At 56.2% G+C, this 56123-nt stretch carries 38 protein-coding genes, 1 tRNA gene and 1 pseudogene; 19 read left to right on the top strand and 21 right to left on the bottom strand.

Annotation, left to right across the window (positions count from 1 at the left end; all coding sequences use genetic code 11):
• Positions 1 to 354 precede the first annotated feature (354 nt).
• The 5 genes from RSSM_RS13995 to RSSM_RS14015 all read right to left on the bottom strand — a co-directional run bounded on the left by RSSM_RS13995 (position 355) and on the right by RSSM_RS14015 (position 5350).
• Positions 355 to 1101, bottom strand: a complete 747-nt coding sequence (locus tag RSSM_RS13995) for a hypothetical protein (protein ID WP_044302539.1) — start codon at positions 1099 to 1101, stop codon at positions 355 to 357.
• A gap of 278 nt (positions 1102 to 1379) precedes the next feature.
• Entirely contained in the window at positions 1380 to 2957 is a 1578-nt protein-coding gene (locus RSSM_RS14000) for a metallophosphoesterase (RefSeq protein ID WP_236621147.1), read from the bottom strand.
• Positions 2950 to 3981: a hypothetical protein gene (locus tag RSSM_RS14005; protein WP_008679790.1), complete on the bottom strand. Its 1032-nt coding sequence runs from the start codon at positions 3979 to 3981 to the stop codon at positions 2950 to 2952. Before RSSM_RS14005 ends, RSSM_RS14000 begins: the two co-directional genes overlap by 8 nt.
• Positions 3978 to 4526 (bottom strand): sigma-70 family RNA polymerase sigma factor, encoded by a 549-nt coding sequence (locus tag RSSM_RS14010; RefSeq protein WP_008679792.1) that lies wholly within the window; start codon positions 4524 to 4526, stop codon positions 3978 to 3980. The genes RSSM_RS14005 and RSSM_RS14010 overlap by 4 nt, the downstream gene beginning before the upstream one ends.
• 386 nt (positions 4527 to 4912) lie before the next feature.
• Positions 4913 to 5350, bottom strand: a complete 438-nt coding sequence (locus RSSM_RS14015) for a DUF695 domain-containing protein (protein WP_008679794.1) — start codon at positions 5348 to 5350, stop codon at positions 4913 to 4915.
• A 388-nt stretch (positions 5351 to 5738) separates the two neighbouring features.
• Here RSSM_RS14015 and RSSM_RS33745 point away from each other — a divergent pair, with 388 nt between their 5' ends.
• Positions 5739 to 5900, top strand: a complete 162-nt coding sequence (locus RSSM_RS33745; protein ID WP_008679800.1) for a hypothetical protein — start codon at positions 5739 to 5741, stop codon at positions 5898 to 5900.
• A 6-nt stretch (positions 5901 to 5906) separates the two neighbouring features.
• Here RSSM_RS33745 and RSSM_RS14025 read toward each other — a convergent pair whose 3' ends face one another.
• The 4 genes from RSSM_RS14025 to RSSM_RS14045 all read right to left on the bottom strand — a co-directional run bounded on the left by RSSM_RS14025 (position 5907) and on the right by RSSM_RS14045 (position 7994).
• Positions 5907 to 6341: a hypothetical protein gene (locus tag RSSM_RS14025; RefSeq protein ID WP_008679802.1), complete on the bottom strand. Its 435-nt coding sequence runs from the start codon at positions 6339 to 6341 to the stop codon at positions 5907 to 5909.
• On the bottom strand, positions 6338 to 6787 hold the full coding sequence (locus RSSM_RS14030; RefSeq protein WP_008679804.1) for a hypothetical protein: 450 nt from the start codon (positions 6785 to 6787) through the stop codon (positions 6338 to 6340). Before RSSM_RS14030 ends, RSSM_RS14025 begins: the two co-directional genes overlap by 4 nt.
• Positions 6788 to 6796: 9 nt before the next feature.
• Positions 6797 to 7561 (bottom strand): TIGR04255 family protein, encoded by a 765-nt coding sequence (locus RSSM_RS14035; RefSeq protein WP_008679806.1) that lies wholly within the window; start codon positions 7559 to 7561, stop codon positions 6797 to 6799.
• 360 nt (positions 7562 to 7921) lie between these two features.
• Positions 7922 to 7994: transfer RNA gene (locus RSSM_RS14045), tRNA-Ala, on the bottom strand.
• A 290-nt stretch (positions 7995 to 8284) separates the two neighbouring features.
• On the opposite strand from RSSM_RS14045, the gene RSSM_RS14050 reads away from it, so the two are divergent.
• The 5 genes from RSSM_RS14050 to RSSM_RS14075 all read left to right on the top strand — a co-directional run bounded on the left by RSSM_RS14050 (position 8285) and on the right by RSSM_RS14075 (position 14734).
• A complete protein-coding gene (locus RSSM_RS14050) occupies positions 8285 to 8974 on the top strand; it encodes a hypothetical protein (RefSeq protein WP_044302540.1) in 690 nt (229 codons plus the stop codon).
• A 534-nt stretch (positions 8975 to 9508) separates the two neighbouring features.
• Positions 9509 to 10930 carry a dihydrolipoyl dehydrogenase gene (gene lpdA, locus RSSM_RS14060; RefSeq protein ID WP_008679816.1) on the top strand — a complete coding sequence of 474 codons (1422 nt, stop codon included), beginning with the start codon at positions 9509 to 9511 and terminating at the stop codon, positions 10928 to 10930.
• A gap of 78 nt (positions 10931 to 11008) precedes the next feature.
• The gene (locus RSSM_RS14065) at positions 11009 to 11503 is read left to right on the top strand and encodes an ATP-dependent zinc protease family protein (protein WP_008679817.1); all 495 of its coding nucleotides are present in this window, start codon (positions 11009 to 11011) and stop codon (positions 11501 to 11503) included.
• 276 nt (positions 11504 to 11779) lie between these two features.
• Entirely contained in the window at positions 11780 to 12994 is a 1215-nt protein-coding gene (locus RSSM_RS14070) for a RimK family alpha-L-glutamate ligase (protein ID WP_008679819.1), read from the top strand.
• Positions 12995 to 13216: 222 nt separating this feature from the next.
• A complete protein-coding gene (locus RSSM_RS14075) occupies positions 13217 to 14734 on the top strand; it encodes a cytochrome P450 (protein WP_044302548.1) in 1518 nt (505 codons plus the stop codon).
• Positions 14735 to 14829: 95 nt separating this feature from the next.
• Here RSSM_RS14075 and msrA read toward each other — a convergent pair whose 3' ends face one another.
• A complete protein-coding gene (gene msrA, locus RSSM_RS14080; protein ID WP_044302542.1) occupies positions 14830 to 15339 on the bottom strand; it encodes a peptide-methionine (S)-S-oxide reductase MsrA in 510 nt (169 codons plus the stop codon).
• Positions 15340 to 15862: 523 nt separating this feature from the next.
• Between msrA and wbaP the strand changes: the two genes are divergently transcribed.
• From wbaP to RSSM_RS14120, 7 genes are all read left to right on the top strand, one after another.
• On the top strand, positions 15863 to 17377 hold the full coding sequence (gene wbaP / locus RSSM_RS14090) for an undecaprenyl-phosphate galactose phosphotransferase WbaP (protein ID WP_008679828.1): 1515 nt from the start codon (positions 15863 to 15865) through the stop codon (positions 17375 to 17377).
• Between the two features lie 4 nt (positions 17378 to 17381).
• Positions 17382 to 18893, top strand: coding sequence for a lipopolysaccharide biosynthesis protein (locus RSSM_RS14095; RefSeq protein ID WP_008679830.1), 1512 nt, complete (start codon positions 17382 to 17384; stop codon positions 18891 to 18893).
• Between the two features lie 228 nt (positions 18894 to 19121).
• On the top strand, positions 19122 to 20402 hold the full coding sequence (locus RSSM_RS14100; RefSeq protein WP_008679832.1) for a hypothetical protein: 1281 nt from the start codon (positions 19122 to 19124) through the stop codon (positions 20400 to 20402).
• Positions 20399 to 21460: a glycosyltransferase family 4 protein gene (locus RSSM_RS14105; RefSeq protein WP_008679834.1), complete on the top strand. Its 1062-nt coding sequence runs from the start codon at positions 20399 to 20401 to the stop codon at positions 21458 to 21460. Before RSSM_RS14100 ends, RSSM_RS14105 begins: the two co-directional genes overlap by 4 nt.
• Before the next feature lie 3 nt (positions 21461 to 21463).
• On the top strand, positions 21464 to 22690 hold the full coding sequence (locus RSSM_RS14110) for a glycosyltransferase family 4 protein (protein WP_008679837.1): 1227 nt from the start codon (positions 21464 to 21466) through the stop codon (positions 22688 to 22690).
• Positions 22687 to 24240 (top strand): GumC family protein, encoded by a 1554-nt coding sequence (locus tag RSSM_RS14115; protein ID WP_008679839.1) that lies wholly within the window; start codon positions 22687 to 22689, stop codon positions 24238 to 24240. The genes RSSM_RS14110 and RSSM_RS14115 overlap by 4 nt, the downstream gene beginning before the upstream one ends.
• Before the next feature lie 110 nt (positions 24241 to 24350).
• Positions 24351 to 30311 carry an amino acid adenylation domain-containing protein gene (locus RSSM_RS14120; protein ID WP_144059807.1) on the top strand — a complete coding sequence of 1987 codons (5961 nt, stop codon included), beginning with the start codon at positions 24351 to 24353 and terminating at the stop codon, positions 30309 to 30311.
• A 110-nt stretch (positions 30312 to 30421) separates the two neighbouring features.
• Here RSSM_RS14120 and RSSM_RS14125 read toward each other — a convergent pair whose 3' ends face one another.
• A complete protein-coding gene (locus tag RSSM_RS14125) occupies positions 30422 to 31846 on the bottom strand; it encodes a DUF1570 domain-containing protein (protein ID WP_008679842.1) in 1425 nt (474 codons plus the stop codon).
• Positions 31847 to 32357: 511 nt separating this feature from the next.
• Between RSSM_RS14125 and RSSM_RS14130 the strand changes: the two genes are divergently transcribed.
• The 3 genes from RSSM_RS14130 to RSSM_RS14140 all read left to right on the top strand — a co-directional run bounded on the left by RSSM_RS14130 (position 32358) and on the right by RSSM_RS14140 (position 39944).
• Complete coding sequence (locus RSSM_RS14130; protein ID WP_236621148.1) at positions 32358 to 35753, top strand: glycoside hydrolase family 78 protein; 3396 nt, start codon at positions 32358 to 32360, stop codon at positions 35751 to 35753.
• Positions 35754 to 35879: 126 nt separating this feature from the next.
• Positions 35880 to 37946: a sulfatase gene (locus RSSM_RS14135; RefSeq protein WP_008679849.1), complete on the top strand. Its 2067-nt coding sequence runs from the start codon at positions 35880 to 35882 to the stop codon at positions 37944 to 37946.
• A gap of 21 nt (positions 37947 to 37967) precedes the next feature.
• Positions 37968 to 39944, top strand: a complete 1977-nt coding sequence (locus tag RSSM_RS14140) for a sulfatase-like hydrolase/transferase (RefSeq protein ID WP_008679852.1) — start codon at positions 37968 to 37970, stop codon at positions 39942 to 39944.
• 358 nt (positions 39945 to 40302) lie between these two features.
• On the opposite strand, the gene RSSM_RS14145 is transcribed toward RSSM_RS14140, so the two are convergent.
• The 7 genes from RSSM_RS14145 to RSSM_RS14175 form a co-directional block, all read right to left on the bottom strand.
• Positions 40303 to 41568 carry a DUF1559 family PulG-like putative transporter gene (locus RSSM_RS14145; protein WP_236621149.1) on the bottom strand — a complete coding sequence of 422 codons (1266 nt, stop codon included), beginning with the start codon at positions 41566 to 41568 and terminating at the stop codon, positions 40303 to 40305.
• A 74-nt stretch (positions 41569 to 41642) separates the two neighbouring features.
• Positions 41643 to 43736, bottom strand: a complete 2094-nt coding sequence (locus RSSM_RS14150; protein WP_008679854.1) for a beta-galactosidase — start codon at positions 43734 to 43736, stop codon at positions 41643 to 41645.
• Positions 43737 to 43852: 116 nt separating this feature from the next.
• Positions 43853 to 44827 (bottom strand): hypothetical protein, encoded by a 975-nt coding sequence (locus RSSM_RS14155; RefSeq protein ID WP_144059810.1) that lies wholly within the window; start codon positions 44825 to 44827, stop codon positions 43853 to 43855.
• A 571-nt stretch (positions 44828 to 45398) separates the two neighbouring features.
• Complete coding sequence (locus RSSM_RS14160) at positions 45399 to 46730, bottom strand: outer membrane protein assembly factor BamB family protein (protein ID WP_008679858.1); 1332 nt, start codon at positions 46728 to 46730, stop codon at positions 45399 to 45401.
• A 111-nt stretch (positions 46731 to 46841) separates the two neighbouring features.
• Entirely contained in the window at positions 46842 to 47822 is a 981-nt protein-coding gene (locus RSSM_RS14165) for an SGNH/GDSL hydrolase family protein (protein WP_044302543.1), read from the bottom strand.
• Positions 47823 to 48080: 258 nt separating this feature from the next.
• Positions 48081 to 49586, bottom strand: coding sequence for an NAD(P)/FAD-dependent oxidoreductase (locus RSSM_RS14170; protein WP_008679862.1), 1506 nt, complete (start codon positions 49584 to 49586; stop codon positions 48081 to 48083).
• A 4-nt stretch (positions 49587 to 49590) separates the two neighbouring features.
• Entirely contained in the window at positions 49591 to 50400 is an 810-nt protein-coding gene (locus tag RSSM_RS14175; RefSeq protein WP_008679864.1) for a glycosyltransferase, read from the bottom strand.
• Between the two features lie 400 nt (positions 50401 to 50800).
• Here RSSM_RS14175 and dgt point away from each other — a divergent pair, with 400 nt between their 5' ends.
• From dgt to RSSM_RS14190, 3 genes are all read left to right on the top strand, one after another.
• Complete coding sequence (gene dgt, locus RSSM_RS14180; RefSeq protein ID WP_044302557.1) at positions 50801 to 51943, top strand: dGTP triphosphohydrolase; 1143 nt, start codon at positions 50801 to 50803, stop codon at positions 51941 to 51943.
• Positions 51944 to 52441: 498 nt separating this feature from the next.
• The gene (locus RSSM_RS14185; RefSeq protein WP_008679870.1) at positions 52442 to 53443 is read left to right on the top strand and encodes a PIN/TRAM domain-containing protein; all 1002 of its coding nucleotides are present in this window, start codon (positions 52442 to 52444) and stop codon (positions 53441 to 53443) included.
• Positions 53444 to 53453: 10 nt separating this feature from the next.
• The gene (locus tag RSSM_RS14190) at positions 53454 to 53783 is read left to right on the top strand and encodes a co-chaperone GroES (RefSeq protein WP_008679872.1); all 330 of its coding nucleotides are present in this window, start codon (positions 53454 to 53456) and stop codon (positions 53781 to 53783) included.
• A 133-nt stretch (positions 53784 to 53916) separates the two neighbouring features.
• Here RSSM_RS14190 and acpS read toward each other — a convergent pair whose 3' ends face one another.
• The 3 genes and pseudogenes from acpS to RSSM_RS14205 all read right to left on the bottom strand — a co-directional run.
• On the bottom strand, positions 53917 to 54330 hold the full coding sequence (acpS, locus tag RSSM_RS14195) for a holo-ACP synthase (protein ID WP_008679874.1): 414 nt from the start codon (positions 54328 to 54330) through the stop codon (positions 53917 to 53919).
• Between the two features lie 4 nt (positions 54331 to 54334).
• Complete coding sequence (gene trpS / locus RSSM_RS14200; RefSeq protein WP_008679876.1) at positions 54335 to 55297, bottom strand: tryptophan--tRNA ligase; 963 nt, start codon at positions 55295 to 55297, stop codon at positions 54335 to 54337.
• 365 nt (positions 55298 to 55662) lie between these two features.
• Positions 55663 to 56123 (bottom strand): annotated as a pseudogene (locus RSSM_RS14205) (amidophosphoribosyltransferase); the annotation flags it as partial.

The following is a 56123-nucleotide window of genomic DNA, read 5'->3' on the forward strand; positions in this document are numbered from 1 at the left end:
GCTTTGGGAGGAGCGTTTCTCATAGGTCAATCTCTCGTTCAGGTTGATGTTCACATTGTGATTTCGACAAAAGCTCGGCAACGGTTCCTACGGGATCCCGGTTCGCGCGAACAGACACATGCGAATCTGGCCGGTGTCTGTAACAACCAAAAACGCCCGGCGACGGTTGTTAGTGGTGTGGGTTTCCAATCCGTGTTTTGTCCTGTTCCCGAGCCGCATTCCGCGCCCCGAAATTTGTTGTTGATCCGCTTCGCAGTCATTTCAGTCCGATGTGTGTTGATGTGAGCCGCAAGCGGGTTTTGTGGTTGCCACCGGCGGCTAGCGTCTTGCCGCTCACGACTCAGGGATCAGTGCCTAGCGAGACGGATTTTGTCTGCCGCCTCCGTCGCCACCCCCGCGGCGACCTCCCCCTTGGCGTCCTCCTCCGTCTTGACGTCCGCCTCCACCACGGCGTGCTCCGCCTTGAGGAACGACATCAGTGAGGCCGCGGAAATCAGGTCGTTCAACTCCATCCGGCGGTGACTTCACAACCGTGCGAAACAGGACGAGATTATCGAGCTTCACGTCGTCGGACCAAATGAATTTGGCTCCCTGGAAGTCATGTTCAAAGAACGGTTCCTTCGGTCCGACCTCTGCTTCGGTGAACTCTTTGGCATTCGGCCAATTGCTGTCATCGAAGTCGACGGCATACCAATCTTCCGGAATCGGAATGTTTTCGACTCGCGGGTTCTTCGTGTCGCCACCAATCGGCCCCCACGAAAACTTCTTTGCTTTCCACGTCGCGTTGGTCACCGTGCCGTCGCCGAGTTTCAGGATGAATCCACCGTCACCGATGCTGGTGTTGGCGTATTCCATCCCGGTTTTCGGATCAGCGTTGTCGATCCCCATCACGGCGATCGTCATTGGATATGCGGGCAACACATCAACAGACACCACGTTGTGCGGAACAAACGAAATGGAATCGACCGCCACGAGTTCGCCGTTGATGTACAGCTTGAACGAGTTGTCTGCGTAGACGTTGGCTTTGATCGTGTCGGCGATCCGTGGTTTGCGCGGTGGCTGGGCGTTTGCTCTATCACAAACTTCAGCAGCAACCAACATCGCAACAAAGAGGCTCACACAAAGGCGTGAAGACGTCACGTCAAATGCAGGTGACGTTTGCAACTTTGCGTCGTGGTGTCCTGGCGAGAGAGCCTCACTACAGTGCGCGGACTGTCGTGTCGCGACCGACCCAAACGCACGCGAGATTGAACAATGACTGAAAACGAAGTGACGAAGGTGATTGTTGATGTGCCGTATCATGTACATGTTAGTTTCGGGATGATTGACGAGGGATTGACTATTGTCGAGCTAGCGCATTTTGAACGATGATGTGGAAACTACTGACTCTCTTCTTTCCGTTGCGGCGTCGCGACTTGGTGTGAATCTCTTCCGTCAACCACGTACGAATAACCAACGTCGCCGTTTCGCCGACGCCCGCGTTCGGCTCCTGGCAGGTACGCTCGGACATAGTCCACGCGAGCTGAATCTCCATTCACGCGAACTCGGACATGTCCGCTACTGCCTTGGATTTCGCCGCCCAGGTATCCGTATTCGGCAGCGCTCTTGGTTCCGGATCGCGGATGACCGGGCTGCGGGACAAGTTGATAGACGATGCCGTCGAAATCCTGCTTGATGAACATGTGATCGTGGCCGTGGAAGACAACGTTCACACCGTGATCGACCAGCATCTGATGAATGGGTTTTCCCCAGCCGGGACGATGTTTCGCGAATTCGTCCTGTCCTGAAACACCTTTGCCGCCCCACTCCCAGAACGGAGCCGCTTCCTTACCACCACGCTGATTTCGGTCATTGCCGCCGACCAGGTGATGAAGAAACACAAACCGTAACTTCGCATCGCTCTGTTCGAGAGACCGCTGCAACCACTTGTATTGATGCTCGCCGAGCGTCCAGTTCCAATTGCTGTTGCTCCCGCCGCGCGACCGCGTTGTGGTGTGCCGAAACGGATCGAGCACAATGAACTGAGCGTCACCCCACTCGAACTGGTAATAGTTCTCCGGCAAACCCACGTTCCGTTCAGTTTGGTTGTTGCCCGTAAAGAAATCGTTCGGAAAAGGATTCGGCAGGTAACGTTTGCGAGTCGTTGTCGCCCAAACGTTGGAACCTCGACTTCCGGATTCGCCGTCGTGGTTCCCCAACGCAAAATACAACGCCGCGGAGTGGCAAAGGTGACCGAGATAATATCGCTGTGCGAGATACTGCGGTTCCGACAGTTCGGGTTTGACGTACTTGCCCGTCATGAAGGTGTCACCGAGTGCAAAATGAAAGTCGGGCTGATCTGACAGAGCGTTCTCCAACGTTCGGAGGTAGACATCGCCGCTGGTGTTTTCATCAAGATGTGAATCGGCCTGCACGGTAAAGACAAACGGGCTATCTTTGTCTCGCTGGGTGTGAAACGAGAACTCATCGCTCTGTTGGTTGCGGCCGTCGGCCTGATACATCACGCGATAAAAGTAACGCGTGTTCTTCGCGAGCGAACCGATCACAAAGTCATGCGGTTTACCCGCACGCAAGCTTTGAACGGATGTTTTGCCGGACAGCCTGCCGCTCTGTTCGCCATAGCTCACATACGCTGTGACGTTATCGTGGAACAGAACACGAACGGTCCCGCTATTATCGGTCAGCCGCCCCACGATGATGTTGAAGGGATGGTCGGGAACGCTGTTCGCGGGTGGTGGCAGTGTGTAGCCGCCGAGTCTGCTACCGCCGTTACGCTGCCTCTGCGCGACCGCGGTTTCCGAAGCGATCATCATGCCGCAAAACGCAAAAATGAAAAACGTACGTATCAAACCTGGGTTTCCTTGCGTCTTTGCGTGATGCATCGTGATTCTTTCAAACGTGGATTCATGCCAAGGCGAGATGCAGCGAAGGAAAGAATAAGTGCGGCGGTTATTCATGTTTGACTCTTCGTCCGGGTTCGTGATGCGCGTCATGGGAAAAGAAGTCGGAAGGCAAATCGGACAGATCCACCAACTCCAACATCACGGCTTTCGGACCACCCCGGCGTCGCGGAAGACCATCAAGCAACATTTTGTGAACGGTCCCATTGCCGGCGTCGAACCAGACTTCCACTTGCTTGGGACCACGAACGTCGCTGGATTTGCGAACACAGGTGAGTTGTGAAAGCAACGTGCCGTCGTCGGCGGTTTCCTGTTCATTGGCCAGCTCAACGTCGTACCCGAGCTTCAATTGCGACAGGTTGGCGTGAATGTTCAGGAAAGGCATGTCCTGTTGGCTGCCCGGCATTCTGCCTCGGAAACGATTCAGGTCCGTGGAAATATTGACGGGGCCGTTTTCACGGAACGCCCAACTGACCTGACCGTCGCACCCCGAGGTTCTTGTCTCGCCCGTCTTCAGCGACACGGTCATCACGTACTCGTCCGCACCGCGAACATGGATCGTTGCCCCGTCGATTTGCTCCGGCGATTTCCGATCCCCTGCCGACTTGGTCCGATTTCGCGATCGCTTGTCACGCGGATATTCTTCGACCACGTGAACTTTGTAGGTGCGGTCAAACGGCTTGGCCGCTACTTCCACTACCCTTTCGAGCGAAGCCATCGCCGCCGAAACACTTTGGTGCGGTCCGAACGCAACGAACATCACCATCACCGCAGTCGCAATCGCCACTAACGCGGCGGAGGCGTAGTGGACGAGGCTACGAGTTCCTTTCGTTGCGGGTTGAACGGGCTCGTTGTATCGGCCACTACCATTGACTGCATCAATGCGTTGCATCACGGAATGGATTCGCTCGGCTTCAGCCTCGTCATCGCGGCTCCCGAGATCCACCAGCAGTCCATGAATCAGGATTGAGTCGGCAACCCCCTCGCTTGCTTCGCGGGAAGACATGTCGCTTTCGCATGCCGAATTCTCATCCGCATCATCGAGCCATCGTGAAATTCGATCGCTGATCGGTTCGTTCATGACGTCGCCTCCGAGGCTGACAAAACGCCCTTCGTTCTCAAGCAATGGGCGAGCATCGCGCGGCCACGCTGGAGTCGCTTCTTGCACGCTTCGAGTGACAGCTCGAGTCGCTCGGCGACCTCCACGGCCGACAGACCATCAAAGTACCTGCCACCGATCACTGACTTCTGCCGCTCGGGCAGCCCATCGATGCATTCACGAAGCGCGGCCACTTTGTCGTCCCACGTGTCGCCCGCCAACAGGTTGATGTTTTCAAAGTGGCGATCAACGACCTGCAGCACCTCTTCATGCAGCATCACGGGAGCCGTTTTTTGCTTGCGGTAGTGAGCGAGTACCAACCGCGACGCGATTCCCCGAAGCCACGGCCCGAACGGCCGATCTAGATCGCATTCATCCAGACGCCGCCATGCAACCACCAGCGTTTCCTGGAACAGGTCGTCGACAGTCGCTTCGTCTCGGACCAGACCACGCAGATACACCGTCAACATCCGTGAGTTTTCACGGGCCAGAATCTCAAATGCTTTGCGGGCCTTCGTGTCCAACACAACGTCCAAACATGGGTAAGCCAAATTTGCCGACACTTACAACTGTCGCAAACGGCACATTCGGGGACAAAGAATCCGAAAGATTCGTCAAAACATCCGCTCCCCGGTTCGGACCGCCCCGCCCCAAACAAGCCCCGCCCCAAACAAGGCCAGCCACCAACGACTGCCCCTCGGAGCAGACACAACTTTAAACCGAGGAAGGCGTTACAGAGGGCTATCCAAGCGTCGGATGCCAAACCAAATGATGCATCGGAAGCTGCGACTGGCCATCACAAGAAGCGACTTGGCTAGACGAGCAGCTCCCGCAGGGGGCATGGAGCATTCGAGCGACAAAGGCATGATCGTACCGGACACCTTTGCTGAAGCGTTGGACTGATTGCGTGTCGCTAGGCGTCATTCTCTGGCAGGAATTCTGTGAATGCCGCCCAATCGTGATCCCAAACGGCTTGGCACTGGACATCGTGAGTTGCATCCGAGTCTTTCAATGAATCATGCATCGCCCCGATATCCGCTCCCTCTTTGATGTAGAACACCAACTCTTTCATCGCCGCGTTGGTCAACGTCAGCACGTGAATCCCTTCAGCCCCCTCCGAGACCGTTTCAATGATCCGGTCTTCCAACTCCGCCAAGGATTCATTCTCGGCAGCATCGGGAACATTGGCGTCTTTCGAATTCACCATCTGAACTGCAAACCCAAGTTTGATGCCGTAGTCCGGATGACCAATCATCTCACGGGCGGATTCGTTGACACGCATGAAAAGTGGCATTCCGCCATAATCGAGTTCGCAAACGGACCAACGCTGCTGTTTTGGATCAATGGTCATGGCTGCTCAAACTCGGGTGGATATGGTTTCGGACGACAGTCAAGAAGAACGATATGCTACTGGACAAACGCGACCAACTCGATCACCCGCAATTCTAGAATCCATCTCAGATGGTGACACCCACTATCCCTTGCCCCTTGGAATTTGAAGACCGCAAACTGGCTAAGTAGATCGATCGCGCCGGGGCGGAACTCAAACAACTGGTTGGCGAACGCAAAGCCGCGATAACGCCGTTTCCCCCGCGTCGGCACGAGATCAACGAGATCCGCAAGCGAGTGGCGAGGCTCAGCGGGAACGCTACGACAAAGCCCAGATCAAATGCGAGCACCTCGAGAAGGAAATCTGGCATCACCGACGCTGGGCAGACATCGATCACGAGAAAGCCGAGATGTCTGGCGTGAAAGCACAGGTCACACGCTACAACCGCCAAGCGGACGACTACGAAGCCAAGATCGTTCGCTCGCAAGAACAACTCGAACCGTTCTCCGAACACGGTGCCGACCTGTACGCCATGCTGGCCGACATCGAATCACGGTTCTTGGTGGCATAGGAAGACTCAACTATCATCATCGGGGCCGTCTTGGCCAGGAGCGGCGATCCACTTTCCTTCAATGGAAGCCGCGAGAACTTGAGCGATCGCCATTTGATCCTCTTTGGCGTGGGGATAGCCAGTGATGTTTGCATGATTCGGATTCTTGGGAAGAATCGGATCGGGAACAACACTCAATTTGTCAATCCGGCAACTGCTTGCTCGGATATTGGCGAGACCATAAAGCGTTCGTTGACGCTCTTCCGCGACGTCCAAACCAGCATGCCATGTTTCTTCATCGGTAGCTTCCCGATGTCGATTAACCGAGAGTTCCACATGCTTGTAAGGCAAGAAGAGTTTGTGCTTCACAGTGCCGTCTTTTCGCTTCTCATTGCTGTAAACAATGAAGCGAGCCAATAGCTCGTTGTCCGCTACTGGCAAAACATTACTGGGATCAATCATCCCTCAAAAACTCGAGCGATTTGATCAAGCAAAATCACCGGAATGCTATCGATGAAACGCACAGTGCCCCGAGGAGACTCAGTGCCAATCAATGCAGCCCAAAACAATCGATTGCTCGACGCAATACTTACCGACACAACTCGGCGAGGCTCCCGATACCATTCCAAGTTGATGTGACCATCTGGTTCAGCGGTAACTTCGGGTAAAGGAAATCCGAGGGGCAAACTCTCGACGAATTGAATCGCCGTGTCTCTCACCTCTTCTGAGATGGCGTTTTCGTCATCGCCTAGTTTCCAACTCTCGTTCGTCGCCTGCCAGGCTTCAAAAATTGCCTCCGTCGCGGTACTACGAGACAATGTCACCGCGTTATTGCATCGCTGCAAAATCTCGCTCCGAGTTCGGTCGAGCAACTGAGCGGCATTACTGGCTCCAGAAATCGTCGTCATGTTTGCCTTCTATTTGAATCGCTGGTCAGCGTCTTTCATGTAAGTGAAGAACACTTTGTTCTTAATGTACCTCATTTCCGACAAGGCGTGATCGAGTTGGCCGAAAGCGACGGCACGCGTGGTCGAAACATCAATGTCAACGATCAATACCCGCTTACTGCCAGTCCTTTCGGCAGCGGGCTGCATCGCTCTGATCAATCGGACTTCGTACGGGTACCCTTTGAGTGGGATTGTATCTTGATGGAAGAAAGAATCGGCAAGCAAGCCCATTCCCTTCAGTGGGGGCGGCAGTTGTTTTACGTATTTCGATGGTTTCTCGTTCTCTTTAAGTGGAATTTGTGAAATAAATCGTACTCCAATGCCCTCAATAATCTCCGGCTTTCCCTTCTCTCGATAGGCCCCCCAGAACGGCTCGGCCGCTTCAAACAGCTTCGGCCACGTTTCGTACGGTTGTAGGCGGCTGAAAACCAGAGAATTGCGTTTCCACTGACAGATGTACTTTCCGTCTGTCGAATTAAGTCGGAATCCATCCCAGTCGGATTTGTGATGCATCTCGACATTCCCATCTGGCGACCCACGAAATCTCGACTCATGTTGCATCTGGGGTTGTAGCTTGAAATCGGCGAATTCCCCCTCGAGCATTTCTTTCAATTCCAACTGCTCAAATGGAACTGATGGTGGGGCGTTGAACTGAAGAACGGCTTCGACAATCGGAGCATTTTGAAGCGTTGGAAACTCCTCGTGAAGATCGATTTCGAAGCGGGAAGTAGGCATTTCAGGTTTAGTATGTTGAAGTTATTGTTCCTGCGATTCGTCTAGGCGATGCACGACAGCCCGCTCACGCCGCCACTGCCGTTGACCGGATATCTTCCAGCAGTTTCATGATGCGGTCGACCTGCTCGCTGGTAAAGATGGCATCGGGGCCCTGGTGGCTGACAAGCACTACAACCTCGTGACCGACGATGACTTTCTGTGGGCGGCAGATGGCGGTGAGGGCGCGGCACGAAATGCGGCACGATTCGCCTCAAAAGCGGCACGAAATCCGGCACCGCAACCAGCACGCAGAAAACGAAAAAAGCCCGTTAAAACCGGAGTCAAACTGCGTTGAACACGGTGATAACGGGCTTGAATTGATGGAGGATAACGGACTTGAACCGATGACCTCCTGCATGCCATGCAGGCGCTCTCCCAACTGAGCTAATCCCCCTGAGGTTTTCGGAATTGGGGTTCCGTCACATTGATTTGTGAGGGCGGGAGTTTATCGAGGCTGGGGCGGGGGCGTCAAGGCCGTGGGGGAGGATTCTGGGGTGAGTTGGGTCGTTTTTTGGATCGAGTTCCGGTCTCTCCTGGGAACTGGGGTGGAAATCGGGGATGAAAAATGCGTAACACAGCAAATCGACGCTTTTTTCACGTGCCGTCCTCCGCTTTTTTGATGCCGTTGGTGCCATGAATTCGACACCTCTTCCCTCGCGATCCGTTTCACCGGAACCCGCTCCGATGTCCCCCCCTTCGCGTGTCGCCGAGAATCGAAAACGGAATCGACTCGTGACGGCGGTGCTGTTGGGAATCGTGTTCGGGTTTGGGTTGGTGACGCAGACGGGTTGCTTGGGGATCGTCAGCAATCTGATGCACGCGGTCGGTGCGGATCGCATCCCTGCCGAATGTGATGCGTTGAAGGATTCCAAGGTGGCCGTCGTCACCATGACGGACCAAAGCCATTACAGCGACGACATCGCCTCCCGGCTGCTCAACCGCCGCGTTCGCGACATCCTGTCGATGGAAGTCAAAGGGTTGACTCTGGTGCACGAGGACGCGGTCCAGCAATGGCGCGACACGCACGGGTGGGACAATATTGACTACCTCGAGATTGGTAAGAGCATCAAGGCGGAGAAGTTACTCGCGATCGAGCTGACCGACATGCGGCTTCGCGACGGCGCGACGCTGTATCGCGGCCGAGCGGGTGTGCAGTTAATCGTGTACGACATCGAGCAAGAAAAAGTCGTTTTCCGCAAGGAGATCGACGAATTCACGTACCCGGTCAACGCAGGCCAGTACACCAGCGAAACGACCGAGCCGAAGTTCCGCAAGCTGTTTCTCGGCATGTTGGCCCAGCGAATCGCTCGGGTCTTCCACCCGTATGACTTCGCCGACACGGTCGCCCTCGACGGGGCACTCGCCAGCGAGTAGCCACCGAACTCGCGAGAGCGAAGTGGTCGGAAGTGGTCGGATCGGTGTGAATTGCCGCGGGCAGTTCCATTCGCCGCCAGCATCTCACTGGCCGCCAGCTAGCTCGTTCGCCGTGAGCAATCATACGAGCCGCGAGCAATCATAAGAGCCGCGAGCGGGGTGAATCGCCGCGGGAAAGTCGTCCGGCCGTCGACGGCTGACTCTCCCGCAAATCTTCTTGATGCGGGACACGTTGCACGGCGCCGCACATTTTCCCTGGCTTGCGTCCTGAACTATGCGCGGGGGAGCGTTTCAGATCGTGCTGTCGGCACGTTTCTGTTGGCGAAATATTTTGCCGCAGCGGACGCCTGCCGGGGAGCGAAAATCGGCGGCCGCGGTTGACGCAGTGGAGTCGACAAGGGGTTGGTGATCCTGGACAATGTTCCCGAAAAGACACCGTCCGGTTCCCGAAAAGACAACGTCTGCGGAAACCAGGGACATTGTTTTTCGCCGCTGAATTTACCCTCGTGCTCTCCAAATCCAGAAAACACTCGCATGTCAAAAACGGCTCGCCACGAACTCGTCGTCTTGGGAGGCGGTCCCGCAGGTTATGTTGCCGCGATTCGGGCTGCCCAGCTCGGCATTGATGTCGCTTGCATCGACGAAAACCCGCGTTTTGGAGGCACCTGCGTTCGTGTCGGGTGCATCCCCAGCAAAGCGTTGTTGGAATCCAGCCACCTGTACGAGGAAGCCAAACATCGCTTCAGCGAACACGGGGTGATGGTCGGCGACGTCGAAGTCAAACTCGATGTGATGATGGCACGCAAGAAGAAAATCGTTGACACGCTGACCGGCGGCATCGACATGCTTTTCAAGAAGCGAGGCGTGACGGCGTATCACGGCCGAGGCAAATTACGTGACTCCGAGTCGGTCGAAATCTCGCCGACCGAAGGTGCCGCCGACGACCAACCGACCGTTGTCGAGGCCGACCAAATCCTGCTCTGTCCCGGCAGCGTCCCGGCACGTCTGCCGTCGGTCGAAGAGGACGGAGACCGGATCGGCAACAGCACGACGGCGTTGGCGTTCCCCGAAGTGCCAGAAGTACTCGTTGTGATCGGTGGTGGTTACATCGGGTTGGAACTCGGCAGTGTTTGGAACCGTCTTGGCGGCAAGGTGATTGTCCTTGAGGCGTTCGATCGTGTTCTGCCCGGTCTCGACAAAGAACTCGGCAACCTCGCCGCTCGTGCACTGAAGAAACAGGGCATCGAGATGCGTACGGGGACGATGGTTGAATCGGCGCGGGTCGACACATCGCAGTCCAAACCGTGCACCGTTGAAGTCAAAGGCGGTGATCCGATCTATTGCGACCGCGTGTTGCTCGCGACCGGGCGGGCGCCCGCGACGGATGACTTGGGACTCGCCGCGGCGGGTGTCCAAACGGACAAACGTGGGTTCATCGAAGTCAACGAGAATTTCGAAACGAGCGTTCCGGGAATCTATTCGGTGGGTGACTGCATCGGCGGCGCGATGCTCGCTCACAAGGCGATGGAAGAGGGTGTGGTCTGCGTCGAGCGGATGGCGGGAATCGCCAGCGAGATGAATTACGACGTCATCCCGGCGATCGTTTACACGCACCCCGAGATCGCGATGGTTGGCAAAACCGAAGAACAACTCAAGGAAGCCGGCGTCGAGTACAAAAAAGGCGTGTGTCCCTTTGGAGCCAACGGCCGTGCACGCACGTTGGGCGATACCGATGGACGGGTCAAAATCCTCGCCGATGCGGAGACCGACCGGGTTCTCGGTGTTCACATCATTGCACCGCGGGCAGGCGATTTGATCGCCGAAGCGGCATCAGCGATGGAATACGGTGCCAGCAGCGAGGACATCGCTCGTACCTGTCACGCTCACCCGACACTCGCCGAGGCGGTGCACGAAGCGGCGATGGACGTCGACGACCGTGCGATCCACACCGCGTAAGTGACGCTCCAATAGAGTCCGCACGGATGGGATGACCGCCATCGGTCGAACCGTACTTTGTCATGTGAGTTAAACGTTATGGACGATCCCGCCAAGGATGATCCTCTCAGCCTCAACGCCGAACCGATGTTTATCATCGGTTGGCGTGAATGGGTTGGGATGCCCGACCTGACCGTGCGGCAGGTCAAAGCCAAGATCGACACGGGGGCACGTTCCAGTTCCATTCATGCGTTCGATGTCGAAACGTACATGCAGGACGATGTCGAGCGGGTGCGGTTTTCGATCCATCCGGTTCAAAACCGGGACGACGTTGCTGTCAACGCGGATGTCCCCATCCTCGAACGGCGACACGTGCGTAGCAGTAACGGCGATGTTTCCGAGCGGATTGTGATTCGAACTCGTCTGGAAATCCTGCAGCGGAGCGCTCTTGTCGATTTGACGCTGGCAAACCGCGATACGATGGGTTTTCGGATGTTGGTCGGGCGCGAGGCGATTCGCAATCATTTCTTGGTTGACCCCGGCGCCTCGTTCCTGGCCGGACGTCACCGACGAAAAAAACGCCGACCGAATTAGGGCGGTAGACACCTATCATCGAATCCCCCCGCCTACGATAAAGCTTTCCGAACACGTTGGTGAATCGATTCGACGTCGGGAGTTGAACAGCGGTGTCGCGTGTTAATCGCGACGAACGCCGACCGAACGTTGAGTTTCCAGCTGGGTATCCAACCAGAATGATCGCGGTCATTTCGGTCGCCCGCGTTTTGCTCTGTCCTGCTGCCATCGCCCCGCGGCCACTGTCCCGCTGCTACCGTCCCCTACAAAGACATCGCTCAATACAAAGAAAGACCAATGAAGCTAGCAATTCTCTCCTGCAGTCCGAAGTGCTACTCGACGCGTCGTTTGCTCGAAGCGGCACAGCAACGTGGCGCGGACGCGAAGGTACTCAACACGCTGAAGTTCGCGATCGACCTCGAGCAAGGCGAACCGGACCTTTATTACCGCAGCAAACATCTCGGCGATTACGACGCGATCCTGCCGCGGATCGGTGCGTCGATTACTTACTTCGGCACCGCCGTTGTTCGGCAATTCGAACAGATGGATACGTTCAGCGCCTGTTCCTCGGCCGGCATCACCAACTCGCGTGACAAACTCCGCAGCCTGCAAATTCTCAGCCGGCATCAAATTGGTATTCCGCAGACCACGTTCGTGCGCGACCGCAAGGACATCTTGCCGGCAATCGAACGAGTCGGCGGTGCGCCGGTCGTCATCAAACTACTCGAAGGCACGCAGGGCGTCGGCGTGATCTTGGCAGAGTCGGTGAAGGTCGCCGAAGCGATCATCGAAACACTGCACAGCACGCGGCAGAACGTCCTCGTCCAACGGTTTGTTTCCGAAAGCAAGGGACGCGACATCCGCGCGTTCGTGGTCGGGGATCGTGTTGTCGCGGCGATGCGGCGGGTCGCCGTTGGAACCGAATTTCGCAGCAACGTGCACCGGGGCGGCGTGACCGAATCGATCGACCTGCCTCCTGTTTACGCCGAAACGGCGGTGCGTGCGGCGCAGATCATGGGACTGCGTGTTGCCGGCGTCGATATGCTCGAAGCGAAGGACGGCCCGCAGGTGATGGAGATCAACTCATCGCCGGGGCTCGAAGGGATCGAGACCTGCACGAAACTGGACATCGCCGGTGCCATCATCGACTACATGATCGCTCAGGTCGATTTCCCCGAGGTTGACGTACGCCAACGCTTGACGGTCAGCAGTGGATACGGCGTTACCGAGATCCATATTCGCGACGGGTCAGAAGTGGTTGGCAAAACGATCGATGAATCAGGGTTGCCTGAACAGGACATCAATGTTCTGACATTGTACCGCGGCACCACGGTGATCCCGAACCCACGGTTGAAACGAACGCTCGAACCGAACGACCGCTTGCTGTGTTTCGGCAAACTCGAATCGATGCGGAGCATGGTGCCGGAAAAAGTTCGCAAACGGCGTCGCCCCAAAATCAAGCAACTGCCCGAATCCGCCAAGCAGATTCAAGACGAGATCTCGCATCAATAGCAGGCCTGCTCGCATATTGACGGTTGCTGCAAAAGACAGTTTCTCTTGATGGAGTGATTGCCCCCGACATTGCGAATGATATTGCACGCCAGTTCCGAAGGTGTCGCCCCGATCCGACAATCGTCACCTGTTAGAATCATCGGTGATGGCCGTGCCGAAACGACTCCGCAGGCCGTCGCTTTGCCCGTCTTTCGTTCTGACTTTTGCAGTGTGACTAAAACGATGCGAGATCGCATTCCCGGCTATCGCAGAATCTCGCGGCTTCCCAAACAGCTCTTTCACATCAATCCATTTGATGGCGATATCGTACCGAGCCGTGTGCCTTTGATCGCTCCTCGATCGGGTCGGCCGACCCAACCGTTTCCTCATCGTTGGAATTTTCACGACCCGATTCAGATTCTGGAAACTTATTTCTGGAACGCCGACGCTGAGGACGGCACCGGACGCCACAACCGCTATCTCGACGTGCCCGGGTTTGCCCCGGTTTTTGTGACACGCGATCCGGGGTTGATCCGGTCCATCGCAACGGCGACGGGCGACCGGGAAGGACAATTCGATCGCGACACGCTGCCTTCGGTTGGTATCGCACGCGCGACCGGGACCGACACGTTGCTATATTCCAATGGTGCCGAGTGGAAGAAGCAACGTCGAATCGCCGCCTGTCCGTTTGGGAAAACGACACTCTTTCAACCCGAACGGTTTGGTGAGTTTTCGCAGACGTTTCGTGTGACCGTGGGAGATCGTGTGGATGTCCTGCGGCAACATCTTCGTCAGAGCGGAAAACAAGCCGTGGAAATGCGGCTCGAGCCTGAGGTGAAGGTGGTCATGCTCGAGATGCTCGCGAATAATTTCTTCGGCGCAGAGATTGGTTATCGCGAGCTTCGTGAGCGATTCGTCCCGGCGCTCGAGCGGGTCATTGACCATATCGTTTCCGATACGGTGAAAAACCGATTAGGGATTCCTTGGAGGCGTTTCCCCAGTTGGAATCAGCGCATCACCAACGCCAAACAGGACGACGCCGCGTTCGAGGAGTTGACACAGTTGGTGTTGGCCCCGCGATGCGAAGGCAGGGCGTTGTGGAACCAATTCAAATCAGCCGCCCCGGATGAAAAGCTCGTCAGCAATCTCAAGGTTTTCTTGGCGGGGGCGTTGGAGGCGACGACTTCCTATGCGACGTGGGCGATCTCGCACTTGGCGAGAAACCCAGACGCTCAGGAGCGGGTTTACGAGGAAGTGAAAGACATCGACGTCTACACCCCCGAGGTTCTCGCCGAAGCGTCCTACTTGCGTGCGGTCCTCGACGAGACACTGCGTCTGACACCGTCGCTGTATTTCTTGCCGCGACGGGCAACCACGGACACCTGGGTGAAAGCCAATGACGGAAGGCGACTGATGATTCCCGACGGCACGCATCTGTTGCTCGATGTCTGGCACGCGAACCGGCACGAGGACCATTGGGGTGTGCAGCAAAGTGGTTACCCGGCAATCGCTTTCGAACCAGACCGTTGGCGTGTTTTGGCTGAATCGGGACGTTCGTCCAAAGAGATCTTGCACTTCGGTTTCGGCCACGGCCCGCGCGTTTGTCCCGGGAAACACCTTGGCGAGTTAGAGGTGGGACTCACCGTAGGAGCTTTGGTGAAAACGTTTCGCTTCGAATCCGCTCAAACGGAGAATCCCGCGCGAGCCGGCGTGTCGACCAAACCAGCCGACGGCACGCAGGTTCGCATGTCGCTCCGATAGATCTGCGTGTCGCTCGGGTTGAGATGCCTCTTCCGATCCGGTAGGCCGCGTGTTTGGATCGGCCCGCGGATCGTCGCGATTCAGTTGGCTCGCGTTTACTTGTTCACGGCACCGCGATGGGGCAGCACCCAATCGGGCCGCGCGAAGTGGCAGGTGTAGCCGTTGGGAAAACGCTCGAGATAGTCCTGGTGCTCCGGTTCGGCTTCCCAAAAATCACTCACCGGTTCGACTTCGGTGACCACTTTGCCCGGCCACAATCCAGACGCCTCGACATCCGCGATGGTGTCCATCGCGACTTGCCTTTGGTTTTCATCGACGTAATAGATAGCCGATCGGTACGACGCTCCCCGGTCATTCCCCTGGCGATTCGGAGTGGTCGGGTCGTGGATCTGGAAGAAGAACTCGAGCAGTTTCCGGTAGGAGACTTTGTCCGGATCGAACATGATTTCGATCGCTTCGGCGTGCGTGCCGTGATTGCGATAGGTCGCATTGGGCACATCTCCACCGGTGTATCCGACTCGTGTCGATTCGACTCCGTCCATTTTGCGGATCAGGTCCTGCATTCCCCAGAAACACCCGCCCGCCAGTACCGCACGCTCTGTCATTATTTGCTCTCCATCAGGTTTGATTGCGACGCGTTTTCGCTCTCGATTACACCTTGTTTATAGGGTGCGGGCAATCGACGATCCGATTTTGGGTTCGGAGGCTGCTGGTTGTACGGATTGTAGGGACGAGCCGTCTCGCGAGATCAGGATTTCAGATCACGGGACACTTGGTCCAACCGCCTCGGTAGGCAAATGTCGTCCTCAGAAATGAAAAAACGGCATTTTTCCGCGTTTTTTGACGCATCCGCCCAATTCTTGCGCAGGCGATTGCGTTTCCATAAACGCAGCGCATTGTCTGTGCAGGCACCATAGCGTGGAAGCGGCATCATCAAAACCGCGACAACACACTGATCCCAAAAGTACTGATGCAAAAACGTCCACTAAATTTTGAATAGATTTTGCGGAATCACTGAGTAATGTGGGCTGACGCTGCGGGAGAGGAGGGCTTTTCTACCTGATTCCTGCGGCGTCTCATTTCTCCCAGGACGTTCCCAGCATTATCTCAGAGCCGGAAAAGTCTTCCATGCGTCTTCCACAACCTTTGTCCGTAACTCGTTTACTCGATCGTCGAGACATTGTTCTACCGAACTCGAATTCACCCGATGGCGTTTTGCAGGTGCGAGCACCGAGCGAACGCGATGCGGTCGAATCGGCTCGGCATAGCCTGCGACAACTCGCAACATACGCCGTCATGATCCTCGCCGACGGAGCCACATTGGCATTGGCGATGGGTTTGGCATTCACCGTTTGTGGTTTGGGGACCGGTTTCGATCCGGTCATGATGTACTGGCTGTCTGCCGGCGTGATGTTCGCATCGTTTGTGATGTTGGGTTTGTATCCCGGAATCGGAATCACACCCGCGGTTGAGATTCGCCAAACAACCATGGTCGTGAGCGTCGTGATGTCGGCGTTTGCGGCGGCGACGTTGTTGCACGCCCGTGACCCGTGGGCACTACTGCATGTGGCCGTGGTGTGGATGACCCTGTTGGTTAGCATGCCAGTGTCGCGAGGAATGGCGCGGTGGTTGCTCGCAAAGACGAGTTGGTGGGGAGCCCCGACGGTGATCTTCGGCGCCGGTGAAACGGGCGTATCCATTTACGAGTCGCTACGGGACAACCCGACGTGGGGATTGCGGCCGATCGGAATTGTTGACGATTCGATTCGCAGTGAGGCTGCCTCGCAGGGATACCTCGGACGCACATCGGAAGTGCCGGATCTCGTTCGGGAGTTCGGCGTGACGTGGTGCGTTGTGGCGATGCCCGATCGTCCGCGAGAAGAAATATTGAAACTGGTCGACGACTACGCGGGGATGATCCCGCACACGTTGGTCGTGCCGGACTTGGCCGGACTGCCGAGTTTATGGACCGGGGCGACCGATTGTGGCGGTTTCCCTGGACTGCGTTTGAAAGAACGTTTGTTGATGCCGCTTCCTCGAATCTCTAAACGAGTCGTGGACATCGCCTTGACACTAGCCGTCATTGTGATGTGTGCCCCTTTAATGGTTTTGCTGGCTGTGGTTGTCAAGCTGACTTCGCGTGGCCCGGTCTTCTACGCTCAACAGCGTTTGGGTCTTCACGGCAAACCATTCAAAGCGTGGAAATTTCGCACGATGGTTCCCAACGCGGACGCGATCCTGGAAGAGTACCTTCAAAAGCATGAAGAGCTTCGCGAAGAATGGGAACGCGATCACAAACTGAAGAAAGACCCTCGAGTGACGTTGGTGGGACGATTCCTACGTAAAACGAGTTTGGATGAACTACCGCAAGTTTGGAACGTTCTGACCGGCGAGATGAGTTTGGTCGGGCCGCGTCCGATCGTGCAGGCGGAAGTTGACCGATACGGCGATTGTTTCGGTTTGTACCTGCGTGTGCGTCCGGGCATCACCGGGTTGTGGCAGGTATCGGGACGCAATAACACGACCTACGAAGAACGCGTGCAGTTGGACGGGTACTACGTGCGAAACTGGTCGCCGTGGCTGGATTTCTGCATTCTATTATCGACCATCCGCGTGGTCCTGCTCAGAGAAGGGGCATTTTAGGCGGATGAGTGTGAAGCAACTCAACGCATCGACCGCAGATGTCGCTGTCTCGGTTCCCGTTTCCTCTCAGCCGTCGATGACATCGGCGGACAGCCCGGTCGAGGCTGAGGTTTCGGAATCGTCCGAGAAACAAGGGTCCCAAGGGACGCAGAAGCGACTGTTCCGCGAGAGTGTTTGGGTTGTCGGTGGACGAGTTCTAGGGATCGCCACCGCAATCGGTTTGAATATCGTTTTGGTGCGAGTGTTACCGCCGGCGGACGTGGGTGTTTTCTTCGTTCTCGGCAGCATCATCACGTTTGCTGCCATCGTGGCGATGTTCGGAACGCACACGGGATTGGTCCGTTTCGTATCCGAGCGAATCGGTGTCGGTGACGCCGAGGGCGCGAAGACCGCGTTGCGACAGGGGGCCAAGTTCGCTGCGGTTGCCATCACGTTGGGCAGTATCCTGACGATGGGCTTTTTGTATTTTGCCGGCGAACCATTGTTCGGGCTCAAACATCTCGAAGTCATTGCACCGTTGGTCGCGGTGAGCGTGTTCGGCGCCGCGGCGATTCAACTGTGTGCGAGCCTGCTGCGTAGTTTTCACGATTCGCGTTTCTCGATCTTGCTGACCGGACAATTCGGCGGCCCGCTTTGCAACCTGCTGTTCATCGGGTTGGCGGTCGGGTTGAGTTTGTTCGCTCCCCTGAGCTTGAAGCAGGTGATGTTGTTTTGCGCAATTTCACTCTGTTTGCTGACTCCGATCGCGATCATGATTTTATATCGGGTTGGAAAAGCGCGTTTGCGAGAGATCGCGATCGATGATCAACCGTCGGAAGCACTCCCGATGTCGGTGCTGCTGCTGGCGTGTTTGCCGCTGATGCTGGCACAGAGTTTGTCGTACATCACCGGCCAGGCAGACATTTGGATCGGCGGTGCGATTGTCGACCACGATGAACTCGCCCTTTACGGCGCGGCGCGGCGATTGATGCTGTTGATCGGAATGCCGATGCAGTTGGTAAACCTAACAGTGATTGCATCGATCGCGGAGCTACGTGCTCAAGGTCGGGTCGACGAGCTCCAGCGGATCCTGCGTTTCGCGGCGACGTTGGCTGCGATCGCGGCGTTCGCGGTTTGCATCCCACTGATTGTCTTCCCCGCACAAATCACGGCGTTCATTTTTGGTTCGTACTATGCCGAGGGTGCCACGGTGTTGCGGATTCTGTGTTTGGGTCAGATCGTTTTCGTTTCCGCCGGCGCTGCGGAGTTGACGCTGATGATGTCGGGCGAACACATGAAAGCGTTGTGGATCAACGTCGTCACCTCGATCGTGTTGTTGGTTGCCGGCGTGATGCTGACATCCACCTTCGGGATTGTGGGGCTGGCGATCGCCTGTGCATCGATCATCTCGTTGCAATGCATTGGCTTTTGTTTGTATGCCCGATGGTCGGTCGGTGTGTGGACCATTCTCGATCTGCGGGTTTTGCGATCTTTGCCGGACATAGCCCGCATGACTGCACAGAAGTGGACTAAATAGGAAGGAATGGACGTCACGGATTTTTTCCTTCCTAATTAACATGAATGGAAACAAGACCGCGGCTCGGATGACGCGGGTTCGTCGCTGATGATGCAGTGACACGCTACCCATCGCCGGTAGACAGGAACTGCCTGATCGTCAGGACGACGGTGACATTTTTCGTCAGAATCCTCCGATCACAGAAGTACCATTTCCACGTCAGTTCCCACATCCGCGGCATTCGCAAAAATGCCCGACGAACCTGAACGACCCAACTGGGTGGCTCGAATCGCGACTGTGATTTGGCAACCGAGTTTGGTGTTCATGCCGTTCCTGATCATGGGGATCGTGCTGTGGTTGTGCCCTTCCATGGAAGGCGCGTCGGGATACATCGTTCGCGAAGAGATCACGTTTTCCAACCTGGGAATCCTGACGAGTTGGTACGCGTGCATCTGCATCTGTGCCTGGATCGGGCAACGGTTGGCTCTCGAGATTCCTCGGATGACGATCATGTCCCAAGACGCGATCGAGCCACGTACGTTTTATCTCGCCCTGTCTACGCTCGCTTTTGTCGGCGTGGTGAGTGCGTGGTTGGCGGCGTTGCGGGCGGGTCCGTCGCTGATCGAACTGGTCCGGACGCAGCAGTTCAATTTGCTCAAAGACGCGTTGTATGAGAACTACAACCTGCTGTACTCGCTCCGCTATACGTCGTCGCTCGTCGGCGGTTACGCGATGTACCGGATCGTGTTCCAAAGGAAGCTGACTCGATTGGATGCGATGAATTTGGTGCTGTTGCTCGCCGCGGCCGCGATTTCCGCCCGAATCTTGATTTTGCAAGCGGTGATCTTTTCCGGTGGTCTGGCCATTCGATTCAAAGACATCGGTCGGATCAGCACTCGGACGCTCGGCATCACCGGGCTCGTGTTGGCAATGTTGATCGTTACGTTGACATGGGTCCGTAGTGCGGGCAGTTACCGCGACTACTTCGGCGTTCGCAATCCGGTCGCGATGACGTTTTTGGAGATCCAGCGATACGTCGGTGCTCCCGTGCAAGCCAGCATGGGCGTTGCCAGGATCGCGGCACACCAACCTCCGCGAGGCTCGCTATCCAACGTGGTTGCATACGTGACGCCCACGTTCCTGCACCCGGCACACCTGAAGGCGGAAGACAATTCCGGCGGCGTCGCGGCACAGTGGTATTTGCATGACGTCGACATCAGCGAAACGTTGACAACGAACTCCGCGTTCGTCGACATGTACGGTCACCTGGGGTTCTGGGCGTTTCCCGTGATTGCCTGGTCGACGTTCGTCATGGCAACGGTCGGCAGTTACTTCTGGCGTTCGGACAATCTGCTGTGCTTGATCGGGTGCATCGTGCTGTATGGCTTCTTTGAACTTTGGCGGACGTATTACTTCTCGGCAGGTTCATTCACGTTCATGATATTGGCGGTTCTCGCTGCCGCCGGGGCTGCGTCGTGGGCAACACCCAAAACCCGTTTGGCGACACCGAATGCGGAGGCCGCGGCATGACAAAACAACCTAACATTCTTTTTGATTCGCGTTGGATGGGGGCCCATGGGATTGGCCGCTTCGCCACCGAACTGAACAACCGCTTGCCTTGCCTGAACCGGTCCGAGATCGGTGGCAAGCCGACGAGCCCGTTGGATTGCCTGCGATTGGCTCGGGCCATTTGGAAACACGACACCGCGTTTTTCTCGCCGAGTTACAACGCGCCGCTCTCGTGGCTGGTTTCCTCCAAACGCCCATTTGTCTTTACCATTCACGATCTGATTCACATCAATTACCCGGCCGAATCCTCCGTCGCAAAACGGTTGTACTATCAACACGTGATCCGTCCCGCGGTCCGCAAAGCCTACAAGGTTTTGACGGTTTCGGAGTACTCGAAACAGGAAATCGTGCAGTGGGCGGGAGTCAGTCCCTCGCACGTCGGCGTCGTCTACAACGGCGTCGGCTCCGCTTTCCAAGTTGACGGCGAGCGACGAGAGACGGGGTACGACTATTTGCTATACGTCGGCAATCAAAAGGCACACAAGAACGTCACCGGTTTGCTATACGCACTCGCACAAGTGCGAAGACGCATCGACGTGCATTTAGAAATCATCGGCAAGGCGGAAGAGCACACACTCGCAACGATCAATGAACTCGGGCTCACCGAGCACGTGCACTTTCTCGGTTCGGTCTCCGACGAAGAACTCGCCTGCGTGTATCGCGGAGCGATGGCCACCGTGTTGGCATCGGAGTACGAAGGTTTCGGTCTGCCGGTAATCGAATCGATGGCCTGTGGTACGCCGGTGGTTTGCAGCAACGTGACGTCGCTGCCGGAAATTGCTGGCGGTGCGGCTGTCTTAGTGGAAACCAACCCGGACAGCATCGCCGAGGGAATCGAACGGTTGCTCGGCGATCAAACACTCCAGGAAAGCCTGATCGCGGCGGGTCAGAAACGCGCCGCAGATTTCAGTTGGGAGGCGACCTCCGCCAAAGTGCTCGAAGTAATTGGGCAAATGGCGGGAAACGAATCACAATGTCTCAATCGAATTGTTACACCTTTAGAAGCGACTCCGCAGTAGGTCATGAAAAACGTTGCAATCATTCATGAATGGCTGACCACCTACGCGGGTTCTGAACGCGTGGTGGAACAAATGCTGCATGAGTATCCGAAGGCGGACCTGTTCGCCGTCGCGGATATCCTGCCTGATGACGAGCGGGAATTCCTGCAGGGAAGAACACCACACACCACCTTCATTCAAAAACTACCGTTCCTCAAAAAGCTGCTACGGCACTACCTCCCATTGATGCCGATGGCGGTCGAGCAATGGGACCTGAGCGGTTACGACGTGGTGTTGTCGTCCAATCATGCCGTCGCCAAAGGAGTGATCTGCGGTCCTGATCAATTGCACGTCAGTTACGTGCACACGCCGATCCGTTACGCGTGGGACTTCCAGGCACAGTACCTTCGCGAATCGAACCTGACCTGGGGCATTCGCAGCATGGTGACTCGAGCGATGCTGCACTACATCCGATTGTGGGACAAGGTTTCATCGAGCCGCGTGGATGCCTACGTCGCTAACAGCCACTTCATCGCCCGACGCATTCAAAAGTGTTACGGTCGCGAAGCAACGGTGATCCATCCTCCCGTTGATGTCGATGCGTTTGAGCCGACCTATGAGAAGGAAGACTACTACATCGCGGCATCGCGATTGGTCCCCTACAAACGAGTTGACCTCGTCGTCGAAGCGTTTCGATTGATGCCACATCGAAAACTCGTCGTCGTGGGCGACGGACCGATGTTCAAATCATTGAAAGCGAACTGCCCTCCCAATGTTGAGTTGCTCGGATACCTGCAGCACGACCGGATGAGCAAACTGATGCAGAACGCGAAAGCGTTCGTCTTTGCCGCCGAAGAAGACTTCGGGATCACACCGGTCGAAGCCCAAGCGTGTGCAACACCGGTGATCGCGTACGGCCGCGGAGGCAGTTTAGAGACCGTGATCGATGGAGTTACCGGATGCTTCTTCGCCGAGCAAACTCCCCAGAGCATTGCTGCGGCAGTAGACACGTTCGAAAGCCAAGCAGGGCAATTCGACTTACCTCAAATCAGGCGGCACGCCGAAGGGTTCCGGCCCGAGCGTTTTCGCAAGGAATTGTCGGACTTTATTGAGGCCGAGTGGGCCAAGTTCGACGGGCACCGACGCCATCAACCTCATTGTGATAACTCGGCCAACGGTTCGCAGTCCGCGGACTCCCCAAGTCAAAGCCCCGTTATCATCGGTGACCCTTTAGGAATGACAGTATCATGACTACCAACAATCCGATCACTGAAAAACCGACCCCCGAGAAAACTCTCGACCTCACGCAAGCCGTTTGGCAGAACCGTGGAAAGATGTTGATCGTCTTTTCGTTGGTGATGCTCGGCACGGTGGGACTGCTGAAAGTTGCGAAGCTGAAGTTCACTTCCGAGGCGAAGATGTTCGTTCGCCTCGGGAAGGAAACCGTGGGTCTCGATCCGACCGCCACGGTGGGTCAAACCATTGCGGTGCAAGAAGGACGCGAAAAGGAGATCTACTCCGTTCAATCGCTGATGCAAAGCCGCGGCGTTCTCGAAGAGGTCGTCGACGCGGTCGGTGTTGAAAAGATCCTCGAAGAAACAGACAACGATGAACCGGGATGGATGCCGATCCAACTCGGCGAACTGAAGAAACTCAGCCCGGTCTACGTCGACAGCCCACGCGATGAAGCGATCGAGAAACTCGAAAAGGGTCTCGAGATCTACAACCCGCGTTCGACCGCGATCATCGGACTGCGATACGAAACGATCAGCCCGGAACTCGCCGCCGAGGTGCTCGACCAAGTGATCGATTCGTCGGTGGACGCTCACGTGCGGATTCACCAGTCCGAAGGGTCCAACAAATTCTTCACCGCGCAAACCGAGAAGATCGCGGGCGAGGTTGCACGCCTCGAACAAGAACTCGTCGACTTCAAAAACGAAAGCGGTGTCTCGGAACTGAGCCAACATCGCCAGGTCAAGATCGCCCAAATCGCGTCGCTCGAGGACGCTTGGCTCGATACGATCGCCCAAATCGAAGCCGTCGAAGGCGAAATCGAATCTCGCGAACGCATGGTCGCGCAGCAACCTCGACAAGTCCGATTGGCCGAGACGACAGGCCTGCCCAGTAGCGCCGCCGAAGGGATGCGAGAACAACTCTACTCGTTGCAGTTGAACGAGAGCGAGTACCTGTCACGCTACCAACCGACGCACCCGAAGGTTCGCCAAATGCGAGCCCAAATCGCGGCCGCTCAAGAAACACTCGATTCGGAAAACCGTTTGACGCAGGTCACGATGGGCGTCAACGAGTCACGTCGGGAAATGGAAGCGGAATTGCTCAACCAGCGTGCGATCGCCGCGTCGCTCAACGCCAAACAAGAAATCCTTGCCCAGCAAATCGCCGACGCCAAGAGCGAACTGAAGGCGATCAACCAAAACGAAATCGAGTTGGCTCAGATCTCGCGACGATTGGATTTGGCGCGAGCGAGTTACCAGGACTATGCACGACGATCCGAGTTGGCACGCATGGATCAAGCGTTGAGCCAAGAAAGCCTGTCGAACCTCACCGTGCTGCAGATGCCGAGCCAGTCGAAGATCCCGTCGAGTCCGAAGGTCGCAATGACGCTGGTCATGGGCTTTACCGCCGCGGTCTTCCTGAGCGTGCTCACGGCGATCCTTGCGCAGTTGCGAACGATCTATCGGGCAGAGCCGGCCAAACTGGTACGCACCAAGAAGGAACCGCTATGGAAGGGATTTCGATTCGTTAACGCAGCGACGCGTTTACTCTCCTTCCGGTGGCTATAATGGATCTCGGTGGCGAGGAAATCCGCAGCAGCCAGAGAGGGAATCATCTGTTCTCAGTACAGCATCGACATCCGAGTGTCGATGTGCCGCGGCGCAAGCGCGAAAAGGCGATGATGCCGCATTCGAAAGATGTCCTCGCGCGATGTCAGCGTTTGACACCGGATGAACAAGACAAACTGGTGGAACGCTGGAATCAAACGAGCGAACCGTGGGCGGATGATCCATGCCTGCATGAGTTGTTCGTGCGGCAGGCCGAGAAAACGCCTGACGCGCCGGCGGTGATCTTTGACGACAAGTCGCTTTCCTATGGAGAACTCCACACTCAGTCGACACGAGTTGCCGAGCGGCTGATCGAATCAGGAGTGGCCCCCGAAGAAGTCGTCGGTGTGGTTCTCGACGGGACGCCGAACGCCTACATCGGAATTCTCGGTATTTTGAAGGCGGGAGCGGCTTACCTGCCGATCAACCCGGATTTCCCACGCGATCGAATTCTGTTTTTTCTGCGGCAGGCCGAAGCACGCTTTCTCGTTGGCGAACTCGACGCGGCGATCATTGAAGAGATCCCCCGGTTATGCACGATTGCGATCGACGGAGAGTCCTCCGCAACCGGGACGGTGAAGTTGCCAAACGTGGCCGCCGAATCGTTGGCGTATGTGCTGTTCACGTCCGGATCGACGGGCAAGCCCAAAGGGGTGATGTTGAATCACCGAGGGCCGGTCAACACCGTTCGTGATATCAATGTCCGTCTTCAAGTCGGTCAATCGGATCGAGCCCTCGCGCTCTCGTCGCTCGGGTTCGACTTGTCGGTTTTTGATCTGTTCGGGATGTGGGGAGCCGGCGGTGCGATCGTCCTGCCAACGCCATCGGAGTCTCGTGATCCTGCGAAATGGGCGAATTTGATCGACCGCCATGACATCACGATTTGGAATTCCGTTCCGGCGTTGATGGAAATGCTGGTCACTTTTTTCGAGGGAAATCGCGTTCTTTCGTCGCTGCGTTTGGTCATGCTCAGTGGTGATTGGATTCCGGTGACACTGCCCGATCGAATCCGCCTCGTCGCGCCGCAAGCGGAGCTAGTGTCGCTCGGAGGCAGCACAGAAGTGTCCATTTGGTCGGTCATCTTTCCGATCGACGGGGTCGATCCGAAATGGACGAGCATCCCGTACGGCAAACCGCTTCGCAACCAACAATGTTACGTCGTTGATGAACAATCGAATCTTTGCAAGATCGGCGAAACCGGCGAGCTGTGCCTAGGTGGCGTTGGCGTGGCACTCGGTTATCTCAACCGCCCCGATTTGACTGAACAACAATTTGTCAGTGACCCTTTCGGAAAGGGAACAACGCTCTATCGAACCGGAGACCTCTGTCGATACGGCGAGGATGGCAACATCGAGTTCCTCGGCCGAGCAGATCAGCAAGTCAAAATCCACGGCTACCGGATCGGGCTAGGCGAAATCGAATCCGAAATCACGAAATTGACTGGAGTCCGTGAAGCCGCCGTCATCGCGAATGAAGGCAATACCGGGGCTCGACTGATCGCCTACGCGGTCTTCGAAGACGGCCATGAGATTTGCCTCGCGGAGTTAAACCAGCGGTTAGCAGAAAGTCTCCCGCACTACATGTTGCCCTCCGCCCTCGTCGCGATTGAGCGTCTCCCTTTGACCGCCAACGGCAAGGTCGACCGCAAGTCGCTGCCGATCCCGCAAGTGAATTGCGATGCCGGGGCCGATCTATCAGAGGTAAACGAAACCGGAGCGTTTCTAGTCGCGACGTTGCGTGACCTGCTGCATTTGCCGAACGTCGACCCGAAAGTAGGGTTCATGGAACTCGGCGGCAATTCGCTGGCCGCGGTCGCACTGGCCGCTCGCGTGAAGGCAAAGTACGGAGTACGGCTCGAGTTCTGGGGGATTCTTGCACAGTCGCCTAGCACGATTGAACTATCCCAGCAAATCGATGATCTCGTCCAAAACAAGACCGCCGAATCTTACACGGTGTCGGCAATCGGACACGAAAGCCTTTCCGTTGCACCGGTGTCATCGCACCAGCAGCAGATGTGGATCGAGCATTTCCTGGTTGCTAACCGTGGCAGGTACAACATCCCGCTCGTTTACGACGTCAAAGGTGAATTCAATCTTGACGCGTTCGAACATGCGTATCAACAGGTCGTTGACCGGCATCACGTACTACGCACTGTTTATGAGGCAACCGCCGAGGGTTTGGTCCAACGCGTTTTGTCGTCCTCGTCGTTTTCGATCGATCGCATCGACCTGAGGGACCGGCAGTGTGACGAACGCGCTCAATTGTTCGAAACGCAGGCTCGTGAATATGTGACCAAGCCGTTCGATCTGTCGATGGAGTCGCCGATCCGCCTGCGCCTTTATCACATTGGTGAAGAACAGTATCGAATCGTCCTGGCGGTTCATCACATCGCGTTTGACGGACATTCGATCGGCGTGCTGCAGCGTGATCTCGCGGAGTGTTACAACGCGGCACGCGACAATCGCGCACCGCAATTGCCCAAGTTGTCACATCAATACGCGAACTATTCGGTTTGGCAACGACAACGGTTGGAAGATGGATCGTTAGAGCAAGACAGAGATTATTGGCGAGAGAAACTCGGCGGCGAACTGCCCGTGCTCGATCTGCCACGAGATCGATCAAACGTTGATGACACGGCGAGTGACACGTGTTCGTTGACGGTTGATGGTGACCTGCTGGAGTCGGTTCGGACGTTTTCCGCGGAGCGACAATCAACGTTGTTTGTCACTTTATTGTCGGCAATCAAAGCGGTCTTTCATCGTTACACCCAACAAGAAGATATCGTCATTGGGTCAGCGGTCACGTCGCGAGATGATCTCGCAATGGAGGACCTCGTCGGCTATTTCATCAACGTGTTGCCATTGCGGACACGGTTTGATGGCAGCGACAGCTTCGAATGTTTGCAGGCGAAGGTGCGGGATACGGCGTTCGATGCATTTGCCCATCAACGCTATCCGCTCGATCTTCTGAAGAAGGAAATCTTCAGCGAGGGAGAGATGGGGGACGCGCCCTTCCGCGTGCTGTTCATTTTAGAAAACCAACCCGACGCGTTGAGCTTGGATGGTGCCTCAACCACGACCATTCCCTTTGACACACGGTTGGCCAAATTTGATCTCTTGATAGCCGTCAACGAGTCGCCAGATCGTTTGCGCATCGAACTGCAGTACCGGTGCAAACAGTTCCACCGTCGCCGCGTGGAGCGTTTCGGCGAGCATTTGCGAGGTCTTTTGGCGAGTGCGGTTGTCGAACCGAGTTGCCCGGTAGACCAACTCAAGATTTTGTCGTCCAACGAACTCGCAACCGTACTGCCTTCGTCATCCATACTCGATTTGGCAGACGATGTCGCCATCGAGACTTCGGTCGCGAATCAAGCATTCATCTCTGTGTTGTCGCTATTTGACGACCAGGTACGACGCACACCTGATTCCCCTGCACTGAGTTTCGAGGGGGAGTATTTGACATACGCCCATCTCGATCGCCGCGCATCCGAACTCGCCGAACGGTTGAGTCGCTTGGGAGTCCAACAAAATGTTCCTGTAGCGATAATGCTCGAACGTTCGTTCGACATGATCGTGGGCGTGCTCGCGGTCATGAAAGCGGGAGGATGCTACGTTCCCGTTGACCCATCGCTCCCCATGCAGCGACGGCGACGGATCCTAGAAAACTGTCACGCTGGTGTTTTGATTTCCGAAACCACTCTCGTCGACCGGATGTCGGCCGATGAGGCGGGAACGGTCCTTCACGACCTGCACGTTGTTTCCATCGATCGAAACAATGAGCCTGAGGACGAGTCATACGCGACGGCGGAGAAAACGCCAGGCGTGCAACTAGATGATCTCGCGTATATCCTTTACACGTCCGGATCGACGGGCGAGCCCAAGGGTGTTGCGATGCGTCACGGTGCCGTGGCAAATTTGATTGATTGGCAACTCCGCAACAGCGAAGCCTCTGTCGGAACCAAAACACTGCAATTCGCGTCACTCGGGTTTGACGTGTCATTTCAAGAGATCTTTGCAACGCTTTGTGGCGGCGGAGAACTGCAGCTCGTTTCGAGCCGTTTACAGCAGGACCTGCTTCAGCTGTGGCGGTTCATTGTTGACGCGGGAACAGAACGCGTGTTTGTCCCCTTTGTCGTTCTGCGAACTCTCGCGGAGGTGGCGAACGATCGATCACAGCAGTCGTCACTGCGAGAGGTGATGACCGCGGGCGAGCGTTTGGAAATCACCCCCGTCGTTCGAAACTTCTTTGCAAAGCGGCCAGAGTGTCGGTTATGGAATCATTACGGACCGACGGAAACGCACGTCGCGACCGCGCATCCACTCGACCGCGACGCACTTAAGTGGGATACGGTTCCTCCGATCGGAACGCCCATCAACAAATGCGTGGCCGTGGTGCTCGATGAAAACCTGCAACCGGTTCCGCAAGGCGTCGACGGCGAGTTGTACCTCGGCGGTGAGTGTTTGGCGCAGGGCTACTTCGGCAACGAAACGCTTACAAGTGAGCGATTCATTGAGAACCCGCATCCGAACCTGCCTACCGAGCGTCTTTACCGAACCGGCGACATCGCTCGGCTCAACTGGGATCATCAACTCGAGTTCATCCGACGAAACGATCTTCAGGTTAAGGTGCGGGGACACCGTGTCGAACTGAGTGAAATCGAGTCTGTATTGGCGCAGTGCCCTGGCGTCCGGCAAGCGGTCGTTACGTTCCAACGGAGCGGACTAGGTGGGCAACTCAATGCACACGTCATTCGCGACAACGAATCATTGTCGCCACGCGTGCTAGAGGATTTCCTGCGAACGCATGTGCCCGCATACATGATGGTCAGCCATTTCGATTTGGTTGATGAGTTCCCGATGACGCCGAGCGGCAAAGTCGATCGCAAACGCTTAGCATCGATCAAAACCACAACCATCGCCCGACAAGCGTCCGAGCAAGTGATGCCGACCACGGGGGATCCGTTGATCGATCGGATCACTGAAATTTGGCAGTCCGTTCTGGGCGTGGATGGATTGGATTCAGAGAGCCATTTCTTTGATTGCGGCGGTGATTCCCTCAGCGCGGCGATCTTGTTCACGCGATTGGAGAAGGAGTTTGGCAAAGCGGTCTCGATGACGAAGCTCGTCAGCAGTCCAACGATTGGTGAACTCGCTGAGGTCTACCGGCAAAACGAATCCCATGTCGAAGAGTATTGGAACGATCTCGTTCGACTCGATCCGCGTGGGAAAATCGACCGTGATCAACGTCGAGATACGCAGCGACTACAGGCCCCGTTGTTTTGTTTTCCAGGCATTGATGGGCATCTGTTGAACTTTCGAGAGATCGCCGCGATGCTCGGAGAGGATCGAGACGTTTATGGCGTGCAGCCCATCGGGCTCGACGGGGAACGTTCCCAGCCAGAAGCGATTGAAGACCTTGCCCGACAGCACGTCGAGATGATTCGGCGTGTCACTCCCCATGGGCCGTATCACTTGGCTGGATTCTCGTTTGGCGGCGTGGTCGCCTACGAGGTCGCACAGCAACTGCGGCGATGTGGCGAAACAGTGACCCTGGCGATTATCGACGCATTCACCGGCCTACCGATCCCCGCTCCTTTGCATCAGAACCTCCTGTTCCATTTGCGATACGCCAAAGAATGCCAGGGCCGCCAGCGATGGACGTACCTGTACGAGCGGCTCGTTGGGATGGTGCTCGCGATTCGTTACCGGTTCGGATGGATCACAATGGAGCAACGTTTGGAACGCATCATCGGAACCAAGGGGATCTACGCGAAGGTAGCCGCGAAGAACATGGATGTAATTACTAGATACCGCCCCGGTGCTGCCGAAGGGCCGGCGACGTTGTACAAGGCCAAACTACGAGCAAATTGGCCTGGACGAGATCGCACTGATCCGCAATTGGGATGGGGAGCCGTCTTTCAAGAACAAACGCTCGAGGTCGTCGAGGTCGACGGGGCACACGCGAACATGCTTTCCAAAGCCAGGGTACGCGGCCTCGTCGAACACATGCGTCAACGGATTCAAAACGGCTAGAGCGTTTTGAGATTTACCGTGTCTAATCCGCGTTGCTGAATCTGCCAAAACTCAGGCCACCGAAGTCTCGCAACATCGGCTACGTCAATCTTTCAAACGAGCTCAACGCCTCAGTCCAATTCTTCGGCGAGGCGTTCGGTGTCCGTTCGAAGTTTCCGCATGTACTGTCGCCACTCCAATTCAAGGGTGGTGCGATCTCCGAAACAGTCATCGAAGATCTTGAGCAGTTCGTCTGCACGGGCATTCCAATCCTCTTTGGTAAACTCGCCTTCAGGATCCTTCAGTTGACCGACCCGCTTGTAGAATTTCATCAACGAATCAAAGCGTTGGTTGAACAGAAAATGCGTCAACGCCCAAGCTTGCCCGTAGGCGGGTAACTGGTTTCCAAGTGCGGACTCGAGCACAAAGCCGAAATCGGACACGATAAACTCGAGACTCCCCCGCAATTTGTCACGTTCGAGAATTCGGTAGTAGTTGATACGTGTTTGATCGACCACACCGACACCGCTCCACTTGGCCAATTTTGCGGATTCAAAATACGACGCCATTCCTTCGTGGACCCATCGGACGAACGCGGCGTCGCGTGGGAAGACTCCCGTGTTCGCCGTCAATTGATGGATGGCTTCATGAGAAACCGTGGAAACATCTTCACTTTCGCGAGTGATATCGATCAGCAGTTCGATCGTTTTCGCGAACCGGATCAGGTCACCTGCACCGGGAAGGCGATTCCTCTTCGCGTTCGTTCTCGCCGTGGTGAGTTGTTGATCGAGCTCCATGAGAACTCTGAAATGCTCGGAGGTTCCCGAATCGTAGAACATCGAAATGTTCTCCTTCGGCAGATAGAACCCGGCGGTCTGTTTGAGACTCCCGCCGAGGCGTCGTTCCATCTGAAGGAAATCTCCGTGGCGACTGAACAGCACTACTTCGAGTCGCTCGCGTGGCGGACGTAGAAAGACCCCACGAAACGCGAACGTTAAGAAATACGACTCGTAAACCGTCTCAAGCAATTCGAGACGCATTTCGGCGCGAGTCTTCCCCGTCACTTCGTCTTCGGCTTGCTCGGCATCATGCAACAGGAGAAAGTGCTTGCTGCGTGTCACCTGCATCTCGCGTCCGCCGACGAAGTCCCGCGCGTGCGCTTCAATTTTGGGATCGGTTGGCACCGACGCGTTGAGGTAGCGCATCAGTCCGGCGAGTTTGCGAAGCTTCAAATGCTTCGGGTCGATCTTCCATGCGACGCTAAGGAGCGACTTGGATTCCTCGAGCATCCCGTTTTCGAGGCACCACTGTGAAAGCTCGAGTGCCTTCTCGACATCGTTTTCCTTGCGAACCGTCCGCAGGCGTTTGGCATAAATCGCCTGAGGCGACGGACTCTTCACCACATGAATGTCACGGGAACTGAAGTGCAACGATCCGCGCGGATGCCGAAGCGTCGCATTCCCACCGGCGTGATGCGTCACCGATCCTTCGAGCAACAGTTGCAACTGCGTCCCCGGCAGTCGGTAAAGGGTGTAGTCCGCCCGTGCGGTGGTCATGAATGGCTGCCCACAGAAGGACAGTAACAATAGCAAGAAAATTGCGAAAGAATGAACTCGAATCATGCGAGCGCGTGCCTCCAAAATGCCCAATAACCACGAAACCTAAACCGCCTCCAAACAGAAGCCGGAATTCTTGTTTCGCGTCCACAAACGGGACACCTCAGAAAACCATCTCACCTCGCGTGCCCCATTCGACGAGATGCCCCCCAGTTTAAACCAAACACTCCCCCGACGTTTTCGCGATGCAAATTTTTCCACCAGCCACCTGCTCGACGCCTGTCCTGCTCCAACACCGCCCTTCTTTCTGACGAATCACTTGCCCGAGTGCTGCGGCACTTTTGTGCTAGAAGAAATGTCGATCGTGAAGGTTTTCGTCTCGCCGTTCGTTTAGCCTTTTCGCCTTGGCGGAGAACTGCCCCGCGCCGCAACGCAATGGTCACGTCCCCGCCGCTCTCCCTCCCGCCCCCCACGTCCTGCTGCGTGGTTCCCCACCAAGAGAAGACTGCACGTGATTCGCTTTTGCTTCCGCTCTGTATTCCTGCTCGCCACGGTACTCTGCGTCTCATCCCCGGTTTCAGCGATGACGCCAACGGTCCTCCGCTGTGAGTATCTCGAGAACCCACTCGGGATCGACGCAACAACGCCACGTCTGAGTTGGCGGTTGGAATCCGAACAGCGAGGGCAACGGCAAGTCGCCTATCAAGTTTTGGTGGCGTCGACAGAGGAAAATCTCGCGACCGACGTCGGTGACCTCTGGGACTCGGGACGCGTCGACTCTGATCAAACGTTGTTTGTCCCTTATCAAGGAAAAACGTTGCGTTCGCGTCAGCAGTGTTTTTGGAAGGTGCGGTCGTGGAGCAGTGACGCGGATCAACCACGGTGGAGCGAACCGGCATCATGGTCGATGGGCTTGCTCGAGAATGATGACTGGCAAGCGGATTATATTTCTTACCGTGACACAGATCCCGTTCACAACGATCCGGCTGAATTGCATTTGCCTGCCGCTCGCCAATACCGCCGAGAGTTCGCGGCGTCCAAGACTGTTGAACGCGCAACCATTTACTGCACCGCATTGGGCGTATACGAACTCAGTCTCAACGGTGCGCGCGTCGGCGACGCTTTCTTTGCCCCCGGTTGGACCGATTATCGGCAACGTGCGTACTACAACACCTACGACGTGACCGAGATGATCCTGAGCGGCGGCAACGCGCTCGGGTTATGGGTCGCCGACGGTTGGTACAGTGGCTACGTCGGGTTCGGTTTGCTAACCGGCATCGGCACGGAGAAAACAGGGCGTTCAACCTATGGCAAGACTCCCTCGGTGATGGCGCAGTTGGAAATCCATTACACCGACGGAACGCACGAAACGATCGGCACGGATGAAACATGGAAAGTTTCCGGAAACGGTCCGATCGAAGAAGCGGATTTCCTGATGGGAGAATCGTACGACGCGACAAAAGAAACGCCCGGCTGGAACGAAACCGGGTTCGATGATCACGATTGGGAAAACGCCGTTCTGGCAAAAGACAACGGGAGCAAGACGGCAACGTTCTATCAGTTTCGCAACCCTAATCGTCCGAACCAACCGGTCAGAAAGGCAGGCGAAAAGGCGGAGTTCGGTTTCGTCCGACCAAAACTCGAAGCGTTTCCTGGCGTCCCCGTCCGCATTACCGAGGAGGTTCCCGCAAAGAAGGTCACACCACGACAACCGGGAACGTTCATCTTTGACCTCGGGCAGAACTTTGCCGGAATCATTCGTCTCAAAGTAAAAGGCCCCGCCGGCCAACGCATTCGAATTCGATACGCAGAAATGCTGCATCCCGACGGTCGAATCATGACGGAAAATCTCCGCAAGGCACGAGCGACGGACTACTACACGTGTCGCGGGGACGAAAACGGTGAGGTCTATCAACCTCGATTCACGTTTCACGGTTTCCAGTATGTCGAGGTATCCAATTACCCCGGCACACCGACCCTCGACAGCGTCACAGGTTTGGTACTGCATAGCGACACGCCCATGGTGAGTTCATTCACCTGCAACGATCCCATGGTCAACCGGTTGTTCCAAAACGTGTTGTGGACCCAACGGGCGAACTTCATCGACCTTCCCACCGACTGCCCCCAACGGGATGAACGAATGGGTTGGACCGGTGACGCACAGGCATACATCGCAACGGCGGCGTACAACGCAGATATCGGTGCGTTCTACACCAAGTGGATGCGTGAGTTGATGGAATCACAACGGCCTAGCGGAGCGTTTCCGGGCTACGCGCCGTTCCCCTTCCAGCACGGCCAAGACTTTGGAACCGCGTGGGCGGACGCGGGCGTGATCTGCCCGTGGACAATTTGGCAATGCTATGGGGACACACGCATTATCGAGACGTGTTGGCCCGAGATGACCAGGTTCATGCAGTGGCGGCAGCGCACGAGTGTCAACGATCTAGGAGTCGCACATGGGAATGCCTGGGGCGACTGGTTGGCTCAGGGCGTCAAGACACCGCTGGAGTACATCGACAGTGTGTACCTTGCGATCTCGGCAAAAATGATGTCGGAGATGGCCGAAGCGATCGGCCGTGACGACGCGGCTCAACAATATCGTGAACAATTTCAACGAACCAAAGCCGCATTCGCAGACAAGTATCTCCGCGAGGATGGCAGCGTCAACGTAAACACACAAACCGCGCAGGCGTTGGCCTTGTTCGCAGATTTGATTCCGGAGGAGAAACGAACCGCGACCGCTCGTCACCTCGCGAACATGCTCAAAGCAAACGGCAATCGCATGGCGACAGGCTTTCTCGGCACGCGGCCCCTGTTGCCGGTACTGTCGGCATCGGGGCAACACGACCTCGCGACGTTCCTTTTGCAGTCACGTGAATTTCCTTCCTGGGGTTACGAGATCCGCAACGGCGCGACGACGATTTGGGAACGATGGGACAGCTACACGAGAGAAGACGCGTTCGGTCGGCACAATGCGGCGATGAATTCGTTCTCGCACTACGCCTTCGGTGCGGTATGCGAATGGATGTTTCGCACGCTCGCGGGAATCCAGTCCGACGGACCGGGATACAAAAAAATCATCATCCGCCCCACTGTGCCCTCACCAGGCAGCAACGCATTGCACGAACCGATAAACCGAGTAGACGCCACCTACGAAAGCATCCGCGGGATGATCGAAAGTCATTGGAAGCTAGAAGATGATCGGTTCGAGTTAGGCGTTCGCATTCCCACCAATACGACCGCAACCGTGTTCCTACCAACAGACGACGCGGCCAGCATCACTGAATCCGGAAAATCGATCATCAGTCACCCGCACGTTCGCCTGATCGCTCAAACCGATCAAACGTGCCAACTAGCTGTGCAGTCCGGCGAGTACCAATTCGAATGTGCCAGCGGAATCGCTCCGGCCGAAGAAGCGTTAACAACGAGCGAACCGATTGACAACTCGGTGAATCCCGAGGGTATCGACCTAACGGGTTTGAAAGTCGTCGCCTCCTGGGATTTCTCCAATCTGGATGAAATCCAAAAATGGAGTGAACGCGAACATGTCAAAGTAGTGTTCAAAAACGGTAAAACGAAATTGATCGCCGCGGGGCCTGACTCGAAACTTTCCACGAAGTTGCCCCAGGGCCTAACGGGGAGTCTCGTGATCAAACTTCGCGCGACCAATCAAGACGACGTAACCAGTCAGTTCTATTGGCGGGGCGAGCGTCAGAGTTTCAGCGAGCAACGGCAATCGAAGCGAACACTCAAAGGTTCCGAAAAAACGCGAGACTACCTTTTCACGCTCAACGCCAAGGAAGCCATCCGCCACCTCCGATTTGATCCTTTCGATAGTTTCGATCCCTATGCGGACAAGGGAGAAATGATGGTGAGTTCGATCACCATCTATCAACTCTCCCCGTAATCGCCAGAGCGAAATCGTCTCACGGGAGTGACCCCACGACGAACCTCTCCCGAATCAACACGAACAAACGTGTTCGCGAATCTTCGACCTCGCGAGTAAACCTTTTGCCGAACGGATAGAACTCAAGTGAATGCCCTTCCTATCAAACCTCGATTTCGTCCGACATCGACGCCCGCTACCGCGCAATCACAGACAGACGCGCGTTACCTAGCACTGAGTTGTTTGCCGCTGCGTTATTTGGCGCTGCGTTGTCTGTCCCTGCATTGTTTCGCATGGCTCTGCGTTTTGACCGGAATGACCGCGGTTGCTAACGACCAGCCCAACGTGGTTTTCATCTTGGCAGACGATCTCGGTTACAGCGACACGACGTTGTACGGCACGACTCAATTTTACCGCACCCCGAACCTGGAGCGTTTGGCGGCGCGGGGGATGACGTTCTCTCGGGCGTACTCGTCGAGCCCGCTGTGTTCACCGACCCGTTCGAGCATCCTGACCGGGCTCAGCCCCGCACGCACTCAGGTGACGGCTCCTAATTGCCATCTGCCCCACGCAACGACGAAAGCTGCCCCCGGTGCGAAAGCGGCCGCGAACCAGAAAGCGATCATGCCATCGTCGGCAACCCGTTTGGATCCAGCCTTTGACACGATCGCGGAACTCCTGCGGCATCAAGGGTATGCGACCGGTCACTTCGGCAAGTGGCATCTCGGCCCCGAACCCTACTCGCCGCTGCAACATGGTTTTGACGTTGACATTCCGCACTGGCCAGGCCCCGGACCAGCCCGGGCTTACGTGGCACCGTGGAAGTATCCTGACTTCGATCCACAAACGCCTCAGGAACACATCGAAGATCGGATGGCTGCCGAAGCGGTGGCCTACATGGAGGAACACCGCGATGAACCGTTTTTCCTCAACTACTGGATGTTCAGCGTCCACGCCCCGTTCGATGCCAAACCTGAGTTGATCGCCAAATATCAAAAAAACGCCAATCCAAACGATCCTCAACACAGCCCCACGTACGCGGCAATGATCGAGAGCATGGACGACGCGGTCGGGACGTTGCTCGACACACTCGATCGATTGGAGATCGCCGATAATACGATCATCATTTTTGCCTCGGACAACGGGGGCAACATGTACAACGAAGTAGACGGCACGTCCGCGACCAGCAACGCTCCGCTGCGAGGCGGCAAAGCAACGATGTATGAAGGTGGTGTGCGTGGCCCTGCCGTTATCGTTTACCCGGGCGTGGTGAAACCCGGAACCCGTAGCGATGATGTCATTCAGAGCATCGATTACTTCCCGACGATCTTGGAACTGCTACAGATTCGCGACCGTCCCCGGCAGGGTTTTGATGGGGTCAGCATCGTTCCGGCATTGATCGGTGGCAAAATTCGTCGCGAGGCCATCTACACTTACTTCCCACACAGCCCCAAGATTCCCGACTGGTTGCCGCCCGCTGTCAGCGTGCACCGTGGCGACTGGAAGTTGATTCGACTGTTTCATCATGGGGAACGAGGCGAACACCGCTACAAACTCTTCAACCTTCAACAGGACATCGGCGAAACAACCAACCTCGCTTCGCAGTACCCCGACTTGGTAATCGAACTCGATGCGATGATCGAAGAATTCTTACAAGACGCCGAAGCCGTGTTGCCAAGCCCCAATCCGAACTTCGATCCGGAACGCTACGATCCTAGCCTCGAAGGGAAAGCGGTGCGAAAGAAGATTTCGCGGCCTGCTGCTCGGAAACCGAATTCGCCACCGGCACGCCCTGTTGCGGGATGGCACCCGCGTGGCGATTGTCAGATCACCATCGAAGACGGAGCATTGATTGTGCAGAGCATCGGTGGCGACCCTCATTTTTCCCACCCGCTGCCCCGACCGGTTTCGTTGCCGGAGCAATCCGCCGGACCGTTGGTGCTGCGTTTCACACTGACATCAAACGCAGACTCATCGGGGGAATTGTTTTGGCAAACGGCCGGACCTGGCCCACCCTACCGTCAGGAACGCAGCGTTGATTTTGAAATAAACCCCGACGGGAACGCTCACCAATACGCGATTCCATTTCACGCTGACGCCCCCGTCAACGGCATCCGCATCGACCCGGCAACCTCCTCAGGACAAATCCGAATATCAAATCTGAGGTTAACGGATTCAAACGAAAGCGAACTCTACGTGTGGGAAATTAAGTGATCCATGGTCAGGAATAGCTGCATGAAACGACAACCAAAAGTTGCCGGTTTTCGGTATCGAATGTGCCGGCCGGTGGACCGCGTTTGCCTGGTTCTCGCGTTCGTCATCTCGATTGTTTTCGCATCGCCAATCCGAGCCGACGTGACTGAACCGACGAAACAAGAAGACCGCACGTCGCCGGTCGCACCCAACGTACTCGTGATGATGGCCGATGACCTCGGTTACTCTGACCTTGGTTGCTATGGCGGTGAGATCGACACGCCCGCGATCGATCAGCTAGCAGGTGAGGGGGTGCGTTTTTCTCACTTCCGGGCAACGCCCATGTGTGTGACATCGCGCATCGCTTTGTTATCGGGGATGCCATTTGACGACGCCGGCAGGAATGCCTACTCGCACGCCATGCCTCTGCCCATCCTGCTGCAGAACGCTGGGTACCGGACCATGATGACCGGCAAATGGCATGCGGGGACACCAGACCCTCGCGAACAACGTTTGTTTCATCGAGCGTTTGGTTTTCTCGGTGGAATGACGGACTGCTTTGTTGGCGGCGATGATTGGTTCTTGGATTCGCAGCCCTTCCGTGACTTTGATGCTGATTTCTATTCGACCGATGCGATTGCCGAAAAGAGCATCGAGTTCATGGACGAAGCGGCCCAATCCGATCAACCGTTTTTCATGTACGTTGCCTTCAACGCGCCGCATCACCCATGCCAGGCTCCCCGATCTTTGGTAGAGAAGTACCTGCAGCGATATGAGAAAGGGTATGAGGCGATCCGATCGACGCGGCACCAACGTCAGATTCAGTTGGGCTTGATCGGTGGGGACATGCCACTCGCTGAGGTCAGTGAAGAAACTCGCCGCTGGGACGAATTGACCGAACATCGCAAACAAGTAGAGGCGGGGCGCATGGCAGCGTACGCGGCAGCGGTGGAGGGAGTTGACACCGCGGTCGGTCGAATCATGCGATTCTTAGACGATCATGAGAGGACTCGCGACACGCTCGTTATTTTTCTGTCCGACAACGGAGGCGACTACAACAACGGCGGGATCGACCACGACGAGAAGCAGGTCGCGTGGGCCCCGGGTGGCAATCCATCGTCGAGCAACGGTTGGGCATCGGTGAAGGCGACACCGTTTCGGTACTACAAACACGCCTGTCACGAAGGCGGAATCGCGGCGCCGTTGATCATCCGTTGGCCGCGAGATCGTGGCAAAACGGGTCGCATCGTTCATGAATCAGCGAACATTACCGATTTCTATCCAACGTTGGTCGAGCTCGCCGGTGCGGAATACCCGCGTAAATTCGAAGGTCGACGGTTGCGGCCCCTGAGCGGTTCCTCGCTGATGCCGCTACTCGCTCCTGCGGGGAAACGAAAATCTCTCCCCGTTTACCAACGCTATGACGTGTCGAAAGCTTGGATCGAAAACGACTGGAAAGCCGTCAGCCTCTACAACGGCCCTTGGCAATTATTCGATCTGAAAAACGACCGATCCGAACGCAATGACTTGGCGGCGGAGCACCCCGAGCGACTCGGCCGACTAGTAAAGCAGTGGAATGAACACGCCAAAGAAGTCGGAGTCCCGAAGACATCCTTGGGTTCATCAACGCAGCAAAAAGGATGGGGCTGGCACCGGCTAAAAATGGTGTGTCCCCATTTAATACAACTCTCGCCCGCCAACGGCTCAACCACTTCGTCGCAGCAAATCACAGTATCGATGCAGTTTGACGAGCCGATTGATTTCACCGGCACCGAAGGGAGATCCATCCGGCTGTATTCAGTGTCCAACGAAAGCGAACCGGTTTGGGAAGCGAGTCCGGACGCGAGCCATGCATCGCAAGGGAAAAATGAAATCGTCTTTCAAAATATCCCAAAACTTCAACCCGACCAGGGCTACTATTTCCGGTGGGATCCGGGATGGATCCACGTTGGCAACCGCCCGGTCGGTGTGCTCAACGACGGAGCCTTTTGGTGGCGATTCCGGACACCGGTCGAGTGAACCACACGAACCGCGAGCACGAAATTCCATCAACCAAACATTTCCGTAAATGACTCATGGATGTCGTCCAATCTGTTGATTGCGACCAAGCTTCTTTACGCAGAAAGCGTTTCAGCAATTAGCCGTCGGCAAGCGATTGTGCACCGACGGGCATGTCCTTCCTCGTCGCCTCTTTCCATCTGGCGTCGATTTATTAAGTGCAGCATCTGGTAGTGGATGAGGCAAGGAGTCCCTTGCGTGGGAAGGATTCGTTGCCTCATCCACTACGGTTCACGTCCTACGGTATACGTTCTCGGCGAAGGACGCGTCGAAAAACGTCGGTAATAAAATCGACTTCTCCCGGAATAAACTCTGACAATCAGAGATGCAAATCAACTTCTCGCGACGCTCTCGTCCCAAGTGCCCCCCACAGACCGAAAGGGCTCTCGGCACCGGGTTGGTTACCACGAGCAGCGGTTCCATCGACATGGACCACGGGATGCCGACTGTCACCGGCTTCGATGGAATCGGTGACGAAACGGACTGCTCCGTCTGCCAACAAGACGTGCGTGCCGCCGGGATGCCGACTCGACGTCGGATAAACGCCTGAGTTGCCTGCCGAGAAGATACAGAGCTCGCTGTTGGGTGGGAGGATTGTGTTGAATTGCGAAAACATCGGCAGCATGTCTGCCCAACGAAACCCTCGTCCGTTGGAAGGAGTGTGTCCCAAGTCTGGGATCGGCTGCCTCCATCTTCGCGGCTGTTTCGGATCAATCATGAAGCTATTCTCGCACCACTTGGGATTATCCCGATGGGGCACGTTGGGATCATAAGCATTGCCTCCGACCGCCCGCCGCGTCTCATATTCAGCGGTTCGAACGTCATAGTCACCCAAGTCCGTCGCGATTTCGCCGACCAAAATCGTCGTCGATGTTCCGTCAGAGATATCACTGAATCGCGTGCGTTGATGTACCACGAACGCGCCCCTCAGCGCGGCGGCGGCCTGTTTAGAATCACCTCCTAAATCAGGATTATTTGCTAGGACCTTGGTGACAAACAGATCGCGATTGCCGAATTCCAACTCAACACTGGAATCACCGACGCACGCCGCATAGTTGGTACGGCCCACTGCGGGTAGACCATTGCCCGGATCGCTCGGACAACGAAACAATGGAACGTTCATCGTCCAAGGATCGAAGACCGGAGTATCGGGCGTGGGTCCCATCGCGGGATAATCGGGACCATTGCCATCGATCGACTTTCCTGGCGAGGTCTCGACTGTCCCATTCGCGTCGCCATCGTAGGGGTTGGAAACCACTTGCCACAGTGCAGCTTGCTCCACAAAGGGCAGGCATCCCACCAGAAAACTCAAACGCCATCGATTTGCATTGGAGCAACTCTTCCAATATTCGTCCGCGAACGGCTCCGCTGGATTGGTCCCGACTCCATGGATCGGAAAACTCTGAAACGCCGAATGGTAGTTGTGCAGCCCAATGCCCAATTGCTTGAGGTTCGACTGACACGCCGCACGACGGGATGCTTCACGTGCGTTCTGCACCGCCGACAGCAAGATCGCCACCAGCACCCCGATGATTCCGATCACGACCAACAACTCAACCAACGTGAATGCCTGTTGGCGATTCAAGTTTCTCCCGCTTCGCACGGAATAGTCGTTCCGTTGAACAAAACTTCTAACGGAATCAAGATCGTTCATTATCATCATTTGCTACTCGCCGAGTTGTGATTCGGATTTGTCTTGCCGCTGCGAAGCTCGTACATCGATTCTCCCATGTGCGCGATGGCATCGGTCAGTTCGCGGTAGGGCGTGTTGGTGATCGTCACCAAACCCACATTTGCGTTTTCACCGTCGCCGCGTCCGGTGACAGGCATATCGACGTATTGAAACCAGTGCGTGCCAACGATCGCCGGATGCTTCAGCGCACTGGTGACGTACGCCTCGTACTTGCTCGCTCGATCAGCTTGGTCATCGGCGGGCAAGTGAGTCGGATGCAACATGCCACGATCAGTCGCCCCGAAATGGAACTCACCGATGACAACCGGTTTGTCGATTCCATCAGGCAACGCCAAATTGTCGGTCAGATAGTGGTAGTGATTGATTGAGATGACATCGCAATGCTTAGCGGCGATCCGCAGCGCGGAATCATTCATCCAAAAGAAACGGCAACCAAGGTACAACCGACCCGGCGCGAGATGATGCAGTCTGTTTGCGATCGTCGAGAAATACCGATCCACCAAACGCTCTGAAAAAACTCGCCGATCCGCGAGCGATGGCGAATCGTCTGCGTTGGCTTTACCCGCAGGCCACTGCATCGAATGAAGGAAGCTATCCCAGTCGGCGTATTGAGTTTTCCACGCCTGATTCAACGCATCGATATCAAGATATTTTTCTTTCAACCAATCGCAAAACTTGATCTTTGCTGGCTGCGTCGCAGGACTTCTTAGGACGCCATCGGCCAAACTGTAATCTTCTCCAAAACTCAGTTCGTTATCGACAAAGATGCCTATACACCATGGATCGTCAAAGCAGTGCGAAACGGTTTGCAGAGCACTATCGACAACCTCCGGAAAATCCGACGAGTAAACATCAACAAACCGTTGCCAGTTACTCGTCGAGCCGGCAATCATCGTCGCACCTTCCAGGCGGCAAAATGCCGTGTAAGGTGTCCGTTTCAAGGACGTGATCGCCGGATCGCTCCACGCAGCCATCGTATTGAGCCCCCAGTCGCGAAGTCGATCATGGGCTTGGTCCGCAAACCGAGCAGGCCACTGGGCACCAAAACGCCGATGCAAGTTTGCGATGAAGAAGTTGTAGCTCAGAAAGGGCACCCTCGAGTTGTAAAACTCATGATGCGCCCACTCAGCACGATGATAGTAATTCCCTAGCGGGTCGAGTAATTCCTTCGTCTCATCTGACGCATCGCTTGATATATCCGTCTTCCGATTGGTGTTATTATCCGGCAGCCAAGCAAAATAATGTTCTCGGTCTTGAACCCCGGTGAAACTGTACTGAGCCGACACACAGTCGACACCGTGCGACCAGAACAAATATCCATCGGGATCGATTAGCCACCACTTTCCATCGAGTTTGACAGTCCGAAAAGCGTCCGTCGCCTCCCGTCGATCAGCCTTTGTCCATCCCCCGTAGCGAGACCACCTCCGCGACACCGATGCGTTCTCGTTTGCCTGCCCGGTCGAGGAAGCTGTCGTTTTCAGTTGTCGGTCGTTTTCGATCTTACCGGGCCAATCGTGTCCGATCAGTTGTCCATATCGGTCGACAATTGGAAATGCGTTTCTGGCTTCTCGAACCTCCGCCGGATCGCTCAGACGCAGATCACCCAGCAGCAACGTATGTGCATGACTTGGACGGCGAACGTAAAGTGTTACCGCCTTGATAAACCCAATCGACCCAATGCACATTTGCCCCGGACTCACATTCATCGCGTCTGTCTCAACCTCCGCATCGAACCTCCATGGTGTTGCGTAAAGCGGGAACGACAACTCACGCGTTTGACCGGGTCCCACAACATCCACGCGGTTGAGTAGGTTTTCGTTGACGAGTTCCAAGCCTTGTACTTTCATTCCGATCTCAGCGGAGTGATCGCTCAAGTTAGTGACGTCGATGGACAACGTTTGATAGGGCTTGGCATTCCAAGGTTCATCGCCGGGTGTCATCTTCACGCCAGGCCATCGAGATTTAACGCCGGTTTGCAAACGCAATCGCGACTGAAGATCCGAACGATCGATTTCGACTTTCGCATCAGTGGTTTGAATCTTGGAGAGATCCGATTGCATGGCCCATCGAACTAGAACTTGCTGTCTCGGTGTTCGCTCGAGAAAGTAGATCACGCATAGGCAACCCGCGATGACCACCAAAACAGCCGAGAAACGCCGTGTCCTGATGGTCGGTTTCATGTACCTGACGCTTTGCGGAACCGAAAGTAAGCCGCAAGTATCGCCAGTCCAACCAACAAGACTGCGATTCGCCGAATCCATGGTGTCCCACTGGGCATCGGAAACCCGTCGGGATAAAAAAGTTCTAAAGGCGCAGGACCGAGTTGCACTTCTTCCAATGTGTATGTCGTTTCAGCTTGACTCGTACCCCGACCGTTGCCTGACGCAATCGCAGTCGATGTGGACCTCGAGGGCAGAAGCAATTCGCCTTCGTATTCAAGATGAGATATTCCAGTGTATCGTGTCTCACCGGAGCCTCGCCCCGTGGCCTTTCCCGGGACAACGGTTTCGCTTTCATACGATTTGATTAGGAAGAATTCGTCGTCTAATGATACCTTGCCCGTTGAGACCTGGTCTTCGGTCTTTGCCGAGAAGGTGACACCAATACTGCCGTCGGGAAGCTTTGCAAATTGATAGCCAACCTCATGGGGCGAGTCGCTCGTGCTATTCAAAACGGCGGAGGCTATCTCATACAGTTTTTCTCCCTCGATTCCGTTTCCATCATTAAACCACGAGGCACTTTTGATCACCGCAAGACCTTCTTCGGTCGATTCCACTTCTGTGATCTCGCCGATTTCATCCGGCGATTTAGAACGCATCGTTATCGACCCTTCCGGTCTGACGATGTTCCGATTGACACGCACGACATTTCCGTCGAGACCGTCATAGCTAGTTCCATCAACCCGGAAATACTTGCCTTCACGCGACCAAAATTCGATTCGTTCCCAGCTTTCCCGGCCATTGAATCCCTTATGCGTGCTTTTCCAAACCGCATGCATGTTGTCGTACTGCTCTTCGCAAGCACGACTGTTCTCAATAATCGCTTCGAGATCCTGTCGAGAGACAGTGTTCTCTTCTGCGAAGGTGGTCGATGTGTGAAGAATGGCGACAAGCACGAGCAGTACTTTTGAGACGGCGATCTGATGAAGCAATTTCTTTTCCTCAAGTGCAAACGGTAAGGACAGACCGGTTGATGAAACCCTCGGCAACCCGTCAAAGATGACGCCTGGATTTTGCAATCGTGTGGCTTGCCCGATCGAACGCCACAAAGGCAGGCGGCTCCCAACCTTTGACCTCGACGGCTTGTGTCACGTGTGCGGTGGATCGCCGAAAGTCTTGGCGACTTTCGCTACGGACTGAGGTCTCGTTTGGGATTAGGGCGGGGTGATTCCTCGGTAGCGAAGCTCGCCAAGAGCTTCGGCGGGAACTGCACAAATCGCCGAAAGTCTTGGCGACTTTCGCTACGGACTTCGACCTGAGTATTGGCTGTAGCGGCCCATCAAGTACTGAGTAGCAGTACCTGCCGAACGCCCCGTGTCTTGTAGCAGTTGCCCCCTGCGATACACTGACATTTGCTTGGGTCATGCCCCCCGTTGCTAGTGAAATATGTATGTTGTTAACAATAGGCAGGTCATTAGGGGGCGTCAATAGTCACTAAGCGATTTTAGGGGAGTTGTGGCGAGGAGTGTCATGCGGAGCATGACCTACTTGGCTTTGCTCCGTTCACTCGGGAGCGGCAACACAGATCAAGGACTCCTGTCGGTTAGCGCCGCTACCGACTCCTACGCGGAAAATGATTTGGCTGTCGCCGATGGCGGGTGACGCGTAGCAATCATCTCCGAGTGAGTTCTTGGCGACCAATTCGTAAGAGTCGGCGGCTTTGAAGACAAAGCAATCTCCCGAGAGATTGGCAACATACACGTGATCGTTACACACCACCGGTGAACCGCTGAAGTTTCCGCCGAGTCGTTTCCGCCACATCTGCTCGCCATCCTCGAGCGACCAGCAATAGGCGATTCCGCCGTCGGTGACCGCCAACACGAGTCCGTTATCCGCGACGAGAGACGGTTCGTAAAGTTTGACTTGGTTGGCCCAGAGACGCTCACCGCTTCCGGACAGGCACACGGTTTCTTTGTCGGGGTAACCTCCCGATGCGAGCAAACGGTCACCGGCGATCACCACCGTGCCGCACGTTGCCTCGGCGATGCAAGGCGTTTCCCAAAGGAGTTCTCCTGTCGACGGATCGTAGCTCGACACGGTATCGCAGCCTGAAATCAGCAATTGTTCACGTCCATCGATAGTACCAATCGCTGGACTGGAGTAACTGCTCACGTTCCCCCGAGCGATTCGCCATGCGGGTGTGCCGCTGGTCCGATCGAACGCGGCGAGGTAACCGCCACCTTGATTGTCCGCGGCGATGACGACTAACGATTTGTAAATGAGCGGCGAAGGTGCGTAGCCAAATTTCGGATTGAACGCTCCCGCTTCCTGTTGCCACAATTGTTGCCCATCGAGATCCAACGCCGTGACAAAGATTTTGTCGGAATTCAACATCGCCGCAAACAATCGCTCGCCGTCGCTCGCCACCGTCGAATTGGCGTTGGTGCCCTTTTTGTGAATGCTGCGTGGCGACGGGAATCCGCCATCGTGAATGACGGTTTGCCATCGCTCGCTGCCATCGTGTTTGTCATAGCTGACGACGGATTGCTTTTGCTGATCATCCAACGCTGTGGCAACGATGACTTGGTCGCCCACGATGATCGGACTGCTATGCCCGCGTCCAGGAACGTTGGCCTGCCACGCGACGCCGTCACTTTGCGACCACGTGGTTCGCAACGGCTGATCGGGCGCGACTCCGTCTCCGGCCGGCCCACGCCAAGCCGGCCAATCCGATTGCTTCGTCGTGATCGCTTGGTCGATGATTTCGACGCCACTTTGGCCGGTCGACAATTCCTCGACAGGAATTTTCTTGGCACATCCGGCTACCGAATTCAGCAAGCATACCGACACGACGAGTGGCAGCGGCAATCCCGCTAGAAGAGTCAATCGAAACATAAGCCAACTCGGCGGTATGAATGAGGAATGAGGAGCAACCGTCCAACGCGGAAAACAACATCCGCTACGCAGTTGGCCGGTTTCTATACCGCCCGTTATCGTACCGCCTGTTCACCGGACAGAAGTGAGTGTAGCAGGCGAAGGCGCCGTTTGCTGTGTGTTGAGTTGCGAACGGGTGCGAACGATTTCGTTCAGAAACACCCGCCGAATCGCGTCGTACCCACGGTCGTTCGGGTCTTCGATGTTGTCGTAGAACCAATAGTGCGGGTCGGCGTGATCGTAGTGTGCCCTCCAGAACTGGCGGCAGTGCGAACCATGACCGAGGAATGTTTCATAAAGATTCACGACATGCACGTTCTCGCGCGCGGACGCGACGTCGCGGATCGTTTGATTGTATCGGGCATGAATGGCGAGCCCGTCGTCCCAGTCCGGCAGAAAGATACTCGGTGCGTCGCCGACACCATCGGTCGGGTCATAGATGTCACCGACATAGACAAGGCATCCGCCCGGAAATCGTTCATTGAGCCCGTCGAGAATCTGGTTGAGCCGCTCGTGAAAATTCACGATCCATGGTTCGGCCTGCTCCAACGTCGCGCCGTACATCGCACCTTCCTCCGGTGGACGTCGTCCGTAGGAATGGATCAGGTCGTTTCCGCCGGTTGTCATCACGACCAATCCAAACATATCGTCCGGGAAGGGGGTGACCCGAGTTTGCAGCGTTTGTAAATGCTCGATGGATGTAGAGCCGGATACGGCGACGTTCTCGGATGTGAGGTTGGGCAAAACAACCGAAAGACATTTGCCTTTCATGTCGTCGTATTCATCGCTTGGGTTTTGTCGCAAACGTTCAAAGTACGTGTGGCTGCGTGATTTGGCGCCGAGCCCGCGTGTGACGCTGTCGCCGATCCCAAAGAGCAGAATCTTACGATCGGTCCAGACGGAATCAAACGGGGCTTTCGCGACCTTAGGCCCGGCCGATCCGCTGCCTACCGGACGGCGCAAAAACAGTTCGATGTACGCGGGGACAGCTACCAGGATGACGACGCCAAGCAACAAGAGCCATCGACGGCTGCGCGGTCTCGATTCGTTCATGTTTCGGCCCACCTGCGGAAGAGACGTTCGCGATCGATCCGCGGGCCTCTAGCGTTGCCCCCCGGAGCGACGGAAGCATTCAAGATAGCATCTCTGTCGTCACCGTTGTCAGGAAAACGGCTCAGGGTAAACAGCGCGTTCCCGTAGCGAAGCTCGCCAAGAGCTTCGGTGGGGCCTTGAGAATCGTCGAAAGTCTACGCGACTTTCGCTACCGGTTAAGGAGTCGCCGATCCGGTGATGAGCGTTTCGGATCGATGCTTAGCTCGAGGCGACGAGAGCTTGTTCGGGATGGGTTGCGTCCACCGAAACTTGCCCCGATGCGACGCGGCGTTGGTAGTCAGGCCAGACTTCTTCGGCGAGCTTTTCTTCGCCCAACGTGATCGTCTCATTCACGTTCAAGTTGCCTTTGACAATGTGTGCCGAGTTCAACGCGTAGAACCCAGGAACGCTCGTGACGACCGGTGGTAATCGCGTGCTGTAGTCGACCGTGGACAATGCCGCCACATACTTCGCACGAGCGATTTTGAACTCAATAACCTGATCGCGTGAAAAGTGGTCATACATCTTTTCCAGAGTCGAGAGGCATTTCTCGCGGTAGTCTTCGTCGGACTCGTTGAGACCCTCGTGATCGTCGGGCAAGTACTTCGGCAGATAAACGAGGTGTTTGCCACCGAGTTGCGTTTGCGGATCGACGATGGTCGACATCTCGATCACGGCGGTGAGTGGCACCCACGTGTCGGTGATGTTGGTCACGTAGTATTCGCTGATCGGTTTTTCCATCAGCATCGACGCGCAGACGACGCCGAGGTAACGGATGTTGCGGTGTTGTTCCTTTTCCTTTTCAGTCAACGCGTCGCAAGAATCGGCAATGAACGGCGACGCGATCGTGGAAACGACGTTGTCATAGATTTCGCTGTGACCGTCCGCGAATTCCACGCGGAGTTCGCCCGTATCCATCGGAACCACGCCCTTCACCGGAGACGCGGTCTTCATTGTCACGTCACGACCGGAGAGCCAACCGACCCAACTTTCGAGGACCTGCGCGTATCCGCCGGGAACATAACCGAACATCTCGGTCTTCATTCCGCTGCGGCGTGCCTTGTACATCCGCGCCGTGTGTGCCCAGATAAACGCGGCGGAGGTTTGTTTGTAGGCTTCGCCGAGTTTTGCTTTGAGCAGCGGTTGCCAGATTTTTTCAAACACGCCACGTCCAGACCAACGACGCAGCCATTTTTCGACCGTCAATTTTTCCAGTCGTCGCCAGTTGCGAATTTTGGACGCGTAGAAAATTGTCCCGCCGAGCCGCAACTTTTCAATCAGCGTCAGCGGCGGGAACTTCAGAAATTCTGCCGTGTTGCTCATCGAGAGCAATCGTCCGCCGGCATAAAACCCGGTCTTGGTCTCGACCCACTTCATTTTAGATTCGAGCCCGAGTCGTTCGAGCACGGCGCGGATCTTCGTGTCGCTCATCAGCGTGACGTGATAGAACCGATCCCAAATCACGTCACCGTCTTGCCCGTTGTTGAGATTCCAGGCACTCGTCAGACCGCCCATCGTGGGTGCGGCTTCGGCGAGCGTCACGTTCTGCCCGCGGTCGCGAAGATCCGTCGCGACCTGCAGTCCCATCACTCCACCACCGATCACGAGCCAACGACTCGACGGCGCCGAGTCGCCGCCACGTCGATCCGCCGAGCTAGGTTGCCCCACCGAGCCGGATGGATAATCAGAACGGGACGCCGATTGATTCGTTGATCTCTCTGGCATCCAACTACGATCCCTTCACGCGGTGTCGCCCGAGCATCTTCAGTGTCAACCAGATCGTGCGGAAGACCTGCATCTTACTCGCACCGCCCTTTTGGTCGTAACGCAAACGCAGCGGGACTTCGCCGAAGACGCATCCCATCTTTCGCAGTTTCAACAACACGTCGGCCATGCACGAGAATCCGGTCTCGCCGACAAAGTCATCGCCGTACTTCGCAAAACCGTCGCGGATCGCCGATGCCCGGTAGGCCCGGTAGCCGGAGGTGTAATCACGCACACCGCGGGTTGGGAACAACAGGGTGAACAGCGCCCGGGCGCCGATGCTGAGGAAGTGACGCTCGATCGGCACACCGACCACGCGGGCACCGTTTTGAAAACGCGAGGCGATCACGCAATCGCATCCTTCGTGAACCGACTGCACCATTCGGTTGATCAGCCCCGGCGGGTGAGTGTTGTCCGCGTCCATCGTGATGATGATGTCACGTTCACCGGCGCGGTCGACGGCTTCCTTGAGTCCATCGCGGATCGTCACGCCGAGGCCCTGATTGACGTCGTGTTTGACCAAATGCACTGGCATTTGAAACGACATCTGCGACGCGATCTTGGCGGTGTCGTCTTTGCTGCCGTCATCAACGATCACCACCTCGTAGGGCAGACCGCTGTCGGCGAATGCTTCACCGACCCGTTCGAGCAGTTCGGGCAGGGCTTCCTGTTCGTTGTAGGCGGGCAGAGCGAGAATCACCTTCGCGGGCCGGAACCGCAGCGGATTGGGGGTGGTCGCGGCGGGTGTCGACGTCGCGGGAACGGCGTCGCTCACAGCAGAATGTTGAGGTCTGGGTTCTGGATTGGGGGAATTCATAGGGCCCGGCCGGAATAGAGTTCGTTTGTTCACTGTCGAAGATGTGTGATGATAACTGAAAGAGCCATTCTATTCAGCCGTCCACCCATCACAACTGACACATATGGAATTACTTGCTCTGGGCTTAATTACCGAAAATAGCTAACCTGAGGAGGCGTGAGTGACGCGAATTTTGAGGATTCTGCCGTGCTCGCGCCGCCCCGTGGGGTCTGGTTTGGAGTTGTTCATCGATCGTCTCGGGGCGGAATCGATCCGCCTCTCGTTCACTCGCCCACACGTCCCCTCCAACAAAATCGCTGGTCCGTTGCCTACCACCGTTGCCGAGTACACCGCACCCACCATGTCCACCGGCGGCCCTCTGATCGACCTGCGGAGATACGCCGATCGCGAACACCTGCTGCTGGCCTCTTACGCAATGCACAGCAGCGACTCGGCAGGCCGCGTCGAACACGAATCCCCCCACGCCTACCGGGGGCCCTACGGTCGTGACCGCGACCGGATTTTGCACAGCAGCGCATTCCGCCGACTTTCGGGAAAAATGCAGGTGTTCACGGGAGAAATGGGCACCTACCACCGCACTCGGCTGACCCACACGTTCGAAGTCGCCTCGGTCGCCCGGACGCTCGCCCGCGTCCTGCGGCTCAACGAAGACCTGACCGAGGCCCTCGCGTTGATGCACGACATCGGCCACCCACCCTATGGCCATTGCGGCGAAGACGTGTTGTCAGAATGCATGCAGTCGGTCGGCGGTTTTTCACACAACCAATTTGCACTGACGATTGTCGAAGAGCTGGAACAGCGTTATCACGCATTCGCCGGCTTGAATTTATCGGCGGAAACGTTGGCCGGCCAAGACACGCGGGCTCACAAGAGCGAAGCGGCCGTGGGTCGGGCACCGTTGCTCGAAGTACAAATTGTCGATGCCGCCGATTCCATCGCCTACGACGCTCACGACATTGACGATGCCCTGCAGATGGGATTGCTCTCGATCGACAGCCTCTCGGAACTCCGGATCATTCGCCGTGCGATGCGACGGGTTCGCGAAAAAGCCGGCGAGCTGCCAACCGGGGCGATGCGTCAACTGCTCGTGCACGAACTGATCGATTTGCAGGTCAGCGATCTGTTGCAGGTCTCGATCGAACTGTTGCAGACCGCACAAGGCATGACGGCCGATGACGTCCGTGACGCGGGAATCCGTGTCCATCACAGCGAAACACTCGCGGCCGAACGAGCCGAGTTGGAACGTTTTCTGTTCAACGCGGTGTACCGGCACCCCAGGTTAATTCCGGTCCGGGAGTCGGCGGCCAATCGGGTGCGGGTGTTGTTTGACGTACTGAGCCAAACGCCCAGCCGATTACCGCTCCGATTCCGACGTCGGGCAGAATCCCTGCCGCTGGATCGCGTTATCGGCGAGTACATTGCCGGAATGACCGACCAGTTCTGTGACCAACAATTCGCGAGTCTGGAACACTCCACCGCCGGGCCATTGGCGGACTGGTAGAGTGCCAACTGATTGCCGGGCTGTTGATTTATTCGTTTAACGGCAATACCGTTCAATTTGCGTTTAACCCGTGCCCGAAGGGTAGGTTGTGTTCCGTCAAGCGTCGCCTACGGCTACCGGTTAAACGAAAACGCCACAACCCGGTGCTTCATTGAACGGTATTGTGGTTAAACGAAAACAGGTTGACTCTTGATTAAACGACAAACCGTTGAGCCTCGGGCTGAATCCCCGCTGGTTGGAACGGTTGCCGGTTTGAAATGCCGCCGAGATCGATTGCCACCAAGAAATTACAGCTTAATCGCAAAAGCACAAAACACTGGTGGTGTTTGCCTCGTCCCACTACAAACCGAACCGCCGGCCTCAGAATCGGCTCGTTCAAGCGGCCCAACCCCTGGGCGATTCGAGCAGACCATTTACACTGTTCGATTCCTCCGCTTTCCCCCACCTCCTTGAAGCATTTAGGTCGGTCCGCGTTACGAGCGTGGGCTGCAGACACATATGGCACTGATTGTTCTGCGTCTTTTCTTTTTGCTCTGCGCCGGTGGCGTATCGGCAATCATCAACACCTCGCTCGATAGTGGCAGCTCGGCATATCTCCCGTGGATGAATTTTATCATCATCATGGGGCTCGCGGTGGGGATGGTGATCTTTGACATTTACCTGCCGCGCAAACGCATCGACACGATCACGTCGGTCTATTTCGGCGTGTTGGTTGGGGTGTTATTGACATACATTTTGACCATCGCGGCGGCTCCGTTTTTGGATCAATTCAGCAACGCGAACCACATCCGTTTGGTGCTCGGGATCTGTTTGTGTTACCTGTGCACGTCGGTGTTGTTGCAGACCAAAGACGATTTCCGGTTCCTCATCCCTTATGTCGAATTTGTTCGTGAGGTGAAAGGTTTCAAACCTTTGATTCTCGACACGAGCGTTGTGATTGACGGACGGATCGCCGACCTGGTCGCAACCGGCGTATTCGACAACCAATTGATCATGCCCCGTTTCGCTCTGAGCGAACTGCAGGCGATCGCCGACAGCAGCGACAAACTGCGTCGAACCCGCGGCCGTCGTGGACTCGACGTGCTCAACCGATTGCGTGCCGACGAGAACGTCGACTTGCAAATCTTTGACCGCGAACTGCCCGAACTCGCCGGTCAAACAGTGGACCTGAAATTGGTCCTTCTCGCCAAACACCTCGAAGGCAAAGTCGTCACGGGTGACTTCAACCTGAACAAGGTCGCCAAGGTTCAAGGCGTTCCGGTGATCAACCTGAACGAGATCAGCAACGCGTTGCGACCGGTGTTCTTGCCTGACGAAACATTCCGTTTGCGAGTGATCAAACCGGGCGAAGGGCCCGAACAAGGAATCGGCTATCTCGACGATGGGACGATGGTCGTGGTAGAGGGTGGTCGAAATCGGATCGGCCAGGAGCTCGACGTTCGCGTCACGAGCACCCTCCAAACCAACGCCGGCAAAATGATCTTCACCAAAGTCGACTGATACTGGTTCTATGGCAAAGAAAAAAACAGCACCTTCCACGTTCGAATACGTGGAACCGATCGGAGACCGTGTACTCGTCCGCAAGGATGAACCCAAACGCGAAACACGCGGCGGGATCGCGTTGCCTGACGCCGCTGAAATCCCGACCATCACCGGTCGCATCGTCACGATCAGTGCTGCGGTGGAGAACGACGATGAACTACCGCTCCGCCAATACGACAAGATCCTCTTCCACCCTAAGAACGCAATCCCCGTCGACCTTGAGCACGACAATCAATTGTTTGTTGTCCCCGTGGAAGACATCGTCGCCGTCTTTCGTCGCAACGCGCCGGAGGAATAGCCGTCACGGGCTCCCGCGGTATCGTTCTGGCCTCATGATGCGTTAACCTGCAACGTTGGAACGTGCCAACCTGCAACGTGCCATTGGCGGACGCGTGCCATTGACGGACGAAAGCCAGCCTCCCCGACACGACCTAATCGTCGTCGCCGACGCTCGTGTCGAAGTTATCGTCTTGCCACAAGATCACGTACGCGATCGCTTGCGTACGGCAACCACCGAGGCTGAGGTGGATCGTGTCGACTCCCGCGTCGATTGCTCTTTCCTGAGCACTCCCGGTCAGCGAAACGAACGGGCCACTTTGAGGTCGCGTCAGAATTTCGATCTCGGTCCAGCGGACTCCTTTTCGGTGGCAATGCAGGGCTTTGTAGACCGCCTGCTTTGCCGCCCAACGACGCGAGAAGTGACTCGTTGCGTCAGGCAATTGGGCACAGTGATCAATTTCGGCCGGCGTGAAAACTCGCTCGAGAAACTGCTCACCGTGCTGTTGAATCATTTGCGAGATCCGGGCGCACTGCACGATTTCGGTTCCGACCGCAACTATCGCCATCGCTTTACCTGATCCCGCACGCGGATCGTGCCCGTTCGAGAACCCCGCCGGCAACTTCGCGAGCCCGAACGGCACCGGCGGCCAACACGTCACGAACCGAATCGAGATCCTTTTCGAGTTCCTGCCGACGCTCGCGTGCGGGCGCAAAGTGTGCCTCACTGACTTCCGCGACGGCCTTCTTGATCTCGCCGTATCCGAACCCACCGGCGCGGTATTTCTCCGCCATCGCGGCGACCTCATCCTGCCCGGCAAACAATCGATAGAGTTCGAACAAATGATCGCCTTCGGGATCCTTGGGGTCTTCCATCGGGCGACTGTCGGTGACGATCCGCATGATCTGTTTGCGAATCTTCTTTACCTCACCAAAGAGCGGCAGAGTGTTGTCGTAACTCTTGCTCATCTTTTGTCCGTCGGTACCGGGAACCTTCGCACCGACATCGAGCGTTTGAGCCTTGGGCATGACAAACGTTTCGCCGTACGTGTGATGGAACGAACCGGCGAGGTCGCGGCAAACTTCGATGTGTTGAACTTGGTCGACCCCGACGGGAACGATTTGCGAATCGTACGCGAGGATATCCGCAGCCATCAAAACCGGGTACGTGAACAAACCGGCGTCGGCGGGTAGGCCACGTTCCTTTTTGTCTTTGTAGGCGTGGCATCGTTCGAGCAATCCCATCGGTGTCACCGAAAGGAGCAACCAAGTCAGCTCGGTAACCTCAGGAATGTGCGACTGCACGAACAAAGTCGCCTTGTCGGGATCCAGACCGAGGGCGAGCAGATCGAGCGCGGCGTTGATAACGTTGTCACGCAGTTGCTCGGGATCACGAACCGTGGTCAGAGCGTGTAGGTCGGCGATGAAATAGAACCCGTCGTTCTTTTCCTGCAGATCAATGTATTGGCGAATGGCACCGAAGTAGTTTCCCCAGTGAGGCCGACCGGTCGGTTGGATGCCAGAAAGTACACGCATGAAACGATGAAAAAGTGGGGTGAGAGGGGAAAAAGAAGTGCGACGCAACCAGCCGCCAAGCGGTCAAATCCGATAACGAAAACCGTGACACATCCGCGTGCGGAAAAACGATTCTAGTTGACCGACGTGATTCTAGTGCATCTCGAGGCGTCCGTCGCGACGCCCCCGCGATCGATCAACGTATTTCCCACGGCTGAACAGATTTCCGGTCGCTCAAAGCATTCCCCCGGCGGATCAAAGCCCGACGCGGCCACCGCAACGAATTCTTCTCGCCGAGGTGGGCCGCCGATTCGTACTCGGCGAGATCGCGTCCGCGACTCCGCGTCGGCGGACACACGTTTGTCAAACCGTTCGCTAGACAGATATCAGCCCGCGCCGACCGCGGCGGCGAGCTGCTCGTAGGTGCGTTGACTATCGACCCGGGCACCGCGGTTGTCGCATGCGATCTGATAGAGGTGCTGCCCGACCGGCGTCGGATATTGCCCCGTCACGCATGCCTGGCAAAGTTTGCTCTGCGGCAGATCAATCGCCCTGGCGAGCGCTTCGACAGGCAGGTACCGCAACGAGTCCGCACCGAGGTCATCGGCGAGACGTTGCTGTGCGTCCTCGGTGAGCTCTCCGTCGAGCGAGAAATACTTCGGTGCGATCAACTGATCGATCGTGCTCATGTCGATACCGTAAAAACACGGTGCCACGATCGGCGGGCATGCAACACGGACGTGAATTTCTTTAGCACCGCCGACGTCACGAATCCGGTCGAGCAACGCGTTCATCGTGGTGCTGCGGACGATCGAGTCCTCCACCAAGATGACCCGTTTGCCTCGCA

The organism is Aporhodopirellula sallentina SM41, from assembly GCF_000346505.1.
Lineage (GTDB): Bacteria > Planctomycetota > Planctomycetia > Pirellulales > Pirellulaceae > Rhodopirellula > Rhodopirellula sallentina.

What these genes read in the sequence shown, in the direction of transcription:
- RSSM_RS14110 (WP_008679837.1), top strand. Translation starts at nt 21,464, where the DNA reads ATGAAAAACGTTGCAATCATTCATGAATGGCTGACCACCTACGCGGGT.
- RSSM_RS14065 (WP_008679817.1), top strand. Translation starts at nt 11,009, where the DNA reads ATGGACGATCCCGCCAAGGATGATCCTCTCAGCCTCAACGCCGAACCG.
- RSSM_RS14115 (WP_008679839.1), top strand. Translation starts at nt 22,687, where the DNA reads ATGACTACCAACAATCCGATCACTGAAAAACCGACCCCCGAGAAAACT.
- RSSM_RS14125 (WP_008679842.1), bottom strand. Translation starts at nt 31,846, where the DNA reads ATGACCACCGCACGGGCGGACTACACCCTTTACCGACTGCCGGGGACG.
- RSSM_RS14165 (WP_044302543.1), bottom strand. Translation starts at nt 47,822, where the DNA reads ATGAACGAATCGAGACCGCGCAGCCGTCGATGGCTCTTGTTGCTTGGC.
- RSSM_RS13995 (WP_044302539.1), bottom strand. Translation starts at nt 1,101, where the DNA reads ATGTTGGTTGCTGCTGAAGTTTGTGATAGAGCAAACGCCCAGCCACCG.
- RSSM_RS14050 (WP_044302540.1), top strand. Translation starts at nt 8,285, where the DNA reads ATGTCCCCCCCTTCGCGTGTCGCCGAGAATCGAAAACGGAATCGACTC.
- RSSM_RS14030 (WP_008679804.1), bottom strand. Translation starts at nt 6,787, where the DNA reads ATGACGACGATTTCTGGAGCCAGTAATGCCGCTCAGTTGCTCGACCGA.
- RSSM_RS33745 (WP_008679800.1), top strand. Translation starts at nt 5,739, where the DNA reads ATGTCTGGCGTGAAAGCACAGGTCACACGCTACAACCGCCAAGCGGAC.
- RSSM_RS14100 (WP_008679832.1), top strand. Translation starts at nt 19,122, where the DNA reads ATGCCCGACGAACCTGAACGACCCAACTGGGTGGCTCGAATCGCGACT.
- RSSM_RS14140 (WP_008679852.1), top strand. Translation starts at nt 37,968, where the DNA reads ATGAAACGACAACCAAAAGTTGCCGGTTTTCGGTATCGAATGTGCCGG.
- trpS (WP_008679876.1), bottom strand. Translation starts at nt 55,297, where the DNA reads ATGCGTGTACTTTCTGGCATCCAACCGACCGGTCGGCCTCACTGGGGA.
- RSSM_RS14150 (WP_008679854.1), bottom strand. Translation starts at nt 43,736, where the DNA reads ATGCAATCGGATCTCTCCAAGATTCAAACCACTGATGCGAAAGTCGAA.
- RSSM_RS14025 (WP_008679802.1), bottom strand. Translation starts at nt 6,341, where the DNA reads ATGATTGATCCCAGTAATGTTTTGCCAGTAGCGGACAACGAGCTATTG.
- RSSM_RS14120 (WP_144059807.1), top strand. Translation starts at nt 24,351, where the DNA reads ATGATGCCGCATTCGAAAGATGTCCTCGCGCGATGTCAGCGTTTGACA.
- RSSM_RS14185 (WP_008679870.1), top strand. Translation starts at nt 52,442, where the DNA reads ATGGCACTGATTGTTCTGCGTCTTTTCTTTTTGCTCTGCGCCGGTGGC.
- lpdA (WP_008679816.1), top strand. Translation starts at nt 9,509, where the DNA reads ATGTCAAAAACGGCTCGCCACGAACTCGTCGTCTTGGGAGGCGGTCCC.
- RSSM_RS14160 (WP_008679858.1), bottom strand. Translation starts at nt 46,730, where the DNA reads ATGTTTCGATTGACTCTTCTAGCGGGATTGCCGCTGCCACTCGTCGTG.
- RSSM_RS14005 (WP_008679790.1), bottom strand. Translation starts at nt 3,981, where the DNA reads ATGAACGAACCGATCAGCGATCGAATTTCACGATGGCTCGATGATGCG.
- RSSM_RS14070 (WP_008679819.1), top strand. Translation starts at nt 11,780, where the DNA reads ATGAAGCTAGCAATTCTCTCCTGCAGTCCGAAGTGCTACTCGACGCGT.
- RSSM_RS14035 (WP_008679806.1), bottom strand. Translation starts at nt 7,561, where the DNA reads ATGCCTACTTCCCGCTTCGAAATCGATCTTCACGAGGAGTTTCCAACG.
- RSSM_RS14095 (WP_008679830.1), top strand. Translation starts at nt 17,382, where the DNA reads ATGAGTGTGAAGCAACTCAACGCATCGACCGCAGATGTCGCTGTCTCG.
- RSSM_RS14190 (WP_008679872.1), top strand. Translation starts at nt 53,454, where the DNA reads ATGGCAAAGAAAAAAACAGCACCTTCCACGTTCGAATACGTGGAACCG.
- wbaP (WP_008679828.1), top strand. Translation starts at nt 15,863, where the DNA reads ATGCGTCTTCCACAACCTTTGTCCGTAACTCGTTTACTCGATCGTCGA.
- RSSM_RS14000 (WP_236621147.1), bottom strand. Translation starts at nt 2,957, where the DNA reads ATGAATAACCGCCGCACTTATTCTTTCCTTCGCTGCATCTCGCCTTGG.
- acpS (WP_008679874.1), bottom strand. Translation starts at nt 54,330, where the DNA reads ATGGCGATAGTTGCGGTCGGAACCGAAATCGTGCAGTGCGCCCGGATC.
- RSSM_RS14105 (WP_008679834.1), top strand. Translation starts at nt 20,399, where the DNA reads ATGACAAAACAACCTAACATTCTTTTTGATTCGCGTTGGATGGGGGCC.
- msrA (WP_044302542.1), bottom strand. Translation starts at nt 15,339, where the DNA reads ATGACAGAGCGTGCGGTACTGGCGGGCGGGTGTTTCTGGGGAATGCAG.
- RSSM_RS14170 (WP_008679862.1), bottom strand. Translation starts at nt 49,586, where the DNA reads ATGCCAGAGAGATCAACGAATCAATCGGCGTCCCGTTCTGATTATCCA.
- RSSM_RS14075 (WP_044302548.1), top strand. Translation starts at nt 13,217, where the DNA reads ATGCGAGATCGCATTCCCGGCTATCGCAGAATCTCGCGGCTTCCCAAA.
- RSSM_RS14015 (WP_008679794.1), bottom strand. Translation starts at nt 5,350, where the DNA reads ATGACCATTGATCCAAAACAGCAGCGTTGGTCCGTTTGCGAACTCGAT.